The following is a 57671-nucleotide window of genomic DNA, read 5'->3' as shown; positions in this document are numbered from 1 at the left end:
GGCTCATGTAGGCCATCATCGCGACCAGGAACAGGATGATGGCGCCGACGATCCAGGCCCAGCGCGCTTCCGCCCTGGCCGCGACGGCGGCACCGGCGTGGGTGTGTTCGCTGCCCGCCATTCAGTCACCTCCGCGTGCGACGAAGACCATGAAGTAGAAGGCGACCCAGATCGCCATCACGATCGCCACCGCCGTGCCGGCCAGGGCAAAAGCGCCGCCGGGGCCGCGCGCGACGATCTCGTCGACCCGGCGCTGTTCGGCCGCGCTGTCGATCGCGCCGCCCTGGGTGTTGTCACTCGGTTCCAGAAACACGCTGCCTCCTTTGGTTTTCGTGTGCGGCCTTCATTCGACAGTCGCCGAACGCAACTGGTTGACTTCGCGCGCGCTCACCGGCGCTCCGCGGTTGCCCCAGGCGGTGCGGATGAAAGTGACCACCGCCGCGATCTCGTTGTCGTTCAGGTCCTGGGCGAAGGGCGGCATCCCGTAAGGCATGGGATTGCGCCGGGTGCCCGGCGGGTAGCCGCCGTTCAGCACCATCCGGATCGGATTCACGGCCGAACTCATGCCGATCGACTGGTTGCGCGCCAGCGGCGGATAGTGCGGCAGCTTGCCGCGTCCCTCGGCGCCGTGGCAGCTGGCGCAGCGCGCCGCGTAGATGCGCCGTCCCTCGGAATAGGCCTGGTTGACGTCGGCGCGGGCCGGGGCTTCGGCCGGGTCGGACGCGGGGCCTTGGTCGGCGGGCAGGCTCTTCAGGTAGACCGCCATCGCGCGCACGTCCTCGTCGCTCATGAACTGCAGGCTGTTGAAGGTGACCTCGGCCATCGGCCCGTAGACGGTGCCGCGGTTCGACACGCCCTTTTGCAGCAGGTCGACGATGTCCTGGATCGCCCAGTCGCCCAGGCCCGCCTCGCGGTTCGAGGTCAGCGATGGCGCGTACCAGTTCTGCATCGGGATCAGGCCACCCTGGAAGGCCCGTTCCTGCGAGGAGCCGCCCAAGGCGTTGATCGGCGTGTGGCACATCGCGCAGTGGCCCAGGCCCTGCACCAGGTAGGCGCCGCGGTTCCATTCCGCCGACTTGCTTCGGTCGGGCTGGTACTCGCCCTCCTTGAAGTACAGGGTGCGCCAGCCGATCAGCAGCGCACGGTTGTTGTAGGGGAAGCGCAGATCGTGATCGCGCGATGCCTGGCGCACCGGCGGTACCGAGCGCAGGTAGGCGAAGATGGCGTCGCTGTCGGCGCGCGTGACCTTGGTGTAGGAGGCGAACGGCATCGCCGGGTACAACAGGTAGCCCTTGGGCGAGCGGCCCGTGTGCATCATGTTGTAGAAGTCGTCGGCGCTCCACTTGCCGATGCCGGTCTCGCGATCGGGCGTGATGTTGGGCGCGTACAGGGTGCCGAAGGGCGTCGGCATCGGCCGGTTGCCGGAGAAGATCTTCGATCCCGGCACCGTGTGGCAGGCGATGCAGTCGCCGGCCTGGGCCAGGTACTTGCCGCGTTCGACGATCGATTGCTGCGTGGCCTGCTGGCGGGCCGGGGCCTTGTTTTGCGCCAGCGAGGGCGCTACCCATGCAGCGCCTGCGGCCAGCGCGGCGAGCAGGGCCGCCGGCAGCATCCTGGTGAGGATGGGACGGGTGTTCATCGGCTGGCCTCCTGCTTTTGCGTGGATGCCTGGGGCTGGCTGCCGCAGGCGATCGGCAGCCGCATGCCGGGCTGGCGCAGCGGACGCGAGGCGGTCACCGGCAGCGAGGCCAGATAGGCCGACACCGCCGCCACTTCGGGCTCGCTCAGGCTGGACGCGATCAATTGCATGCAGTCCGGCGCCAGCGCCGTGCGCACGCCGAAGCGCCAGGCGCCGAGCTGGGCGCTCACGTAGTCGGCGCGCAGGCCCAGCAGGCCAGGAATACCGGGTTCGCGGCCGCCCAGTTCGGCGCCATGGCAGGTGATGCAGGCGGGGATCTTCTTGCCGGGGATGCCCTGGGTGACGATGCGCTGACCCTCGGCCAGTTGCGCGGCCGGGCGCGACACGGCCGGCTGCACCAGCGGCGGCGGATTCAGGGCGGCGAAGTGCTCGGCCATCCGCATCAGGTAGGCGTCGGGCAGGTAGGCCAGCAGGTAGTTCATCGGCACGTACTTGCGGCGGCCGTCGCGGAAGGCCACCAGCTGGTTGTACAGGTAGCCGGCCGGCTTGCCCGCCAGGCGCGGGAAGTAGACGTTTTCCACGCCACGACCCTGGGCGCCGTGGCAGCCGGTGCAGGCCTGCACGCGTGCCTCCATGGTGTCCGGAATGCGGTCGGCCGCGGTGGCCTGGGCCAGGGCCGCGCCGGCGTGGGCCGCCAGTCCGATCGCAATCAAGCTAGTGAGAAATTTCATCCGCAAGACTCCGCTTCGTCACCGTATTGATGACAAACGTAGCACAGCATGCGGGGGCGGGGGCGCACGCGTTCAAGATCGGAGAAGATTTGCCGAATGTGAGCAGAAGTCAGCGCGAGAGGCGGGAAAATCTGCCGGATTTACCGCCGCGGTGCAGCCTCAGGCGTGAGGCGCAACCCGGTTACGCCCGCCGCGCTTGGCGTCGTACAAGGCCGCATCCGCAGCCGCCACCAGCGCCTCGATGCTGCCGCCTGTGGCTGGCGAGACGCTGGCCGCGCCCACCGACATCGTGACCACGCCATCGATGCCGTCCGGGTGCGGCAGCGCCAGCTGCGCGAGTTGGCGGCGGCAGTCTTCGGCCAGCTTGAGGGCGCCGGCCAGGTCGGTGTCCGGCAGCAGGATCGCGAATTCTTCGCCGCCGTAGCGCGCGGCCAGGTCGGCCGGGCGTTTCAGCTGGCCGGTCAGGACCGCGGCCGCCTTTTTCAGGCACAGGTCGCCGGCCGGGTGGCCGAGGCTGTCGTTGTAGTTCTTGAAACGGTCGACGTCGCACAGCAGCAGTGCCAATGGGCTTTGCTGGCGGCGCGCGCGCTGCCATTCGACGCCGATCGCCTCGTCGAAGCGGCGGCGGTTGGCGATGCCGGTCAGGCCGTCGAGCGCGGCCAGTTTCTGCAGTTCGAGATTGGTGCGTGCCAGTTCGTCCTGGCTGGCACGCAGCGAGCGCAGGGCGGCGTCGCGCTGGCGCAGGCCGATGTAGCCGCGCGAGTGGTGGCGGATGCGCGCCACCAGTTCCAGCTGGTCGGGCAGCTTGACCAGGTAGTCGTTGGCGCCGACCGCGAAGCCGTGCGCCTTCAGCCTGGCTTCTTCCTTGGTCGACAGCACCGCCACCGGCACGTCCGCCAGCCGTTCGTCGGCGCGGTAGCCGGCGATCAGCTGGAAGCCGTCGGCGCCCGGCATCACCAGGTCCTGCAGGATCACGGTCGGGCGCAAGGCCAGCGCAGCGGCATGCGCGGCGCCGGGATCGGTCACGTAGTGAAAGGCGATGTCCGGGTGGCTGGCGAGCATGCGGCGCACGGCCTCGGCGATGATCAACTGATCGTCGACCAGCAGCACGCGCACCTGGTCGCTGGCGTCGTTGTCGTCGGCGGTCGTGCGGGCGTGAGAGAAACTGGCTGCGGTCATGATGGAACGGAAAGCAGAGGGCATGTCTTTACGGCGGGCTGCCGATTTTACCCGATAATGCGGCCGAAATTTTGCCTAGTGGCAAAATTTGTTCGGCCGCACCCAGCTCGGCGGCCGCGCGCGGCATGCCGTACACGGCACTGCTGGCCTCGTCCTGGGCGATGGTGGCCTGGCCGGCCTGGCGCATGGCCAGCAGGCCGGCCGCGCCATCGCGCCCCATGCCGGTCAGCAGGACGCCGGTGCCCGCGCGCTCCCAGTGGCGCGCCACCGAGCGGAAGAACACGTCGATGGAAGGACGGTGGATCTCGTCGCGCGGGTGGGCGTCGTAACGCAGGCGGTGGCCGGGGGCCAGGCGCAGGTGGTCGGCGGTGGTCGCCACCTGCACCACGCCGCCCTCCAGGTGATCACCGTCCAGGATCGCGCGCACCGGCGCCGCGGTCTGCTCGCCCAGCCATTTCACGAGCTGGGTCGAGAAGCTGTGGTCGATGTGCTGGACCACCACCGCCGCCGTGTCCGGCGCCGGGCGCCAGTCGGCGAACAGGCGCGCCAGCGCCGCCGGACCGCCGGTCGACGCGCCGATCGCCACCAGGCGCGCCACGTGCGGTGCCCCGACCGGCACCGGCGCCGGCCGGCCCGCCACCAGCTTGGCGATGGTGCGGATCTTGGCCAGCAGGCCGGCGCCGCCGTCCTCGACGCCCAGCAGCACCGGCGTGGCCACCACGTCGAGGGCGCCGGCGCCAAGCGCGCGGAACACCTGGCCGACGTTGTCCTGCGGCTGCGCGGTGACGACCAGGATCGGGCAGGGCCCGTTGGCCATGATGCGCCGGGTCGCCTCGACGCCGTCGAGCAGGGGCATGTTCAGATCCATCAGCACCAGGTCGGGCCGCAGGTCGGCGCACAGGCGCACGGCGTCGATCCCGGTGCGCGCGACCCAGGCCACCCGGTATCCGCCGGCGCTCAGCACGCGGCGCAGCGCCTCGGCCGCCATCGGCGCGTCGTTGGCGATGCCTATCCTCATGCGGGACCGCCAGGCAGGGCTTCGCCGATCAGGTCGCGCACGGCGTCGAGCAGGGTGGCGTCGTGGAAGGCGCCCTTGGCCAGGTAATAATCGGCGCCGGCTTCCAGGCCGCGCGCGCGGTCTTCAGGCCGGTCCTTGTACGACACGATCATGACCGGCAGCCGTTGCAGGCGCGGGTCCTGGCGGATGCGTCCGAGCAGGCCAATGCCGTCCAGGCGCGGCATGTCGATGTCGGTGATCACCAGGTCGTAAGCGCCGGCGCGCACGCTGTTCCAGCCGTCGATGCCGTCGAGCGCGACCTCGACCTGGTAGCCGCGCGCGGCCAGCAGCTTGCGCTGCATCTCGCGCACCGTGAGCGAATCGTCGACCACCAGGATGCGGCGCACGTCCTGCCGGGCGCCGCCGCCGGGCGCATGCATGCCGGGCGCCGCCTGCAGCGAGGCACCGGCTTCGAGCAGGCGCACGATCGACAGCAGCATGTCGGGCACGTCGAGAATCAGGACCGGGGCGCCGTCGTCGAGCAGGGCGCAGGAGGCGACGTCGCGCAGCTTGCCGAACATCGCTTCGAGCGGCTGCACGGTCAGCTCCTGCTCGCCGCGCACATCGTCCACCACCAAGCCATAGCGCTCGCGCGCGGTGCCGATGACGACCACCGCCAGCTCGGCGCTTGGGGCCGGTTCGCCCAGTTCGAGCACGCGCCCGGCCGCTACCAGGCCGAGGTGGCTGCCCGCGAGATCCAGGTACTGGCGGCCGGACAGGGTCTGCACGCTGCCGGCCGGCACGCGCAGCACGCGCTCGACGCGCGCGATCGGCAGCGCGTAGGCTTCGCCCAGCACGTCGACCACCAGTGCGCGCACGATCGATTGCGTGACCGGCAGCACGATGCTGGTGCAAAAGCCCTTGCCGGGCGTGGATTCCACGCGCACCGTGCCGTTCTGCGACTGCACCATGTCGTGCACCACGTCGAGCCCGACGCCGCGGCCGGAGATCTCGTTGGCGTCCTCCTTCAGCGAGAAGCCCGGCAGGAACAGGAATTCCATCAGCTCCGGAGCGGACAGCGCCTGCACGACGCCGGCGGGCGCCAGGCGGCGCGCGGCGACGGCGCGGCGCACCCGTTCGGGGTCGACCCCGCGGCCGTCGTCGCTCACCTCGATCGACAGCATGCCGCCGCGGTGGCGCGCCGCCAGCCGGATGGCGCCGGTGGCCGGCTTGCCGGCGGCGGCGCGTTCGGCCGGCGTTTCCATGCCGTGGTCGACGGCGTTGCGCAGCAGCTGGCTGAGCGGCGCTTCCAGGCGCACCAGCACCGCGCGGTCGACCAGCGTATCGTCGCCGGTCACGTCCAGGCGCACGTCCTTGCCCAGGCTGCGGGCGAGGTCGCGCACCATGCGCGGCAGCCCGTGCAGGCCGTCGCCGAAGCGGCACATGTGCAGTTCCAGCACCTCGTCGACCAGGCGCGCGGCAAGACCCGTGGCCTTGCGCTCGTACTGCTCGGCGTCGAGGATGTGGCGCTGCATGGCGCTGCGCAGCGGCCGGGCGCGCTCCTGGACCTGCCTGGCCAGTTCGAGCAGGCGCGGGTCGCCGCTTTCCTCGATCGCCTCCTGCAGCCGTCCGAGGGCGCTGAACACGGCGCGCTGCTGGCGCTTGTAGCGGTGCAGGGAGTCGATCCAGGGCCGCAACTGGGCGGCATTCAGGCGGGCCTGGCCGGCCAGGGTCTGCAGTTCGTTGTGCGGCGGTGGCGGTGCCGGCGCCGCCGGTTCGGCTGCCGGCGCGGGCGCGGCAGGCATGACGGGCACGGCAGGCGCAGGCTCCAGGGGCGGTACGGGCAGCGCGAACGCGGGCGTGACGGCCGCACCGGCCTGCAGCGCGGCCAGCGCCGCCAGCGCTTCCTGTACCGGCGCCGCATGCGGACCGCCGTCGGCCAGGTCGGCTTCCGGCAGCTCGGCCAGGCGCCGCATCAGGTCGACCGCGCCGAGCAGCACGTCCACCCGCGCGGCATCGAGCACCAGGATGCCCTGCTGGGCGGCGACGAACACGTCTTCCATCGCATGCGTCAGCTGCACCATCTGCGTCATGCCGACGATCGCGGCGGCGCCTTTGGTCGAGTGGGCGGCGCGCATCATCGCGTCCAGCGTCGCCGGGTCGGATCCGCGTTCGCTGCGCAGCAGGCCGTCGGTCAGCACGCGCGCCTGCGCCTGCGCCTCCATCCGGAACAGGTCCAGCATCGAGAAGCTGCTCAGGTCCTGGTTGAACGCGCCGTCGAAATCGTGGTCCATGCTCATCGCAGCAAGCCCTTCACTTCGCGTTCGAGCAGCGCGCCATCCAGCAGGCCCGCCTCGATGGCGCCGTCGGCGATCACGCCGGCCAGCAAAGGCGAGGGGAGGTGCTCCAGGGTGGCGGCGGGCGGGCGTAGGGCGCTGCCGGCGTAGCGCAGGATGCCGTGCATTTCCGCGACCGGCACCGCGACGCGCTGGCCGTTCAGTTCCAGCACCAGCAGGCGTTCGAAAGTGTGGCGGCCCAGGGGTGCCGGCACGCCCGCGGTGGCGATGCCGAGCAGCGCCGCCAGCGACAGCGCCGGCAGCACGCGTCCGCCGACATTGACCACGCCGAGCAGGGCGCCGGTTGCGCGGTGCGGCAGGCGGTGCACGGGGGCCAGCGGCGCCACCGTGGCGGCCAGCGCGACCGGCACCGCCAGCCATTCGGCGCCGATGCGGAACACCATGGCGGCGGCATCCGTGGGCGCGGGCGCCGGCTCCGGGCGGGCCAGTTCGCGCGCCCAGGCTTCGCGGTATTCGGGTTCGACCGGCCGTTGCAGGTTTCGTTGCGCCGCGTCGGCGTACACGGCGCAGTTGCGGCAGTGGATGTGGCGTTCCAGCTCGGCGCAGCTGCGGTCGCCCGTTACGCCGATGCGGCGCCAGCAGTCGTCGACGATCATGGCGCCACCTCGGCCGCATGCACGCGCGCGGCGCGCTGGCGCAGCAGGGCCGCATCCTGCGTGTCGCCGCGCAGTTCGTGCAGCAGGGCCAGGCTGCACAGGGCTTCGTAATGGTCGGGCTGCAGGTAGAGGCAGCGGCGCAGGTGGCGCTCGGCCGCGTGCGGCTGGCCGCCGCATTCGCTGACCATGCCGAGCAGGAACCAGGCTTCGGCCTGTTCCGGCTGCAGGGCCAGCGCTTCCTGGCAGGTCTGGTGGGCTTCGGCCAGGCGGCCGGCATCGGCCTGGCGCCGGGCTTCGGCGATCAGCGCCGCCACTGGACCGGCAGCCAGGGGGGCGGGCTGCGGCGCCGTCCGCGCTGCCGCCGCAACAGGACGCGGCGCGATTGCCGGTTCGGCCGGCGCCAGCCGCGCGCGCCGCCGCACCGTCGCCACCGACTGCTTCTGCAGCGCGTAGCTGTCGCGCAGCGACTGCGGCGCGAAGCCGGCGCGGCAGAAGGCCGGTGCTTCGGCAAAGCCGGACAGCAGCAGGCCGTCGTCCGCCAGCAGGTCCTGCAAGGCGGCAGCGGCGACCATGCGTGCAGGCTCGTCGAAATAGATCAGCAGGTTACGGCAGAACACCAGGTCGTAGCGGGGGCCCTTCCTTGGCGGCGCCGCTGCCTCGAGCAGGTTGCCCTGGCTGAAGCCGACGTAGCGGCGCAGGGCGTCGTCGATCAGGTAGGCATCGCCGTCCTGGCGGAACCAGTGCTCGCGAAATGCCAGATCGGTGCCGCGGAAGGCGTTGCGCGTGTAACGTCCCAGGCGCGCGCGCTCGATCGCGGCGTGCGACAGGTCGACCGCCTCGATGCGGCACAGGCCGGGAGGGATGCCGGCGTGGGCCAGCGCCATCGCCATCGAATACGGCTCTTCGCCGCCGGCGCAGGGCAGGGACAGCACGCTCACCGGCCGCCCGGGATGGCTGAGCAGGCGGCGCTGCACGAAGCGCACGGCGGTCTCGAACACGGCGGGGTCGCGGAACATCCAGGATTCGGGCACCACCACGAGGTCGACCAGGGCCGCGAACTCCGGCGTGCCGGGCTGCGGCGCATAATCCGCGCGCGCGTCCGGCGTCAGGTCCAGGCGCAGCATGCGCTCGCGCACCGCGCGCTCGACCGTGTCGGCGGACAGCACCAGGCCGGTGGCATCTTTCAGCAGCTGGCGCAGGCTCATGCCGGCACCTCGCCGAACAGCTGTGCCGCCACCTCGGGCGCCAGCAGGCGCGCCGGCTCGATCAGCTGCAGCATGCCGGCGGTCCCGGCCGCGCTGGCCGTGCTATTCGCACCGCCGGCGGCAATGCGGCCGAGCCAGGGCGCGGCGGCGACCCCGCCATCGCGCAGTTCGGCAGCGATATCGGCGATGCCGGCCACGCGTTCCGCCTTCAAACCCAGGCGCCGCAGCTGGCCGGCGGCCGCCACGTCCAGCAGCAGGATGCGCGTGTCGTAGCGCACCGCGCTGGGCGGCGTGCCGGCCAGGCGCGACAGGTCGATCACCGGCACGGGGTCGCCGTGCAGGTCCAGCAGTCCCGGCACGTAATGCGGCGCACCCGGCAAGGGCTTGAGACGCGCCACCGGCAGCACCCGCAGCACCGCGGCGAGCGGCAGGGCGTAGCGTTCGCGTCCGATGTGAAACACCAGCACCTTCATGCGCGTGTCAGTCGTCGACGGCGAAGGTGGCCACCGACTGCTGCAGGTCGCCGGCGGCGTACTGCAACTGGTGCACGGCCTCGCTGGTGGCCTTCAGCGATTCGACGCTCTGCTGGCTGGCGTCGGACAGCTGCATCATGGTGCCCGAGATCTGCGAGGCGCCGACCGCCTGCGACTGCATCCCCTGCAGCACCAGGTCGAAGCGCGGCGCCAGTTTGCGCACCTGGTCCATCATGCCCGACAGCTGCTCGGCCACGTGGCGCGCTTCACCGACGTTGCGGCGGATCTCTTCCGCAAACTTGTCCATGCCCATCACGCTGGCCGACACCGCCGACTGCATCTCCTTCAGCATCTGCTCGATGTCCCAGGTCGAGACCGAGGTCTGGTCGGCCAGGCGGCGGATCTCGGTGGCGACCACCGAGAAGCCGCGGCCCGCTTCGCCGGCCTTCTCGGCTTCGATCGCGGCGTTCAGCGACAGGATGTTGGTCTGGTCCGCCACCTTGGTAATCGTGGTCAGCACGCCGTTGATGTTGCTGGCTTTCTCGGACAGCGCGGCCAGCTTGGCGCCGATCGAATCGGTGGCGTTGACCATCTGCTGCATGGTGTGGTCCATGTGCTTGAGCTTGTCCTGGGCGTCGGCGGTGGCGCTGGTGGTGTAGTCGGCCACCTCCGTCGCTTCTTCCATCGTGCGCAGCAGCTCGGCGGTGTTGGCCGAGATTTCCTTGGTGGTGGCGAGCACCTCGACGCTGGTCTGGGCCTGTTCGATGCCGGTGGCTTCCTGCTGGCGCGCCGAAGCGGCGATCTGGGTCGCCGAGCTGGCCACCTGGATGCCGGCGCGCTGCACGTTGTTCAGCAGGCTGCGCAGGTTGCCGAGCATGGTCGCAAGGCCTTCGCCGAGGCGGCCGATGGCGTCGTCGCCGCGGATCGCCACGGTCCCGGTCAGGTCGCCGCGCGCCGCCTTCGAGACCACGTCGAGCAGGGAGTCGACCTTGGCGCGCAGCGCGAGGTTGTCGGCGTGCTCCCTGGCCTGGCTGTCTTCGATGGCCTGGGCCATGCGGTTGAATTCGACGGCCATCGCGCCCAGTTCGTCGTCCGACAGCACCGCGGCGCGTGCGCCCTGGGTGCCGCGGCCGAAACTGCGCGCGGCTTCGCTCAGGCTGGCCAGCGGGCGCGAGATGCCCTGCACCAGGATGGTCCCGATCAGGATCGCCAGCAGCACGCTCACCAGCGCGCCGGCGCTGAGCAGCATATTCATCGAGTTGCGCAGCGCCGTCGTGTCCTGCCGGCGCTGTTCCAGCAGGCGGGTTTCCTCGGCGGCGATTTCGCCGAGCAGCTGGCGGATGGTGGCGACGCTGCCGGTGCCGGCCAGGACCGCCGCTTCGGTTTCGGGCGAGACCGATTGGCCGCCCTTGCCGGTCGCGCGGCGCATGTCGATCTGCGGCGTGATCGCCTTGTCCATCCAGATGGCCAGCATCGGCTCGAGCTGGTGCAGGCGCTCCTGCTGGGAAGGATTGTCGGCGGTGAGTTCGAGCGCGCGGCGCAGGTGCTTGCCGGCGTTTTCGTATTCGTTGTGGATGGGGCCGACCAGGCTCTCGTGGCCGGTCAGCAGGTAGCCGCGGGTCGCGCTCTGGACCTGCAGCACCGAGGTGGCGACGTGGTTCGTTTCCAGCAGCACTTCGAGGGTATGGCGGTCCCACGCGTTCGCCTGCGACAGGCGCGCGAAGTTGTTGTAGGCCAGGGTCAGCAGCAACAGCAGGATGGCGACGATGGCGCCGAAGCCGACGGTGAGTTTTTTCTTGATACTGAGGTTACGCAGCATGGTCCGAGGGGTCATGGCCGTAGGGGTCGGAGCCCGGTTTTCCGGGTGGGCTCTGCCCCCGGAGTCACGGGCTGTAGAACAGCCGGTTGAATAAAGTTCGCGTGCGAACTCAAATGTAACATCTGACGAGGCGAACGTCGAAACAATGATGCGCTAGCGCAACAGAATAGGAACAAATATTCTATCTACGGCGCCATTTGCTGCAAAGGCGGCAAGCCATGCCGTGCCCGCGCCTGCAGGCACTTGTCGTCGCCGATCTGTACTTCGCGGCAGGGATCGGGCCGCTGCGCATACACGCGGCAGACGAAGCCGCCGTCCCCGGTGCCTTGCAGGGCTGCGCAATGCGGCCGCTTGGCATTCGTCCCGGCCATGCATGAAAGGAAGGGATTGACCTGTTCGGTCAGGAAGGCGGGCAGGCCGCGCTGCTCGGCTTCGGCCCAGTAGAAGGAGACCCGGTAGCTCATGCAGCAGGCGCCGCAGGCCAGGCAGGGGTTGTGGTCGCTCATAAGCACATGGTAGCGCGCGGATACAGGCTTGCAAAGACGGCATTCTGCGCTCGCTCAAGTGAACGATAACGATAATGAGAATGATTCGCGTTTACTTATCTGTGAACTTTTGTTAAAGTCCTTGGCGTTCCGCTAACCCATCCAACAACACGATAACCACGCCCAGACCATGAAGAAGCCGATTACCAGCCGCAAACACTCCACCGCCCTGGCCATGCTGATGCTGCCGCTCGCCGCCCAGGCGGCCCTCGACAGCGGGGCCGGCGCGGACGCCAGCGCGGGCACAACCGCCCAGCGCGTCCATGTCCACGGCGAACGCGACAACGAATTCAAGGCGGACCAGGCGGCGTCCGGCAAGTACACCCAGCCGCTGCTGGATACGGCGCAGACCGTCATCGTGATCAAGAAGGAACTGATCGAGCAGCAGGGCGCCGTGACCCTGACCGAGGCGCTGCGCAACACGCCCGGCGTCGGTACCTTCTTCCTGGGCGAGAACGGCAACACGAATACCGGCGACGCCATCTACATGCGCGGCTTCGACAGCTCGGGCAGCCTGTTCGTGGACGGCATCCGCGACATCGGTTCGGTCTCGCGCGACGTCTTCAACATCGAGCAGATCGACGTGCTGAAGGGCCCGGCCGGCACCGATACCGGGCGCGGCGCGCCGACCGGTTCGATCAATCTCGCCACCAAGCAGCCGCTGCTCAGGAACATCGGCGACGCCAGCCTGGTGGCCGGCAGCGCCGAGCGCCGCCGGGCCAGCGCCGATGTCAACCGCGTGCTGGACCGCCGGCGCGGCATCGCCATGCGCCTGAATGTGCTCGACCAGGACAGCGGCAACCCGGCACGCGACGAAGTGAAGGACAAGCGCTGGGCGGTGGCGCCGTCGATTGCCTTCGGCCTGCGCGGTCCGACCCAGCTCTACCTCGACTACCTGCACGTGAAGCAGGACAACCGCCCGGACGGCGGCGTGCCGACCGTCGGTCTGCCCGGTTACAGCAGTCCCGATCCCAAGCGCCCCTGGATCGCCGATGCGCCCGCCGTCGATCCGCAGAACTTCTACGGCGCACTGTCGGACTTCGACCGCGTGCGGGCCGACATGTTTACCGCCATCGTCGACCACGAATTCAGCCCGCGCATGCGCCTGAAGAACACCAGCCGCTATGGCAAGACCAGGCAGTTCTACCTGCTCAGCGCCTTCATGGGCAATACCGCCAACATCCTGACGCCGGACCAGGGCGATCCCGCGACCTGGCAGCTTGCGCGCACCACGCGCACCATCAAGGACCAGGAAAACACGATCCTGGCCAACCAGACCATGCTGACCACCGAGTTCGATACCGGCGCGTTGCGGCACACGCTGGTGACCGGCCTGGACCTGGCCAATGAAAAGCAGAGCAACTGGAGCTACCTCGGCGGCGGCACGCTGCAGCCGGCGAACCTGTACCGGCCCGATTCGGCATCGCCGGTAACGGGTTTGAACCTGGTGCGCAGCGGCGCCCGTACGCAGGGCGAGACCACGACCGCGGCGGCCTGGCTGCTGGACACGATCAAGATCGGCGAGCGCTGGCTGCTGGGCGCCTCGGTGCGGGTCGATCACTTCGACACCAGCTACGATGCGATCGCGCTGTCGACGGCCAGCGCGAACCCGGGCCTACCGGTCGGCACCCCGGTCCCGACCCATGTCGAGCTGACGGACAGCCTGGTGAGCGGCAAGCTGTCGCTGCTCTACAAGCCGACGCCGAACACCAGCGTCTACGCGCTGTGGGCCAATTCGAAGCAGCCGCCGGGCTCGAATCTGGCGCTCAGCACCAGCGCCAGCAGCGCCTCGAACCCGGTGTTCGACCCGCAAGTCACCAGCACCACGGAACTGGGCGCGAAATGGGAACTGATGCAGAAGCGCCTCGGCCTGAACGCCGCGCTGTTCCGCACGAATGTGAAAAACGAGGTCGAGCAGGACCCGGTCGACCTGAAGTACTACCAGACCGGCCGCAAGCGCGTACAGGGCGTGGAGCTGAGCGCGATCGGCGAGCTCGCGCGCAACTGGTCGGTGAGCGCCGGCTATACCTGGATGGACACCAGCGTGGAAGCGGGGCGCCTGGTTGCCGCCAACGGCGCCAACAGCCTGACCTATACGCCGAAGTCGGGCTTCACCAGCTGGACCAGCTACAGCTTCCCGTCCGGATTGACGATCGCCGGCGGCGCGCGCTACTCGGGCCGCCTGCTGCGCGGCACCGACGGCGCGGTCGGCACGCCGGCCTACACGGGGGATTACTGGGTGGCCGATGCGATGGCTTCGTATGCGCTGAACCGCTGGGTGGACTTGCGGCTGAACGTGTACAACCTGTTCGACAAGCGTTACGTGGCGGCGATCAACAAGAGCGGCTACCGCTACACGCCGGGCGCACCGCGGTGGGCGAGTGTGACGGCGAACTTCCACTTCTGACGCTTCCTCGTCATTCCCGCGAAAGCGGGAATCCATACTGAGCCTAAATTTAGGTGGCATATTTTGTTGAGGCACCTCAGGAAGACAAGCGTCACTTTCCTCGACCATGCCAGCTCAATAAATTTGGGGTATGGCATGGACAAGTCCAGTTACGTTTACATCCTGGCGAGCGGCATGAACGGAACCTTGTACGTCGGCGTCACCAGTAACCTGATACGACGCGTATGGGAGCATCGTGAAGGCTTGGTCGATGGCTTCTCCAAACAATATGGCGTCAAGAGCCTTGTCTGGTACGAAGTGCACACGGAGATTACCGAGGCTATTCGGCGGGAGAAGCAGATCAAGAAGTGGAATCGGGCTTGGAAGGTCGAGCTGATTCAAAAGAGCAATCCTCGGTGGCTAGATCGCTATGTCGATATTGCGATCTAGCTTGCTCAGTATGGATTCCCGCTTTCGCGGGAAGTCATTTCCGGCAATGCCGGGAATGACGGTGAAAAAAAAGCCGCCGGGCCTTGCGGGCCGGCGGCTTTTTCGCTCAAACGTTCAGCGATTATTGACCGCGCTTCGCACGCGCCTTCGCCGCGATGCGCATACGCAGCGCATTCAGCTTGATGAAGCCGCCCGCATCCGCCTGGTTGTAGGCGCCGCCGTCTTCGTCGAAGGTGGCGATGTTCATGTCGAACAGCGAATCGGTCTTCGAGTCGCGCGACACCACGATCACGTTGCCCTTGTAGAGCTTGACGCGGACCCAGCCGTTCACGGACTGCTGGGTGTGGTCGATCAGGGTCTGCAGCGCGACGCGCTCCGGCGCCCACCAGTAGCCGTTATAGATTAGCGATGCATAGCGCGGCATCAGGTCGTCCTTCAGGTGCGCCACTTCGCGGTCCAGGGTGATCGATTCGATCGCGCGGTGGGCGCGCAGCATGATGGTGCCGCCCGGGGTTTCGTAGCAGCCGCGCGACTTCATGCCGACGTAGCGGTTTTCCACGAGGTCGAGCCGGCCGATGCCGTGCTTGCCGCCCAGGCGATTCAGCTCGGTCAGCACCTGGGCCGGGGTCATCTTGACGCCGTTGAGGCCGACGATGTCGCCGCGCTCGTATTCGATGTCCAGGTATTCCGCCTGGTCCGGCGCCGCTTCCGGGCTGACGGTCCAGCGCCACATCGATTCCTCGGCTTCCGCGCTCGGGTTCTCGAGGTGGCGGCCTTCGAAGGAGATGTGCAGCAGGTTGGCATCCATCGAGTAGGGCGCGCCGCCGTTCTTGTGCTTCATGTCGATCTCGATGCCGGCGTCTTCCGCGTACTTCAGCAGCTTCTCGCGCGACAGCAGGTCCCATTCGCGCCACGGGGCGATGATCTTGACGTCCGGCTTGAGCGCATAGGCGCCCAGTTCGAAGCGCACCTGGTCGTTGCCCTTGCCGGTCGCGCCGTGCGACACGGCGTCGGCGCCGGTTTCATTGGCGATTTCGATCAGGCGCTTCGCGATCAGCGGACGCGCGATCGAGGTGCCCAGCAGGTATTCGCCTTCGTAGACGGTGTTCGCGCGGAACATCGGGTACACGAAGTCGCGCACGAAGTCTTCGCGCACGTCGTCGATGTAGATGTTCTCCGGCTTGATGCCGAACTTGATGGCCTTGGCGCGCGCCGGCTCCAGCTCTTCACCTTGTCCCAGGTCGGCGGTGAAGGTGACGATTTCGCAGTGATAGTGATCCTGCAGCCACTTGAGGATGACCGAGGTATCGAGGCCGCCGGAGTAGGCGAGGACTACTTTTTTAATGTCGCTCATGGGAGTTCCAGTGATGAGAGATGGGAGGGGATTTATGGTCAGCCGGCCGGACGTAGCGCCCGGGCCGACGATCAAACTAAAGTTGTGGTGATGATGCGTTACTTGTCTTCGATGCGGCCCAGCAGCAGGTACTCGATCAGCGCCTTCTGCACGTGCAGCCGGTTCTCGGCTTCGTCCCACACCACCGATTGCGGGCCGTCGATGACTTCGGCCGCCACTTCCTCCCCGCGGTGCGCGGGCAGGCAGTGCATGAACAGCGCGTCGGGTGCGGCGCGCGCCATCTTGGCGCCGTCCACCATGAAGCCATCGAAGGCTTTCAGGCGTTCGGCATTTTCTTTTTCGTAGCCCATGCTGGTCCACACGTCGGTGTTGACCAGGTGCGCGCCGGCGCAGGCATCCGACGGATTCTCGAAGACCGTGTAGTTGCTGGTCTTGACCATCGCCGGGTCGATGTCGTAGCCCTTCGGCGTCGACACGTTCAGGTGGAAGCCGAACACTTCGGCCGCCTGCAGCCACGAATACAGCATGTTGTTGGCGTCGCCGATCCACGCCACCGTCTTGCCCGCGATCGAACCGCGGTGCTCGTGGAAGGTGAAGACGTCGGCCAGCACCTGGCAGGGATGGTGTTCGTTGGTCAGGCCGTTGATCACCGGGACCCGCGAGTGCGCCGCGAAGCGCTCGATGATGTCCTGGCCGAAGGTGCGCACCATGATGATGTCGCACATGCGGCTCATGACCTGGCCCGCGTCTTCCACCGGCTCGCCGCGGCCCAGCTGGCTGTCGCGCGTGTTCAGGTAGATCGCCGCGCCGCCCAGCTGGTGCATGCCGGCTTCAAACGACAGGCGGGTGCGGGTCGAGCTCTTTTCGAACACCATCACCAGCGTGCGGTCGACCAGCGGGTGGTAGACCTCGTAGGCCTTGAACTTGCGCTTGATGACGGCCGCGCGCTCGATCACGTACTCGAACTCGTCGCGGGTGAAGTCGGAGAATTGCAGGAAGTGCTTGATGGGGGTCTGGACAGCCATGTTAGGTCGCGAAGCAAATTATCCCTTTGATTATAGAGGGTTTTGCTTTTCGATAGGGAAACAGTGGATTTTACTCCTCGTTTCAGTCTTGCGACAACGCTTCTTGATCGAGTGCGCTGCACACGCGGTTACGGCCACCGTGCTTTGCCAGGTAGAGTTGCGCGTCGGCCAGGGCTACCAGTCTGGAAAACGCGAAGCTGCCGTCGACGGGCACGGCCGCCACGCCGATGCTGACCGTTGCACCGGACGGCAGGCCAGGGTGGGCGGCGCTGGTCCGCTGAAACGTCTGCCTGGCGCGCTCGGCAAGTTCGATCAGCGATTTGTCCGAGTGGCTGTCGACCACGAAGCAGAACTCTTCGCCGCCCCAGCGGCACGGCACGACATGGGCACTGCCGAGGCCCCGCATGACCTCGCCCATCATGACCAGGACCCGGTCGCCGGTGGCGTGGCCGTGCCGGTCGTTCAAGGCCTTGAAATGGTCGATATCGAGCAACAGGACGGCGAGCGATCGCAGGGAGCGCCCTGGTGCCAGGAGGGAATTGATGTGGGAGCGCAGCCCCCGCCGGTTCAATAGCCCGGTCAGCGGGTCGTGCATGGCATCGGTTTGCAGGTCGCGGACCAGACGAAGCATGACGAGCAGGAAAAGTATCCAGTTGCCGAGCAGGGTATTCGCCAGCACGCCGGCCCAGTTGACGATATTCGCCAGCGGAAGCTCGGGCGCGGCGTAGGTCACAGGCAGCGTGCTGATCATGACAAACACGCCCTGCGCCAGCGCGGCAGCGGCCTCGCCGAGGAAGATCGCGGCAGCGACGCCGTAGGCGCGACTGGATTGCCGTTCCCGGTGGTGCCACAGGTACCATGCGCTCAAGGCGTTCAGGCAGGCCTGGTACAGCGTTTGCGTAAAGATGCGCAAGGCGCTGTCGGGCAGGACCAGCGTGAACGCCAGGGTCAGCAGGACGGCGAGGGCAATCAGCAGCGTCAGCGTGTGCTTCCCCCAGCGGCGCCCCACGAACTGCGCCGTGCCTGCCAGGAGCAAAGCCTGGCCCACGCTGAAAGGGATGTTGAACAACAGCGAAGCCCACTGCCAGTTGCCGACCAGCCGCGGGGCATCGAGAAGGACGGCAAACCCGACCGCCAGGCAGGCGTATGCCCACGAACGAACGCCGCCGATATGGCGCGCCGAGGCATGCAGCGTGAAAAACATGGCACTGGCCGTGATCGACGCCACGCCGAGCACCAGCATCAAGGTCGGTTCATCGATATCCATTGCGTAATCAACGGGAAACGGGCATGCGGCGGCAAGCAGGCACAAGCCGCCATGCGCCACACAAACGGCGGCGGCTGTTCCGTATCACGCAGCTTACTGCAGCAAGGAATTTTCTGGCGCTATAGTGCGGACTATGCTCAATACAGCGTCTGCGCCGATTCATGCAGCAGCTGCGCATACAGCTCGTGCCGGATCTTCGCGATCTTGCCTTCCTCGACGGCGCCGAGGATCGCGCACTGCGGCTCGGCCAGGTGGCGGCAGTTGTAGTATTTACAGCCGCCCAGGAAGGGCTTGAACTCGATGAAGGCGCGCTCCAGCATGCCTTCGGTGAGGTGGTACAGGCCGAATTCCTGGAAACCCGGCGAATCGATGATCTGGCCGCCGCCCGGCAGTTTGTAGAGGCGCGTGAAGGTGGTCGTGTGCTTGCCGGTGTCCAGCGCTTCCGAGATCTCGCGCACGGCGATGTCGGCGTCCGGCACCAGCAGGTTGATCATCGACGACTTGCCCATGCCGGACTGGCCGATGAAGATCGAGGACTGCCCTAGCAGCAGTGGGGTCAGGGTGGCGACCGTGCCTTCCGGGTCGGCCTTGGCCGAGACCTCGTGCAGCGGATAGCCGAGGCCCGCATACAGGCCGGCGCGCTCGCGGGCGCGCGGCAGCAACGCTTCGACGTCGACCTTGTTGAGGATGAGGTGGGCCTCGACGCCCGCCGCTTCGCAGGCGACCAGGGCGCGCGACACGAGGTCGTCGGCGAAGCTCGGTTCGGTGGCGACGACGATGAACAGGCGCGTGATGTTCGCCGCCAGCAGCTTCGATTTGTACTGGTCCGAGCGGTAGAGCAGGGTGCTGCGCTCGGCGATCTTCTCGATCACGGCCTGGTCGTTCGAGGTGCGCTTCAGGTGCACGATGTCGCCGACCGCGACGTTGGTCTTCTTGCCGCGCGTGACGCATTGCAGGAATTCGGGAGACTGCGCGTCGCCGACGTCGGCCAGGTAGTGGCGGCCGTGGGCCGCGACGATGGTGCCGGTCAATTCGGCGGTTTTGCTCGTTACTTTGCTCATTGCCTTGCTCATGCGCCGGCCCGTTCCGCGTAAAGTGCGTCGGCTTTCGCAGCGCAGATGAAATCGTTCTCGCTCAGCTTGTTGCCGGCCGAGTGCGTGGTCCAGGATGCCGTGCAGCGGCGGTAGCCGACCTGCAGATCCGGATGGTGGTCTTCGCGGTGGACCATGAAGGCCAGCGCGTTCACGAATTCGATGGTCTCGTGGTAGTCGCGGAACAGGAATTCGCGCAGCAGCCGGCCAGCATCGACCTGCCAGTCAGGCAGCTGCGCCAGCAAGGCGGCGATCGCGGCATCGTCCAGCGCCGGCGCTGCGGGCGTGCAGTGGCGGGCGGTCAGGGGCAGGGCCGCGCTCATGCCGGCTCCATGCCGGCCGTGCCCTTGCCGGACAATGCGCCGGCCTGGTGCAGGTGGCGGATGCGGATCGAGGCCGGCGGATGCGAATCGTAGAAGGCCGAGTGCAGCGGGTCCGGGGTCAGGGTCGAGGCATTGTCCTCGTACATCTTGACCAGGGCCGAGACCAGGTCGCGCGCATCGCTGTGGCTGGCCGCGAAAGCGTCCGCTTCGAATTCGTGCTTGCGCGAGGTGATCGAGGTGAGCGGCGCAAACGGGAAGGTGAACACCGGCAGCACCAGCATGAACAGCAGCAGCGCCATCGCGTCGTTGTTCTGGCCCAGCAGCGGCAGTACGCCCAGGCCGGTATAGAACCAGACCTGGTTCTTCAGCCAGCCCAGCACGGCCAGGAACACCAGCGACAGCGCGAACGCGACCACGATGCGCTTGACGATGTGCTTGAGCTTGAAGTGGCCCAGTTCGTGCGCCAGCACGGCCTCGATCTCGGGCGGCGCCAGGCGCTCGAGCAGGGTGTCGAAAAAGACGATGCGCTTGTTGGCGCCGAAGCCGGAGAAGTAGGCGTTGCCGTGGCTTGACCTCTTGCTGCCGTCCATCACGAACAGGCCCTTCGAGGCGAAGCCGACGCGCGCCATCAGGCCTTCGATGCGGCTTTTCAGGCTGTCGTCGCTGAGCGGCGTGAACTTGTTGAACATCGGCGCGATGACGGTCGGGTAGAGCACCATCATCAGGAGCTGGAAGCCGCTGAACACCAGCCAGGCATACACCCACCACAGAGCGCCGGTGCGCTCCATCAGGGCCAGCACCACCCACAGCAGCGGCAGGCCGATGACGGCGCTCAGCAGCGTGCCCTTGACGGTGTCCGCCAGCCACAGCTTGAGCGTCATCTTGTTGAAGCCGAAGCGCTGTTCCAGCACGAACTGGAACCAGTAGGTGAAGGGCAGGTCGAGCAGGCCGGCGATGACGCCATAGGCCACGATCAGCCCGATCTGATGCGCCATCCCCGGACCGGTGACATGCAGCAGCGCGGTCGACAACGCCTGCAGGCCGCCCAGCAGCGTGAAGCCGATCAGCACCAGGCCGCTCCAGATCGCGTGGATCAGGCCGAAGCGGGTCTTGGCGACCGTGTAGTCGGCGGCCTTCCGGTGCGCGGCGAGCGGAATCTTGTCGGCGAATTCGGCGGGCACCTCGTCACGGTGACGCATGACGTGGCGCACGTGGCGGCTGGCCAGCCAGTAGCGCAACCCCAGGGTCAGCATGAAAAAAATGACGAACAAAACCGAAAACGCGAATGAAAGCATCGTATGCCTGTGAGAAAATGCCGGTTTAGCTAACAAATGCAGCCAAAGAGCGAATTATGTCACAAGAAACCCAAGCAGCAGCCGCCACCCCACGTCCCAACGACATGAACCTGGTCTGGCTCGACATGGAAATGACCGGCCTCGATCCGGACAACGACCGCATCATCGAAGTGGCCGTGGTCGTCACCGACGCCGACCTGAACATCCTGGCCGAAGGCCCGGTGTTCGCGATCCATCAGAGCGACGAGACGCTGGACAAGATGGACAACTGGAACAAGGGCACGCACGGCAAGTCGGGCCTGATCGACCGCGTGAAAGCCTCGACCGTCGACGAAGCCCAGGCCGAAGAGCAGCTGATCGCTTTCCTGAAGCAGTGGGTGCCGGCCAACAAGTCGCCGATGTGCGGCAACTCGATCTGCCAGGACCGCCGCTTCATGGCGCGCGGCATGCCGAAGCTGGAAGCCTTCTTCCACTACCGCAACCTGGACGTGTCGACGCTGAAGGAACTGTGCCGCCGCTGGAAGCCGGAGCTGGCCTCGGGTTTCAAGAAGGCGCAAAAGCACACCGCGCTGGCCGATATCGTCGAGTCGATCGAAGAGCTGCGTTACTACCGCGAACACTTCATCAAACTGTAAGATCCCTTTAGCGCAGTGCAGCATGGAAATTTGTGAATTATTCGTTGGGAAATGTGGAATAATTCATCATGGCTGACATTCTGCGCATTACCGCCGGGCTAGGCGACAGCGAGACGCGGCGCCTGCTCGGCGCCCGCGACTGGCATGCCTCGCCGCTCGGTGCTCCCGAGTCCTGGCCGCCCGAACTGGCGACGGCCGTGTCGATGGCGCTCAGCTCGACCTTCCCGATGTTCCTGGCTTGGGGACCCGAGCAGGTCTTCCTCTACAACGACGCCTACATCCCCGTCCTCGGCGACAAGCATCCGGCCGCCTTCGGCGCGGCCTTCCAGGAAGTCTGGTGGGAGATCTGGCACGACCTCGGCCCGATCGCCGCGCGCGCCCTGGCCAACGAATCCTCCTTCCTCGAGGACATGCCGCTCACCATGGAGCGCAAGGGCTATACGGAACAGACTTATTTCACCTTTTCGTACTCGCCGCTGCACGACGGCGAGGGCAGGGTGATGGGCCTCTACTGCACCTGCATCGAAACCACCGCGCGGGTCGTGGCCGAGCGCCGCGCCGCCTTCGAACTGGCGCTCAGCGATGCGCTGCGGCCGATGCGTTCCAGCGAGGACGCGATCGGCATCGCCAGCAGCCTGCTGGGCCGCGAGCTGGGCGTCGAACGCGTGATGTACGGCGAAGTCGACGACGAGCGCAATACCTTCTTCGTGCCGCGCGACTGGAAACGCAGCGGCACCTCGAACCTGTCCGGGAACACCTTCCCGATCGAGGCCTTCGGCGCCGAGGTGGCGGCCACCGGGCGTGCCGGCGAGGTCATCGCCATCACCGACGTGCGCGCCGATCCGCGTACCGTCCAGCACCAGCAGGCCTACCTGACGGCGATGGGGGTGACCGCCAGCCTGCTGGTGCCGCTGGTGAAGTCGGGGCGCCTGCTGGCCTTCCTGGCGCTGGGCCACACGCGTCCGCACCGCTGGAGCGAGGCCGAGATCGCGCTGGCGCGCAGCATGGCCGAGCGCCTGTGGACCGCGGTCGACCTGGCGCGCGCCCAGGCCGCCTTGCGCGAAGAGCGCGACCGCGGCCAGCTGATCCTCGATTCGATCGCCGAAGGTTTCGTGCTGATCGGCGCCGACTGGACCGTGCAGCAGGTGAACGACGAAGGCCTGCGCCTGACCAACCGCCGCGTCGACGAGGTGGTCGGGCGCCACCACTGGGAGGTCTGGCCGGAAGCGCTCGATACACCGGCCGGCCGCATGTACAACGAGGTGATGGCCACGCGGGTGCCCGGCCGCGCCGAATTCCAGCACATCGGTCCCGGCGCCAGCGGCGGCTGGTTCGAGGTGCGCGCCTATCCGGTGCGCGACGGTGGCATCGTCGGCTTCTTCCTCGACATCACCGAGCGCAAGCTGGCCGAGGGCAAGCTGCGCGAGGCCGACCAGCGCAAGGACGAATTCCTGGCGATGCTGGCGCACGAGCTGCGCAACCCGCTGGCGCCGATCAGCGCCGCCGCCGACCTCCTCAGGATCGGCCGCCTGGACGAGCAGCGGGTGCGCCAGAGCAGCGCCATCATCGGGCGCCAGGTCAGGCACATGACCAGCCTGGTCGACGACCTGCTGGACGTCTCGCGCGTCACGCGCGGCCTGGTGACGCTGGCGCGCGCGCCGGTGGCGGCGCGCACCATCGTCGACGAGGCCATCGAGCAGGTGCGGCCGATGTTCGAGGCGCGCCGCCAGCATCTGCAGGTGACGCTGTCCGGCCCCGACGCCACCGTCCTCGGCGACAAGGCGCGCCTGGTGCAGGTACTGGCCAACCTGCTCAACAATGCCTCCAAATACACGCCGGAAGAGCGCCGCATCACGATCGAGACCCATGCCGACGAGGACAAGGACGCGCTGGTGCTGACGGTGCGCGACGAAGGCATCGGCATGGACCGCGAACTGGCGCCGAGCGTATTCGACCTGTTCACCCAGGCCAAGCGCTCGTCGGACCGTTCGCAGGGCGGCCTGGGATTGGGCCTGGCGCTGGTCAAGAACCTGGTCGAGCTGCATGGCGGCAGCGTGGTCTGCGACAGCCCGGGGCCGGGCCTGGGCAGTACTTTCACGGTGTTGCTGCCGCTGATGCAGCAGCCGGGCGCGCACGATGGCGGCGGCAGCGCCGCCGGTGCCGTCTCTGCGGGCGGCCGTCCGCTGCGCCTGCTGGTGGTGGACGACAACGTCGACGCCGCCGCGACCCTGGCCATGCTGCTGGAAGCCTGCGGCTATGAGGTGATGGTGGAGAACGATTCGCTGCGCGCGCTGGAGCGGGCGAAGAAGGAATGTCCGGATGTGGCCCTGCTGGACATCGGCCTGCCGGAAATGGATGGGAACGAACTGGCGCGCCGGCTGCGCCTGGAGCCTTGCACCCGGCCGGCGCTGCTGGTGGCGATCACCGGCTACGGCCAGGAGCAGGACCGCCGCACCGCGCTGGAAGCCGGCTTCGACCACCACATGGTGAAGCCGGTCGACCTGGACCGCCTGGCGGCGATCCTGGCCTCGGTGCAGGCTTGATTCAAGCGCTCAACTTCAACGCATCTGGGTGTAGTTGACCGGCACCCAGCGGTAGCCCTTGCCCTGGGTCTGCAGGTGGCCCAGGCCAGGGAACTGCAGGTGGGCGCCGCCGATCAGGTAGCCGTTCCTGGCGGCGTCGTCGAACACCTTCTTGCGCGAGCCGTAGGCGGCCTTCTCGTCGCTGTCGAAGCCGATCGTCACCTGCGGATTGTCCATCTGGACCGCCGCCACGTGGATCAGGTCGCCGATCAGCAGCAGCTTCTGGCTCTTGCTTTCGACCATGTAGGTCGTGTGGCCCGGGGTATGGCCCGGTTCGGCGATGGCCGTGATGCCCGGCACCAGCTCGGTCTTGCCCTCGATCGCCTTGAACTTGCCGGCCTGGATGTAGGGATTGAGCGAGGCCATCGCGCCCTGGAAGAAGCCCTTCTTGTCGGCCGGGGCCTTGTCCATGTTCTCCTTGCTGAGCCAGAAGTCGGCATCCGCCTTGCCGGCGCGGACCACGGCGTTCGGGAAGGTGCGCTGGCCATTGTTGACCAGGCCGCCGACGTGGTCGCCGTGCATGTGGGTGATGTAGATCTCGTCGATCTGCTCCGGCTGGTAGCCGGCCGCCTTCAGGTTCTGCACGAACTTGCCGAGGGTCGGGCCGAACAAGGTGCCGGCACCGGTGTCGACCAGCACCAGCTTGCTGCCGGTGTTGATCAGGAAGGTGTTGTCCGAGGTTTCCAGCGGCGCTTTCAGGTGGTTCTTTTCCAGCGTGGCGCGGGTCAGTTCCGGCTTCTGGCGCAGCAGCTGGTCGACCGGCAGGTCGACGGTGCCGTCGTTGATCGGGGTGACTTCGATGTCGCCGACCATGATGCGGAAGAAGCCGGGGGCCGGGCTCTTGACCATGGGGGCGGCGGCGTGGGCGGCCGACATCATTGCCGCGGCGGCGGCGACGGCGAACAGGGTGCGCTTGAGCGGGTGCATTATTTTCTTGTCCTCAAGTATGAAATAAGTGAATACGCAGTGTGCGGATTGCTTATCGTACATGATTGTTCAGGGTAACGCTGTTGCCCCGTTTCGACAGCGGCAGGTTGCGCTCAGGGCAGGTCGGGAATCGTGAACACGCCTTGCAGGGCGCGCAGCTGGTCGCGGTGGACCTGGGCCAGGCGCGTGAGAATGGCTTCGCCGGCCGGCAGCAGGTGGACCTCGACGCGGCGGCGGTCCTCGGCATGGGTGCGGCGCTCGACCAGACCGGCTTCCTCGCAGCGCGTGACCAGCGCGACCACGCCGTGCTGCCTGGCCTGCAGGCGCTCGGCCAGCTCGCCGATGGTGGCCCACTCGCGGTCCTTGAAGCCCTTGATGTGCAGCAGCAGCAGGTACTGCAGGGGCGTGATGCCTTCCGCCTGGACGGCGTTTTCGGAGAAGTGCTCGTAGCGCCGCATCTGGTAGCGGAATTCGGACAAGGCGGTAAAGTCGGCCTTTTGAAGCGCGGCCTTTTGCAGCGCGGCTTTGGCTGAGGGTTTCTTCACTGGATGGCTGGTGGGCAGAGATGGGCCGGATAATATATCATGTTGTGATATTCTTTCCTTCGAAGCCACATCTTGCATCAGACCCTCAACTGGTTGCGCGCCTTCGTCCCGCAACGTAATACCGTCCCGCGCCACGAACGGATGCGGGCCGTGGCCGGCGCCCTGGTCGGCCTCCTGCTTACCGCCGGCCTCAGCATGCACCTGGTCGGCACGGCGACCCTGCCGCTGGCGCTGGTGGCGCCGATGGGCGCCTCGGCCGTGCTGCTGTTTTGCGTGCCGGCCAGCCCGCTGGCGCAACCCTGGTCGGTGATCGGCGGGAACACCATCTCGGCGCTGGTCGGCATTGCCTGCGCCAAGGCGATCGGCAATCCGCTGCTGGCCGGACCCCTGGCCGGCGCGCTGGCGATCCTGGTGATGTTCCTGCTGCGCTGCCTGCACCCGCCGAGCGGCGCGGTGGCCCTGACCACGGTGCTGGGCGGCCCGGCCGTGCACGCCGCCGGCTTCGGCTTCGCCTTCGTGCCGGTGGGCCTGAACTCGGCCCTGATCGTGCTGGTCGCGCTGGTCTTCAACAACCTGACCGGGCGCCGCTATCCGCACGCCCAGCAGTCGATGCTGAAGAACGTGCACGCCACGCGCGACCCGGTGCCGACCGCGCGCATCGGCTTTACCAGGGAAGACCTGGACGCCGCGCTGGCGCGCTACGGCCAGGTGCTGGACATCAGCCGCGACGACCTGGAAGAAATCCTGCTCGAGACCGAAGCCCAGGCTTACGGCCGCCGGTTCGGCGTGATCACCTGCGGCGCCATCATGTCGAAGGATGCGGTGACGGTCCGTCCCGGCATGCCGCTGGGCGAGGCCTGGCGCCTGCTGCGCCAGCACGGCCTGCATGCGCTGCCGGTGCTGGACAAGGCCGGCCGGGTGGTCGGCGTGGTCGGCCAGAACGATTTCCTGCACCACCTGGGTCTGGACGACTACCAGACCCTCAGCGAGCGCCTGCGCGGCCTGGCCGGCCACCTGTTCGGCCTGCGCGGCGAACGCCCGGCCAAAGTGGTCGACATCATGCAGCGCCACGTGCAGACGGTGGGCGCGACCGATCCGATCGCGGAACTGGTGCCGCTGATGAGCAACCGCGGCCTGCACCATATCCCGGTGGTGGATGCCGGCGGCATCTTCGCCGGCGTCGTCAGCCACTCGGACCTGCTGGCGGCACTGTTCGAAGGCCGCCTGACGGAGCCTGCGTAGTCAGTTGGCTTTGATCAGGCCTGTTCGGCGCCGCAGCACTTCTTGAACTTCTTGCCGCTGCCGCAGGGGCAGTCGTCGTTGCGGCCGACCTTGGGCTCTTCGCGGCGCACGGTCTCGACCGCGGCCTTGCGGCGCGGCAGCCAGTAGCGGTGGATGGCCGGCAGGTTGGCTTCGATCTCCAGCGCCAGTTTGTGGGCCAGGCGCGGGTCTTCGACTTCGGCCAGTTCGCTTTCGTCGATCTCGTCGGCGCCCAGCAGGTAGATCGGGCGCATCATCGGGCCGGCTTCCGATTCCCAGATTTCGTCCCAGGAGCCGGGGCGCAGGTCCATGCCTTCCCAGAAGCCCCAGCACCAGGCTTCGGCATCGATCAGGGTTTCGCCGTCGACTTCGTGCTCGACATACAGCGGCTCGAATTCCTTGGGCGCGACCTCGAAGGTGATCAGCACTTCGTTCATGAAGCGCATGATCAGGTTGACGATGCGCTGCTCTTCCTTCGGGTTCTTCCATTTCGGCACAGCGCCTTCCTCGCCCCAGACGCGCGGCAGCCACTCGGCCGGCATGATGGATTCCGGGCCGATCGCGATCGCGGTCAGGTAGCCGTGCAGGGTGTCCATCGTCATCGCGCCTTCCGGGCTGCGTTCGGACAGCAGGAAGTTGTCGAGATCGTCGAATTCTTTGTCGGTGAGGGGCTGTTCGAGTTGCATGTGTATATCTTGTACTGAGGTGATGACGGTCGTCGAAGGCGCCAGTTTAACGCTTGCGGCAGGAGGCCGGCAAAAAAAGCGCCGGAGGGCCTCGCGCGGCCGTCCGGCGCAAACGGAAAATCGGTGTCGGTACAGGACTCAATGACAAGCTCTTCCGTTCAAATGTTCGGTACGTCCACACACATTGTGCGCATCATTGATGGTGAAATCGGCAAATTCACGCTCAGTTGGATTCTTGCCGGAAAAATATGCTGCCTTTGTTGCGAGCTGAAGCATAAATTCGACAAATCGGAGCGCGGGTGCGCAGGCCTGCTGCCGGCCTTACAATGGCGGCATGGAAGATCAAACCGAAACACATCCTTTCTCGCGTCTCGACCCCTTGATGGTGCTGGATGCGGTCGACAGCGTCGGCCTGCGCGGCGACGGCCGGCTGCTGGCGCTGAACAGCTACGAAAACCGGGTCTACCGCGTCGGCCGCGAAGAGGGCCAGCCGGTGGTGGTCAAGTTCTACCGGCCGGAACGCTGGAGCGACGCCGCCATCCTCGAAGAACACGCCTTCACCCAGGAGCTGGCGGAGGCCGAGGTGCCGGTGGTGCCGGCGCGCGTGCTGGACGGCCGCACCCTGCACGAATTCGGCGGCTTTCGCTTTGCCGTCTTCCCGAGCCGCGGCGGACGCGCGCCCGAGCTGTCCGACCCCAAGGTGCTGGAATGGATAGGGCGCTTCATCGGCCGCATCCACGCGGTCGGCGCCGTGAAATCTTTCGAACAGCGTCCGGCGCTGAATCTCGACACCTTCGGCCGCGAGCCGCGCGCCTGGCTGCTCGGCCATGGCTTCATCCCGCATGAACTGCTGACCGCTTATGCCAGCGTGCTCGACCAGGCGCTGGACGGCGTCGCACGCTGCTTCGAGCGCGCCGGCGAATTGCCGCTGCTGCGCCTGCACGGCGATTGCCATGCCGGCAATGTGCTGTGGACCGGCGACGGCCCGCACTTCGTCGACTTCGACGACAGCCGCATGGGCCCGGCGGTGCAGGACCTGTGGATGCTGCTTTCGGGCGAGCGCCAGGAGATGGTGCGCCAGATGGGCGACGTGCTGGCCGGTTACGAAGACTTTTGCGAATTCGATCCGCGCCAGCTCTACCTCGTGGAAGCGCTGCGCACGCTGCGCCTGATTCATTACTCGGCCTGGCTGGCGATGCGCTGGGACGATCCGGCCTTCCCGGCGGCTTTCCCCTGGTTCAATACCCAGCGCTACTGGCAGGACCGCATCCTGGAGCTGCGCGAGCAGGTCGCATTAATGGATGAGCCGCCGCTGTGGCCCGTGTGATTCCAGGAATTGGCTGGGATTTGCCGCTGTGTTCGGCGTGACAGGTTTTCCAGCCGTGCCGCATAATCACGCTAAGCCCCAGTCCGCCCGCGAGAAGCCATGACCGATCATCCCGACCACCACGACGACGCCGATTTCACGATCGACCTGATGCCCGCATCCCACGAGCATGTGGCACCAGGCGTCGAGCCGCAGCGCGAGCAGCTGGAGCAGCGCGCGATCAAGGAAGGCATCGCGCGGGTCGAGGCCGAGGCCAAGGCCGCGGTGGCGGCCGAGAACCGTGCCCACGCCGAGGCGCGCGCACGCAGTCTGGCCGAGGAGCGCGCGGCGATCGATGCCGAGGCCGCGGCCGCCGCGCTGGCGAATGCCCAGGCCTCGGAAGAGGCGATCGAAGTCAACCGCGACCGCATTGACACGCTGCGCGCCGCCGCCAAGGCCGCAGCCGAGCGCCTGGAAGCGATGCGCCAGGAAACCGCCGAGCTGCGCGCGCGCGTCGAAGCCGACACCCAGATCCGGCTGGCCGCCGAGTCGCGCGCCCGCGCCCAGGAAGAAGCGCGCCGCCGTGCCGAGGAGCAGGCGAAAGCCGACGCCGAGCTGGCCGAACGCGCCGCCCGCCAGGCCGATGAGCTGGCGCAGCAGGCCGAGCAGGCGCGCCTGCAGGCCGCCGAGCGGGTCGCCGCCGTGCATGCGGCGCGCGAGGAAGTCAGCCATAGCGCCAGCGCCGATGCGCGCGTGGCGATCCTGGCGCGCGAACGCGAGCGCGCCGAAAAGGCCGCCCGTCAGACCGCCGAGAAGCTGGCCGCAGCCGAAGCCGAGGCGCTGGAATTGGCGCTGCAGCGCGAGCGTGCTGACCAGGTCGCGCTGGCGAATAGTTTCGCGCGTGCCGCCGCCGAGGCGAGGGCGCTGGAAGAAGCGCGCGCCCTGGCCCATATCGAGCAGGAACGCGAAGCGATCGCCCTGGCCCAGGCCGAGTACGAGCGCACCGCCGCGCAATCGCTGCGCATGCGCCTGCAGACCGAGAAGGAAGTGCGCGATACCGTGGTCCACCGCGAACGCCTGGAAGCGATGGCCGTCGCCGCCCTCGAGGCGCGGCGCGAGGCCGAAAGCCGCATCCTGGCCGCCACCGAGGCGCGCATCGAAGCCGACCGCAAGCTGCGCGAAGTCGCGCTGGAGCGTGCCCAGGCCGAGGAAGAGGAAGCGGCCCAGGCCCAGGCGCGCCTGGATGCCGAGCGCTTTGCCGCCGAACAGGCCCAGCTGCGCGCCGAAGCCGACCGCCAGGCGGCGCAGGCGGCGGCATTGGACGCCGAGCAGCAGCAGCGCGAACGGCAGCTCGCCGAGGAACGCGCCGCCCAGGCGGCGGCCGCGGCCCAGGCTCGCGCCGCGGAAAATGCGGCCGAACAGGCGCGCCTGGCGCTGGAAGCCGAACAGGCCGAACTGCAGCGCGAAGCGGCGCGCCTGGCCGAACGGCGTGTCCAGGAAGCCGAAGCGCTGGCGGCCGCCGAGCGCGAACGCGTGCGTGCCGAGCAGGAAGCGCTGGCGGCACTCGCCCAGCGCCAGCAGGCGGAGGAGGCGCTGGCCGCCGCCGCCCAGGCCAGGGTCGCCGCCGAGCAGGAACAGGCAGCACTGCTGCGGGCCCAGGCCGAACACGAACAGCGCGTGCTGGCCGCGCGCCAGGAAGCCGTCGCCGCCCAGCACCAGGCGACGTTGGACGCCGCGCGCCAGGCCGAGCAGGAGCAAAGCATCGCCGCGGCGCAGCAGCAGGATGCCGCGACGGCGGCCCACCGCGCTGACGCCGCGGCTGCGCAAGCTGCCGAACTGGCGCGGGTGCAGGCGGAGCGGATGGCAGCAGAGGGCCGCCAGCATGCCTTGGCCGCGGAAGTGATGGCGGCCGAGCAGGAGGCCGCCGACGCTGCCCGCGAAGCGCTGCTGCTGCTGGAACAGAAGCTGGCCGCCCAGCGCCAGCAGGCCGCGCTGGATGCCCGTGCCAACGAAGCGGCGGGCGCGCGCCTCGCTTCCGAGCAGGCAGCCATCGCCGCCGCCGAAGCGCGTGCCAAGGCCGAGGAAGAACGGGCCCAGTTGGCCAGAATGCGCGAGCAGGCCGAGCAGGCCGCGGCCCAGGCCGCGATGGACAAGCGCGATGCCCAGCGCGCGCTGCTGGAGCATGCCCAGCAGGCCGCCGAGATGCAGCGCAAGTCGCTGCAGGCGACCCTGGAAATGGCGGATGCCAAGCGCCGCCTGGTGGAACTGGAAGCCGGGCGCCAGGAAGAACAGGTGGCGGAGCTGGGCGCGCTGCGCGAACAGATCGACGCGCTGCAGGCCGAAGCCAAGCAGCGCGCCGAATCGGCCGACCTGGCGCGTGAAGTGCTGGGGCGTTTTTCGCAGCTGCCGTCGGCGCAGCAGGCGGCGGCGCGCCTGGCCGAAGCGGTGGCGAAGCAGCGCGGCGAAAGCTGAGCGGACCCCAAAAGCCCGTGCTTTAGCGCGCCTCTTAGGGCGCGCGCGCCTGGTCAGCGTGCGCCCGTCGCCCGCTTGTCCTTGAAGAAATTCCAGGCCTCCTCGGCCGTATCGACGTCGTGGTTCATGTTGCCGACCAGCTTGCGCAGCACCCACGGCAATTCCTCATTGCGCGAAGCGTGCGTGTGGCCGCCGCCGTCGATGCGCATGAATTCGACTTGCACGCGCGCCGGGTCGTTGCCCCAGACGTAGCGCGTGGCCGAGGTCGGGTCCGAGGACTGCAGGTGCGGCAGGCGGAAGCTGACCGGCACTTCCGGCAGGCCGGCGGCGCGGCGCCACACCGCCACCGATTCGTCGGCGCTGACGCCGCTGCCGCGGTCGCGCAGCAGCCAGTGCCCGACCTTGCCGCCGTTGTAGGGCGCGATGCGGTCGGCGGTGCCGTGCGAAATGAACACCGAGATCGGATGGCTGGGCGGCTTGCAGCGGCTCTGCATCGGCATCAGCGCGCTTTGCACGCCGAGCGCGGCCAGCTTGGGCGCCAGTTCGATGCCGAGGCGGTAGACCATCCCGCCGCCGTTCGAGCTGCCGTACACGTAGATGCGCTCCGGATCGGCGCCGAGCTCGTTGACGGCGGCGTCGATCAGGGCGGCGATGAAGCCGACGTCGTCGCTGGTGGCATTGCCGGCAGCGTCCGCGCGGCAGTCGTTCCAGGCCTGTTTGCCGTCGCTGCCCTTGATGCCGTCCGGCGCAATCAACATCACGCGCTCGCGTTCGGCGAGGCGGATCCAGTCTTGCGCTTTATAGAGGCCGAAGGATTCCAGTCCGACCATGAAGGCGGCCGAGGCGCCGTGCCCGTGCAGCAGGATGACGGTGGGGCGGCTGCTGCGCGCCAGGCGATCGGGCTCGACCACCAGGTAGTGGCGCCGGCCCTCGGGGCGCAGCAGCGTGTAGTCGACGATGGTGGAGGCGGCGGCCGTTCCCGCCGCCGCTGCCAAGCCTGCCGCCGTCAGCCAGCCCGCAGCGCGTGCCCTCATTGCGTGCCCGGATTCGGCGCAACCGGGTTGCTGCCGCCGATCACGGCTTTTTCGACGAAGTAGCTGGTCTCGCCAAAGCAGGAGGTCGGCAGGCCGACGTGCTGCGCGTAGCTGAGCTGGACGCGCTGGCCCATGGCCGACTGCAACTGCTTCACGACGTTCTCATCGCGCACGGTGAAGGCGAAGCGCTCGGGAATCGCACCCGGCATGCTCGACAGCAGGATCTCGCCTTCCCAGGTCTTGCACAGCCAGCCCTTGCGCGACAGCTTCTGCAGGTAGCCGGCGCGTTCGCCTTCCGAGTATGACCAGTGCAGGACGATGGCCGTGTACAGCGCGAACAGCACGAGCGCGGCGACGATGACGGAGGCGATGAGAACGCTGGCGCGGCGCGGGAAGGTCGAGGGCATGGCTTATGAGGATGAGTGAAGTCGCGCCCATTCTGCCGATGAGCGCGAGGATTGTCAAAAGCTCATGCGCCGGAGGGGTTGGCGCTTAGACGTTGACCCCGAAGGAACGCGCCAGCGGGCCCAGGCCGCCGTTGTAGCCCTGGCCGACGGCGCGGAATTTCCACTCGCTGCCATAACGGTAGAGTTCGCCGAAGATCATCGCCGTCTCGGTCGAGCTGTCCTCGGACAGGTCGTAGCGTGCGATTTCGCGTTCGCCGTCCGCATTCAGGCAGCGGATGAAGGCGCGCGCCACCTGGCCGAAGCTCTGGCGGCGCTGGTCCGCTTCGTGAATGGTGACGGCAAAGGCGATCTTCTCGATGTCGGCCGGTACCCGGCTCAGGTCGACGATCAGGCGCTCGTCGTCGCCTTCGCCCTGGCCGGTGCGGTTGTCGCCGGTGTGCTTGACCGCGCCGTCCGAGGATTGCAGGTTGTTGTAGAAGATGAAGTCGGCATCGCCGCGCACCTTGCCGTCGCCGCGCAGCAGGAAGGCGCTGCCGTCGAGGTCGAAGGTGGCGCCGTCGGTCGCGCGCGGATCCCAGCCCAGGCCGATGATGACGCGCTTGAGGGTCGGATCTTCCTTGGACAGGTTGACGTTGCCGCCTTTTTGCAGACTGATCGCCATGTTATTTTCCTTTCTCTAAAAGTTATGCGAGCTGTTCGCGCCGCTTGTAACGGATCGAAGACCACAACGATACCAGGATGAAGGCGATGCCGGAAAGGCCGGTGAACCATTCGGGGATCTCGTATTCGACGCTGGCGAACATGATCAGGGCCAGTATACCGATCGCGTAGTGGGCGCCGTGCTCGAGGTAGACGAATTCCTCCAGCGTGCCGCGGTGCACCAGGAACACGGTCAGCGAACGCACGAACATCGCACCGATGGCCAGGCCCAGCATGATGATGACGACGTCGTTGGTAATGGCGAAGGCGCCGATCACGCCGTCGAAGCTGAACGAAGCATCCAGCACCTCGAGGTAGAGGAAGCCGCCGATGCTGCCCTGCGAGATCATCTTGCCGACCGATGGGTCCGATTCCTCCTCTTCGAGCAGGCCGCTGAACCAGTTCACGCCGACGTAGACGATCACGCCGACCACGCCGGCCATCAGCACCCGCAGCTTTTGCGCCTCGGGCACCAGGCTCATGCAGCCGAACACGGCCAGCAGGGTCAGCAGGATGGCCAGGCCTTCGCTGCCGAAATGGCCGACCTTTTCTTCGATCCAGCCCAGCCAGTGGAGTTCCTTCTCCTCGTCGAACAGGAAGTTGAGGAAGACCAGCAGCAGGAAGGCGCCGCCGAAGGCCGCGACCTCGGCATGCTGGGCGGTGAGGATGCGCGCATACTCGTCCGGCGTGCTGGTCGCCATGTGCCAGACGTCAATCAGGCCGAGGCCGGTCGCTACCGACACGATCAGCAGCGGGAACAGCAGGCGCATGCCGAACACGGCCACCAGGATGCCGACCGTCAGGAACAGGCGTTGCCAGAACGCGTTCCAGTTGCGCAGCACCGAGGCGTTCACCACCGCGTTGTCGAAGGACAGCGACACTTCAAGCACGCCCAGCACGGCCGCGATCCACAGCGCCTGCAGTAGCCCGCCGCTGCCGCCATGGCTGTAGCCCCACCAGGCGGCCAGCGCCAGCAGGACGGCTGTCACCGCGAAAGACAGCTTGAAATGTTGCATCGGGTTCTCCTTATGTACTACGTTGTCTTATAAACCACACTGAACTGCATATTACTGGTTTCTCCCTGTGGCAGGCGCATCGCTTCTGCGATAATGCTGCCCGGCATTTCTTTTGTACTAACACATCGGAACTCACATGGACTTCACATACCTGCTGACCCCGCTGCTGACCTGGCTGGTGGTCGGCCCGATCAAATTCCTGATCAACAGTGCCCGTCAGGGACGCTGGGCGTTCAACCTGGTCGGCAATGGCGGCTTCCCGAGCAACCACAGCGCCACCGTGACCAGCATGGCGACCCTGATCGCGCTGCGCGAGGGCATCGGCCACCCGGCCTTTGGCGTGGCGGTCACGCTGTGCTTCATCGTGATGATCGACGCCAACAGCCTGCGCCAGCACGTCGGCCGCCAGGCCGCTGCCATCAACCGCCTGGCCGAGGGCAAGGAAGGTTTCCGCCAGTTGCGCGAGCGCATGGGCCACACCCTGGTCGAGATCGGCGGCGGGATTGTTACCGGTATCCTGATGGGTAACCTGGTGTACCACCTGTTCGTCAAGTAATTCTCCATGACAGGCGGCGTCCGCCGCCTGTCCGCCCGGTGTCCGCTTGGTGTCCATTTGCGGACGCATTTCATCCCCGCCAACTGCAGTTCATCCGCAAAAAACGCAGTTCATCCCCCGAAAACCACGCTCTGCCGAACCTCGATTGACGCAGGTGTCGGGCTCACGGATACTTCGCGCTGGCTTTTTCTATTCTTATATTTACAGGCATCGCGTCCACTCGGGAGAACCAAGAAATGCTGCGCAAAACCCTACTCGTCCTTGCCATTGCCTCGGCGCTCGCCGCCTGCGGCAAAGCTGACAAGGACCCCGCCAAGCCGGCCGCCGCCAAGGCGCAGGCCGACGCCGGCAAGGACGGCAAACCTGTCCAGCTGCTGGTGGCACCGGAAGACGTGCTGACGGTACAAAGCAATGCGCTCGCTTCGGGTCCCGTGATCACCGGTTCGATCCAGCCGGAACGCAAGGCCGACCTGCGCGCCGAAGTGTCCGCGGTGGTCCTGCAGGTGCTGAAGGAGAACGGCGAACCGGTCAAGCGCGGCGACGTGCTGGTCAAGCTCGACGAAACCTCGATCCGCGACAGCCTGATGTCGGCCGAGGAAGCCCTGCGCGCCGCCACCCAGGCCTTCGACCAGTCGCAGCGCGCGCTCGACCGCCTGAAGACCCTGCGCGCCTCCGGCATGACCTCGGCCCAGGCCCTGGACGATGCCGAAGTCCGCCGCAACAATGCCCAGAGCGAAGTCTCGGCCGCGCGTGCGCGCCTGGCGACGGCGCGCCAGCAGGTCGGCCGTACCGTGGTGCGCGCGCCGTTCGACGGCATCGTCTCCGATCGCAAGGTGTCCGCCGGCGATACCGCCGCCATCGGCAAGGAACTGCTGAAGGTCATCGATCCGACCAGCATGCGCTTCGAGGGCCGCGTCTCGGCCGACAAGATCGCCGCCGTGAAGGTCGGCCAGCCGGTCATGTTCCGGGTCAACGGCTATGGCGAGCAGCAGTTCACCGGCACCGTCAAGCGCATCGATCCGTCGGCCAACGACGTCACCCGCCAGGTCGAGGTGCTGGTCGGCCTGTCGAACGCGAACCAGCCGCGCGTGGCCGGCCTGTATGCCGAAGGCCGCGTCGATGCCGAGCTGAACGATGCCCTGACCCTGCCGGAAGCGGCGATGGTGAAGGCCGGCGACAAGACCTATGTCTGGAAGGTCAAAGGCAAGACCCTGGCCAGGACCGATCTGACGGTGGGCGCGCGCGACCCGCGTACCGGCAATTACGAGATCAAGGGCGGCCTGGCCGCCGGCGACACCGTGCTGCGCCATCCGAGCTCGAACCTGAAGGACGGCCAGGCGGTCGAGATGGCCGCGGCCAGGGTCGCCAGCGCCAGCAACGGCCAGGCCCAGGGCCGGTAACCGGGAAATACGACCATGTTCCTTTCCAATTTCAGCGTCAAGAAGCCCGTCGCCACGATTGTGCTGATCATCGCGATGATGTGCATGGGTCTGTACGCCTTGACCAAGCTGCGCGTCAACAACGAGCCCGACGTCCAGATCCCGATCCTGGTGGTGACCGTCCCGTATCCGGGCGCCTCGCCCGAGACCAGCGAGCGCGAGATCGTCAACCGTCTCGAAAAGCAGATGCAGGCCGTCAGCGGCGTGACCGAGGCGCGTGCCTATGCCAACGAGGGCAGCGCCACCATCGTGCTGCAGTTCGACTTCAAGCGTAACCTGATCGAGGCCTCGGACGACGTGCGCAACGCGATCGCCGCAGTGCGCTACAAGCTGCCGATCGAGATGCGCGAACCGGTGCTGCGCCGGGTCGACCCGTCGGCCCAGCCGATCATGAACCTGTCGCTCAACTCGAGCACCCAGAGCCACGCCGAACTGTCGCGCCTGGCCGAGGACGTGCTGGCCGACCGCTTCCGCGGCGTCGACGGCGTGGCCGACGTGCAGGTCGGCGGTTCGCTCAAGCGCGAGCTGTCGGTGCTGCTGCACGCGGAAAAGCTGCGCGAGTACAACGTGTCGGTGAACGACGTGACCAATGCGCTGTCGCGCCAGAACACCAACGCCCCGGTCGGCAAGGTGCGCGGGCCGCTGGAAGAGAAGGGCATCCGCCTGGTCGGCCGCATCGAGCGCCCCGACGACTTCTCGCAGGTGGTGGTCAAGCGTAACGGCGACACCGTGGTGCGCCTGAACCAGGTGGCCGATATCAAGGACGGCTTCGGCGACATCGACAGCCTGTCGATCCGCAGCGGCAAACCCGACGTCGGCATCTCGATCATCCGTTCGCGCGAGGCCTCGACCGTGACCATCGCCAAGAAGGTCAATGCGATGATCGAAGAGGTGCGCAAGGAGCTGCCGGCCGGCACCAAGCTGGAAGTGACCTGGGACGGCGGCGAGTCGGCCCAGAGCAGCCTGAACAACGTGATCGAATCGCTGGTGTTCGGCGCCGTGCTGACCATCTTCGTGGTGTACGCGTTCCTGAACTCGTGGCGCTCGACCCTGATCACCGCGCTGTCGCTGCCGACCTCGGTGCTGGCGGCCTTCATCGCGGTCTGGCTGTGCGGCTTCACGCTGAACTTCATGACCCTGCTCGGGCTGTCGCTGGCGATCGGCGTGCTGATCGACGATGCCATCGTGGTGCGGGAAAACATCGTGCGCCACATGGAGAACGGTGAGGACCGCCGCACCGCGGCCCTGAACGGCACCGCCGAGATCGGCATGGCCGTGGCCTCGACCACCTTCTCGATCATGGCCGTGTTCGTGCCGGTCGCGTTCATGGGCGGCATCGCCGGCGAATGGTTCCGTCCGTTCGCGCTGACCGTGACCTGCTCGGTCGCGGTGTCGCTGCTGATCTCGTTCACGCTCGACCCGATGATGTCGGCTTACTGGGGTGACCCGCCGGGCCACCACCATGCGCCGAAGAAGGGCCTGGAAAAATACCTGGCCCGGTTCAATACCTGGTTCGATCACCAGGCCGACCGCTACGGCAACGTGATCGCCTGGGCGCTGCACCATCGCCGCTCGATGGCTGCGATCGCGGTGCTGGCCCTGGTGTCGGCCGTCGGCCTGCAGATGTGGAAGGGCGGCGTGGCCTTCCAGCCCAAGATGGACCAGGGACAGATCAAGATCGAGGTGCGGACCCCGGCCTCGTCCTCGGTCGAGTACGCCCGCCTGAAGATGGAAGAGGCGGCCGCCATCGCGCGCACCCTGCCGGAGACCAAGGACACCAACAGCTCGATCAACGTGAACGGCGGCTCGATCTACGTCGACATCGGCAAGCGCCGCGAGCGCAAGCGCAGCGCCGCCGAGGTGGCGGTTGCCCTGCGCGAGAAGGTCAGCCGGCTGGTGGGCGCCGAGTACGTCGTGATGGACGACCTGAGCGGCAACGGCAAGCCGGTGTCCCTCGACTTCAGCGGCCCGGATTCGCGCAAGCTGATGGAAATCACCTCGCTGTACATGGAAAAACTGCGCCAGGTGCCGGGTGCGGTCGACGTGACCCTGTCGCAGCAGGACCCGAAGGACGAGCTGCAGATCGAACTCGACCGCGGCCTGGCGAACATGATGGGCATTTCGGTCGGCGACGCCGCCAGCGCGCTGCGCGTGGCCTTCGCCGGCATCGAGGTCGGCGACTGGGTCGACCCGACCGGCCAGAGCCGCGACGTGGCGGTGCGCCTGCATCCGAACGACCGCGTCAGCACCGACAACATCGAGCGCCTGCCGATCGCGGTCAGCGGCACCAACATGATGGTGCCGCTCGACCAGATCGCGAAGGTCACGATGGGCAAGGGGCCGTCGGCGATCGCGCACCGGGATGGCAAGCGCGTGGTCACCGTCACCGCCAATGCCCAGGGCCGTTCGAACGGCGAAGTGATGGCCGACGCGATGAAGCTGGCCAATACGATGGACTTCCCGCCGGGCTACGGCCTGGCGGTGGGCGGCCAGAGCAAGATCATGAACGAGGTGTTCACCAACCTGGGCATCGGCCTGGTGTCCGGCATCGGCCTGATGTACCTGATCCTGGTGATGCAGTTCGGCTCGTTCACTGCGCCGCTGGGCGTGATGATGTCGCTGCCGCTGTCGCTGATCGGCGTCGTGCTGGCCCTGATCCTGACCGGCGGCACCCTGAACATGATGAGCTTCATCGGCATCATCATGCTGATGGGTCTGGTGGCCAAGAACGCGATCCTGCTGCTGGATGCGGCGCGTTCCCGCGAAGCCGAGGGCATGGACCGCGAAGAGGCGCTGATGGCGGCCGGCCGCGCGCGCCTGCGTCCGATCCTGATGACGACCTTCGCGCTGATCGCCGGCATGCTGCCGGTGGCGCTGGCCCTGGGCGACTCGGGCGAGTTCTACCAGCCGCTGGCGATCTCCATCATCGGCGGCACCATCACCTCGACCATGCTGACCCTGCTGGTCGTGCCGACCTTTTACGACAGCATCGAGATCGCGAAGGACCGCATGGCCGCCAAGTTCCGCCGCCGGGTGGCGCGCTTCACGGTGCTGCCGGCCTTCGTGATGACCTTTGTGGAAGCGATCCTCACCATCGTCCTGGTGCGCTTCGTGTTCCGCCTGATCGTCAAGGCGGGCCGCTTCGCCACCGGCCGCCGCGAGGGTACCGCGGCTGCCTGATTCCGGTCTCGGCTGGACAGCAAAAAGGCCTGCGCGAGCAGGCCTTTTCTTTTGGGATTTCGATCCCGGTTCCGTCAGGCGGCATGCACTGCAGCCGCTTTCGCCGCATCAGTGCATGCCGAAACGAAATCCGACGCATAGCTGACCATGCCAGCCAGGAAGGGCTGGCAGAGCCGGTGCAAAGGACCTCGTGCAGGCCCTTTGCCGATGCGTCATGACAGCGCCGCTTATTGGCCGCTGCCCGAACCGCCCGAACCGCTGGTGCCGGTAGTGCCCGATGAACCCGAGGTGCCGGTGCCGGTGGTGGCCGGCGGGGTGGTGGTGGTGCCAGTACCGGTAGTGCCGGTGCCGGTGGTGCCAGTGCCCATCGAGCCAGTGCCGGTGGTGCCGGTGCCGGTTGCGCCGGTACCGGTATCGCCAGTCGTGCCGGTTGCGCCGGTGGTGCCAGCTGCGCCAGTGCCGGTGTCACCCGCTGCGCCGGTGCTGCCGGTGCCGCTGGTGCCCGAGGTGCTGCTCGGCGCGGTGGCCGACGTGTCGCCGGTGCCGGTCGTGCTGGTGGTGTCGTTTTTCTTGCAAGCCGCCAGGCTTGCCATCAGGGCTGCGGCAAACAGAATCTTCGATGCGTTGTTAAGAGCTTTCATTTGTTTTACTCCTCGTTCACGTCTACTTTTTTTGCCGCCGTCTCCAGGTGAGGCGCTGGAGGGTCGACGACGCCAGGTTAGTTCCAACAAACCTTTCAGCCTGTTAAGAACCATCAGGGAACCGACGCAAGACGCGGCCCCGTTGTGGTGTACGAATTCGACTCTGGTAGACCTGACATGGTTCTTCCCAGTTCGCCAAATTGCACACCTCTTGATTTAAGAGCTGAACCATCAGCGTTCAACCCTCAGTCCACCGGCGAAACTGCCGGATGGTTTGGTCGCCGCGTCGGCGTTGTCGCCGGCGGCCTGTTCGAGCAGCGCGGGAACTTCGTCCGCCAGTTCCCGTGCCAGATAACCGAGTCTGCCCATGCGCGCCGCGAGCCGCTCGCCGGCTTGCGCATGCAGTACCACGCCCCAGCCAGCGGCCTGGGCCAGCGTTGCGCCGCGCGCCGCCAGTCCGGCGATGATGCCGGCCAGCACGTCGCCCGAGCCGGAAGTGGCCAGCCCGACATTGCCGCCTTCGTGCTGCCAGCGCTCGCCTTCGGGGCTGACGATCACGGTGCGCGCGCCCTTCAGCGCCACCACCGCGTTCCAGCGCTGCGCCGCCTCGATGGCGATGCGGTCGGCGCCGTCCGGGATGTTTTCTTTCGCGATGCCGGTCAGGTGCGCCATCTCGCCCGCGTGCGGCGTCACCAGTACTGGAACGCCGAAGCGGAAGGGTGGGTTGACGCCGGCTGGCGGATGCAAGATCGCGCCCATCGCATTGGCGTCGAGAATGACGCTGGTTTCGGTGCCATGCAGGCGCGGCAGCAGCGCATGCACCAGGCAGGCGGTCGCTTCCTCGTCTTGCATGCCGGGACCGATCAGCACGGCATTGATGCGGTCGGCCAGCGGATCGAGGGCAGCCACCGCTTCGGTCGTGAAGCCGCCGGTCTCGTTCTCGTCCAGGCCCAGCACGCGCGATTCGGGAATCGCCAGCGCGACCAGTTGGGCCACGCTCCTGCCGGTGGCGACCGTCAGCTTGCCGGCGCCGGCGCGCAGGGCGGCAACGGCGGCCAGAATGACGGCGCCTGGCATCTCGCGCGAGCCGCCGAGGATCAGCACGTGGCCGCGTTCTTCCTTGTCGGCGTCGTTGGACGGGATGGTCAGCGGCCAGCTGCGCAGCAGGGTGGCGTCGAGGTCGCGCGGACGGGCATGTGTTTGCAGCGTCATGGTCGGGCGCACCTCAGGCCTTGGCCGCCGCCGGCACATCCTTGCCGGTGGTAACGGGGGTGCCGCTTGCTTCGAGCGGCGCGATGAAATTGATCAGGCGCGGGGCAAGCTTGCCGCGCTTGCCCAGCGTGGGGTCGAAGGCATACGAGGTGACCGAGCAGTTCGGCACGTCGCCCTGGCGGTCCTGCTCGAGGATCGTGGCTTCGTCCATGCGTTCGATCAGGTAGCGGAAGCAGTTGACGATCACCTGGTGGCCGACGATCAGCACGCGCTCGCGGCAGTATTCGCGGGTCAGCGTGTCCAGCACGCTGCGCAGGCGCAGGATGACGTCGCACCAGCTCTCGCCGCCGGGCGGGCGGAAGTAGAACTTGCCGACGTGGCGGCGCTGTTCGTACAGGTCGGGAAACTGCTCGGCGATGCCGCGCACGGTCAGGCGGTCGAGGATGCCGAATTCCTTTTCGCGCAGGCGTTCGTCGGCATGCACGGCGAGGAGTTCGTCGCGGTCCAGGCGTTGCATCAGCAGCTCGGCGGTCTGGGCCGCGCGCACATAGGGCGAATGCAGCACGACGTTCGGCTGGTTTTGCGCAGGCAGGGCCGCGAACCAGGCACCCAGCGCTTCCGACTGGCGCATGCCCAGCTCGGACAGCGGCACGTCGACATCGCGTTCGGCGATATCCACGCGCAGTCCGGCGGCGGCTTCGGCAGCGTCGCGCGCGACATTGCCCGCACTTTGCCCGTGCCTGACCAGCCAGATTTCCTGAGGCCACTTTTGATCCATCACCAGCCTGTTTGTGATTTTGACATGACATGATCATAGACGGATTCGTCGGGACCTCCGCGCACGATTCCGGCCGAAAACGTGGCAGAGATTCAGGAAGGATTTTTGGCTCATCCGCGCGATCGCTGAGGACGCTCATGCCGGACGGGTCGGGCGCGTTCTATGCTCGCGGCATCTTTACACCCCGGAGGCCATCATGCGTCGTACCCGATATCTGCAATCCCTGCTTGCCGCCGCGGCCCTGGCCGCACCCCTGCTGGCCGCGGCCGATCCGCGCTACGCCGTCACCGCGCTCGCCGGCGCCGGCAGCATGGCGCGCGACATCAACAACCTGGGCCAGGTGGTCGGCATGACCTACAGCGGCGACGTGTACCGCGCCTTCGTCCATGGCGACGGCGGCCTGACCGACATCGGCACCCTCGGCGGCGCCGGCAGCTGGGCCAACGCCATCAACGATCTCGGGCAGATCGTCGGCAATGCCCAAACCGCCGACGGGGGAAGCTACGGCTTCCTCTACAGCGGCGGCACGATGAGCGCGCTCACCGGCGGCAGATACATGCAGGCCAACGGCATCAACAACGGCGGCACCATCGTCGGCGCGATGTACGTGACGACCCCTGAAGACAGCTATTACCATGCCTTCACCTGGACCAACGGCAGCGTGACCGATCTCGGCACCTTGTCCTATGGCGACGGCAGCCGGGCCTACGCGATCAACAACCAGGGCGACGTGGTCGGCGCCGCGGCCAACGTGTTCCACGGCGAGCCCAACCGTCCCGAAGATCCCTTCATCTACCGCGACGGCGTGATGACCGGCCTCGGCAACCTGGGCGGACCGTGGAGTGCCGCGCTGTCGGTCAACGACCTGGGGCAGGTGGTCGGTTACCTCGGCGTCGATTCGATACCCGGTAACCCGGGCGAACTGTATCCGACCTCGGCTTTCCTGTATGTCGACGGCAAGATGGAAGTGATCGGCGACCTGGCGCCGAATCGGGTCAGCCTGGCCAAGGATATCAACAACCTCGGCCAGGTGGTCGGCAGCGTCGGCCTGAACGGCGACTATCACGCTTTCCTGTTCGAGGACGGCGCGATGACCGACCTGAACACCCTGATCGATCCGGCCTCGGGCTGGACCATCACGGACGCGGCCGCGATCAACGACCTGCAGCAGATCGCCGCCCAGGCTTGCCGGGGAGGGGTGTGCCAGGCGGTGCGCCTGGATCTGGTGTCGGCCGTCCCCGAGCCGCCGGTGTTCGCCCTGTTGGCGGCCGGCCTGGCCCTGGGACTGGCGCGCGGCGAATGGAGGATCCGCGGCTTCAGGCGACCTGTTCGTCGCCGTCGAGGTTGAGCGGCGCGTCGCTGTTGAAGATGCGCATGTCGCTCTGGCCGAGCATGCGGCTGGTAAAGGTGCCCGCCGTGATGGAACCGCTCACGTTGAGGGCGGTGCGGCCCATGTCGATCAGTGGCTCGATCGAGATCAGCAGGCCGGCCAGCGCCACCGGCAGGTTCATCGCCGACAGCACGATCAGGGCGGCGAAGGTGGCGCCGCCGCCAACCCCGGCCACGCCCACCGAACCGAGGGTGACGATGCCGATCAGCGGCAAGAGGAAAGCGCTGGTGAACGGATCGATGCCGACGGTCGGGGCGATCATCACCGCCAGCATGGCCGGGTAGATGCCGGCGCAGCCGTTCTGGCCCATCATCGAGCCGAAGGAGGCCGCGAAGTTGGCGATGCCTTCCGGCGTGCCCAGGCGCGCGGTCTGGGTCTGCACGCTCATCGGGATGCTGCCGGCCGAGGTGCGTGAGGTGAAGGCGAAGGCCAGCACCGGGAAGATCTTCTTCACGTAGCGCACCGGGTTCAGGCCGATGCCGGAAATGATCAGGAGGTGCACGCAGAACATCAGGATCAGCGCGCTGTACGAGGCCGTCACGAAGCCGATCAGCTTGAGGATGTCCTGCAGGCTGGAGCTGGCCAGCACCTGGGTGATCAGGGCGAACACACCCAGCGGTGTCAGGCGCAGCACCAGGGTCACCATGCGCATCACGATCACGTGGGCCACGTGCACGAACTTGCTGAAGGATTCGAACACGTCCGGATGCTTGCCGGCGATGCCGGTGGCCGAGATCCCGATGAAGATCGAGAACAGCACCACCGAGATGGTCGAGGTCTTGCGTGCGCCCGTCATGTCGAGGAAGGGGTTTTCCGGGATGAAGGACAGGATGGTGTTCGGCAGCGAGAGCTGCTGGGCGGCGGCCAGCTTGCCTTCGAGGTAGGTGCCACGCGCCACTTCGGCCGCGCTCGAGGTCAGGCCGACGGCCGTCAAGCCGTACAGCTTGGCCATCAGGATGCCGATGGCGGCGGCGATCGCGGTGGTGACCATCAGGGCGCCGATCGTCAGCGCGCTGATCTTGCCCAGCGAGGACGCGTCGCGCAGCTTCAGGATGGCCTGGATGATCGAGACCATGATCAGCGGGATGACGATCATCTGCAGCAGCTTGACGTAGCCGCTGCCGATCACGTCGAGCCAGGCATTGGTCTGGGCGATGACGGGGGAGCCCAGTCCATAAACCGCCTGCAGGCCGGCACCCAGCAGCACGCCGAGTCCAAGGCCGGTGAAGACGCGCTTGGTAAAGGAAACATGGCGCTGCTGGAACACGAACAGCAGGGCGCAGACGGCGAGGGCGATGGCCAGGTTCAGGATCAGGGGGAGGCTCATATACACATAAGAAATATAACGGATGCATTTTATAACCATTCATGCATACCGTGCATGGGCGCCCAAAATGTTGTTGACACTAATAGTCATTCTTGCAACACTCAGCCGGCTTCGGACAGGAGGAATGCGATGCGTGGCGCGAGGGTACTATTGAAGGTGCTGAGGGTGATGGTGCTGGTCCCGGTCCTGGGCTGGTGTGGCGGCGCAGCCGCGCAAACTGCGCAGATGCCGCAGACGGCGCCCGCCGCTATCGAATCGTTCACGCCGGAGGGCGTGGTCGGGCAGGTGCGCCAGGCAACGGCGCGCTTCTCCAACGCCATGGTGCCCTTCGGCGACCTGCGTGCGCCGGCACCGATCGAAGTCGACTGCCCGGTGCCCGGCACCGGACGCTGGGTCGACGAACGCACCTGGGTCTACGATTTCGAGCGCGACCTGCCGGGCGCCGCACGCTGCCGTTTCATGCTGCGCGCCGACGCGCATGACCTGAACGGGCGCCCGCTGGCCGGCCGGCACGAATTCTTCATGAACACCGGCGGGCCTGCCGTGCTGCAGACCGCGCCCTTCGACGGCAGCACTGGGATCGACGAGCGCCAGCCCTTCCTGCTGGCGCTGTCGGCGCCGGCCACGCCGCAATCCGTCGCTGCGCATGCGTGGTGCCAGGCCGAGGGCATCGCCGAGAAGATCGGCGTGCGCATCCTGAGCGGCGAGGTGCGCGAGCAGGCGCTGCTCGCCAACCGCTGGATGGTGCAGCGGGCGCTGCACAACGAAGACAGCGAGGCGGCCGCGCAGCCCTATACGCCCGCACGCCTGAAAGCCGACGACAAGGCCGGCAAGCTTGACCGCTTCCTGGTGCTGCAATGCCAGCGCACGCTGCCGGCCGATACGAAGGTGGCGCTGGCCTGGGGCGCCGGCATCGCCGCCGCCAATGGCGTCGCGACCACCACCGACCAGTTGCTGGCTTTCCGGACCCGGCCCGATTTCAGCGCCCGGCTGCGCTGCGAGCGGGTCAGTGCGCGCAGCCAGTGCATTCCCTTCCTGCCGATGCAGGTCAGCTTCAGCGCCCCGATCGCAGTGGCGGACGCACGCGCGATCTACCTGCAAGAAGCGGGCGGCAAGCGCCATCCGGCGCTGTTGGGCAAGGACGAGGCGGGCGCCGGCACGGTCGATTCGGTGAGCCTGCCGGGGCCTTTCCCGGCGCAGGCCAGCCTGACGCTGCACCTGCCGGAGGGCCTGAAGGACGACGCCGGCCGCCCGCTGCTGAACCGTGCGCGCTTCCCGCTGCCGGTGCGCACCGGCGAGGCGCCGCCGCTGGTGAAATTTGCCGCGGGCTTCGGCATCCTCGAAGCGAAGGGCGACCGCATGCTGCCGGTCACGGTGCGCAATGTCGAGCCGAAGCTGGCGCTGACGCTGCGCAGCAGTGGCGCGGCGCTGCGCCTGAAGGCCGGACGCGAGCAGGACATCCTTGCCTGGATGCGCAGGCTGGCCGGCCCCTACGGCGGGCGGACGCCGGAACAACCGTCCGGCAAGCAGCTCGAGTCCTCGGTGTTCGCCGGCGCCGCCGCCAAAGGCGAGACGCTGCAGCGCTTCACCCTGCCCAAGCCGGGCGGGCGCCGCGCCTTCGAGGTGATCGGCATCCCGCTGCGCGAGCCCGGCTTCTATGTGGTGGAGATCGAAAGCCCGCGCCTGGGCGCCGCGCTGAATCCGAAGGGCCGCACCGCCTGGGTAAGGAGCAGCGCGCTGGTCACCAACATGGCGGCGCACGTCAAACTGGGCGCGCAATCCTCGCTGGTGTGGGTGACCTCGCTCGACAAGGGCATGCCGGTGGCGAACGCCCAGGTGGAGGTGCGCGATTGCGCCGCGCGCCTGCTGTGGAGCGGGACCAGCGACGCGCAGGGCATCGCGCGCATCCGCAAGGAGCTGCCGGCAGCGCGCTGCAAGGAACAGGACGGCTATTTCATCAGCGCGCGCAGCGGCGACGATTTCACCTTCACGCTCTCGGAGTGGCACGACGGCATCGAGAACTGGCGCTTCAACCTGCCGACCGGCGGGCGTTTCGACGACAGCCGCATCGCCGCCACCGTGTTCGACCGCAGCCTGCTGCGCGCCGGCGAGACGGTGCACATGAAGCACTTCCTGCGCCGTCATACGGCGAGCGGCTTCGCTTTCGTGCGGGCCAAGGACAAGCCGCCGGCCGCCAGCCAGGACTGGCGCGCCCAGGAGCTCGGCGACGACAAGCGCCCCCTGCCGGCCAAGGCCTGGATCGTCCATGAAGGAACGGGCGAGAAGACCGAGCTCGCGCTGGCCTGGGATGAGAACGGTGCCGCCCAGGGCGAGTGGAAGATCCCGCAGGACGCCAAGCTGGGCGTTTACGACGTGCTGGTCGGCGGGATGGTGTCGGGGTCGTTCCGCGTCGAGCAATTCCGCGTGCCGACCATGAAGGCGGTGCTGAAGGCGCCGGCCGAGGCGCAGGTCGCCCCATCCGCGGTGCGCTTCGATGCCCAGGTCGGCTATCTGTCCGGCGGCCCGGCCGCGCAGGCGCCGGTCAAGCTGCGCAGCGTGGTGCAGGACACAGGCATCCAGTTCCCGGACTACGAGGAATTCAGCCTGGGCCTGGGCGACGTCAAGGAAGGCGTGGTGGCGCAGGGCAGTTCCGGCGAGGATGAGGAAGAGGCCGCACCCGAGGGCGAAACGGGCGAAACGGGCGAGGAGGGCGGCAGCCAGCTGGAAGCGGCGCGCACCCAGTCGCTGAGCCTCGATCGCGCCGGCGGCGCCCGCATCGCGGTCGACCACCTGCCGGCGATCGACAAGCCGAAAAGCCTGCTGGCCGAGCTGTCGTACCAGGATGCGAACGGCGAGACCTCGACGGTGGCCGCGCGCGTGGCGCTGTGGCCGTCCGCCTACGTGGTGGGCCTGAAACCGGACGGCTGGCTGCTGACCAGGGACGCGGTCAAGTTCCAGGCGGTGGTGCTCGACACCGCAGGTAAGCCGGTGGCCGGGGTGCCGGTCAGCGTCGACTTCTTCACGCGCCAGACCACCTCGCACCGGCGTCGCCTGGTCGGTGGCTTCTATTCGTATGAGCACAGCAGCGAGATCCGGCGCCTGGGCGAAGCCTGCAGCGGCGTCACCGATGCGCGCGGCCTGCTGCTGTGCGCGACGCGCGCGCCGGCCGGGGGCGATCTGATCCTGCGCGCCCGTGCCAGCGACCCGCAGGGACGCGTGACGGCCACCCAGCGCGAAGTCTGGATCGCCGGCAGCGAAGAGCAGTGGTTTGCGGCCGGCGACCATGACCGCATCGACCTGCTGCCGGCCAGGAAGCGCTACGAAGCCGGCGAGACCGCGACGCTGCAGGTGCGCAGTCCCTTTCGCAACGCCACGGTATTGGTGACGGTCGAGCGCGAGGGCATCCTCGACAGCTATGTGCGGCGTTTGTCGGGCCGCGAGCAGGTGGTGCGCATTCCGGTCAAGGCGAGCTATGCGCCGAATGTGTTCGTGTCCACGCTGGTCGTGCGTGGACGCGTGGCCGGCGTGCAGCCGACTGCGCTGGTCGACCTGGGCAAGCCGGCCTATAAACTCGGGATCGCGGCGCTGAAGGTCGGCTGGGCCCCGCACGAACTGAAGGTACAGGTGACGCCGGAACGCGCCGTGTACAAGATCCGCGAGCAGGCCGGCGTGAAGGTGAAGGTCACGGCGCCGGACGGCCGCGAACTGCCGGCGGGGACCGAGGTGGCGCTGGCCGCGGTCGACGCCGGTCTGCTGGAATTGATGCCGAACACCAGCTGGAACCTGCTGGAGACCATGATGCGCGAGCGGAACCTGCAGGTCGAGACCGCGACCGCGCAGATGCAGGTGATCGGCAAGCGCCACTTCGGCCGCAAGGCCTTCCCGCATGGCGGCGGCGGCGGGCGCAGCGCGACCCGCGAACTGTTCGAGACCCTGCTGCTGTGGAAAGGGAAGGTGGTGCTCGACGCCGACGGCGAAGCGCGCGTGCAGGTGCCGCTCAACGACACGCTGGGCAGCTTCAGGATCGTCGCCGTGGCCAGCGGCGGCGCCGGCCTGTTCGGCACCGGCAGCGCCGACATCCGCACCACCCAGGACCTGATGCTGCTGTCCGGCCTGCCGAACAGCGTGCGCGAAGGCGATACCTTCCGCGCCGGCTTCACGGTACGCAACGCCTCGCAGCGCGAACTGGCGGTGCGCCTCGCCGCGAGCATGGCCGCGGACGGCGGCAAGGGGCAGTCGTTGGCGCCGCTGAGCGCCACGCTGGCGCCGGGGGAGGCGCGCGAGATCGGCTGGACCGTGCAGGTGCCCGCCGGGGCCCAGACCCTGCAGTGGGAAGTCGAGGGCAATGCCGGCGAAGGCGCGCAGGACCGCATGCGCATCAAGCAGCAGGTCGGCGTCGCGGTGCCGGTGCGTACCTTCCAGGCGACCCTGATCCAGCTCGACGGCGAGAAGACCCTGCCGGTGCAGCGCCCGGCGGATGCATTGCCGGGACGCGGCGGCATCCAGACCCTGCTGACCGCGCGCCTGGGCGGCGAACTGCCCGGCGTGCGCGACTACATGCGCGCTTATCCCTATACGTGCTTCGAGCAGCGCACCTCGCGTTCGGTGGCGCTGCGCGACCAGGCGATGTGGGACGCCACCGTGGCGACCCTGCCGGCCCACCTCGATCCGAATGGCCTGGTCAAGTACTTCGCGCCCATGGAGCGGGGCAGCGACATCCTGACGGCTTATGTGTTGTCGGTAACGGCGGAGGCGGGCTATGCGATCCCGGACGAGCTGAAGGAACGCATGGAGGCCGGCTTGAGCGCCTTCGTCGAAGGCAGGCTGGCGCAGCCGTACCTGATCGCCAGCGGCGAGCTTACGGTGCGCAAGCTGTCGGCGCTCGAGGCGCTGTCGAGGAGCGGCAAGGTGACGCCGGCCATGCTGGAAGCGATCACGGTCCAGCCCAATCTGTGGCCGACCTCCGCTGTCCTCGACTGGTACCAGATTCTCACCCGCAGCACCGGCTTGCCGCAGCGCGACCAGCAACTTGCGCAGGCCCGCCAGGTGCTGCGCGCGCGTATGCACCTGCAGGGCACGATCCTGGGCTTTTCGACCGAGCGCAGCGACGACTGGTGGTGGCTGATGGCATCAAGCGATGCCAACGCCAACCGCCTGCTGCTGGCCGCGATCGGCGATCCGTTCTGGCAGGCCGACATCGGCCGCCTGGCGCGCGGCGCATTGGGCCGCCAGCAGCGCGGCCACTGGGGCACGACCACCGCCAACGCCTGGGGCGTGGTGGCAATGGACGCCTTCTCGCGCAAGTACGAGGCCGAGCCGGTAAGCGGCAAGGCGCAGCTGACACTGGGTGCGGCGTCGTGGACAGGTACCGTTCCCTCGACCGTGCTGCAGGCCTGGCCGGAGGGGCAGGCCAGCTTGACCCTGCGCCAGCTCGGCACCGGCAAGCCCTGGGCCACGGTGCGCAGCCTGGCCGCCATTCCGCTCAAGGCGCCGCTGTCCTCGGGCTACCGCATGGTGCGCACGGTCACGCCGGTCGAGCAGAAAACCCGGGGCCAGTGGTCGCGTGGCGACGTCTACCGCGTGCGCCTGGACATCGACGCCCAGGCCGACATGACCTGGGTCGTGGTCGACGATCCGGTCCCGGCCGGCGCCAGCATCCTCGGTACGGGACTGGGTCGCGACAGCCAGATCGCCTCCTCGGGCGAGCGCGCGCGCGGTTGGGTCTATCCGGCTTTCCAGGAACGCACGCAAAGCGCCTTCCGCTCCTACTACGAATTCGTCCCCAAGGGCCGCTTCAGCGTCGAGTACACGGTGCGCCTGAATAACGAAGGACGCTTCAGCATGCCGTTGACGCGCATCGAGGCGATGTACAACCCCGAGATGTTCGGCGAGCTGCCGAATGCCGCCTTGACGGTGGGACCGTGAAGCGCCTGCTGCTCGTCCTCGCTTTGGGACTCGGCGTGCAGGCGCAGGCCGCGGTGCCGACGCCGGCCCAGGTAAAGGCGGCCTGGCAGCCGTCCGAGGCGCAGCTGCTCGACCGTCATGGGGTGCCGGTGGAGAGCGTGCGCATCGACATGACAGCGCGACGCCAGCCCTGGGTCGCGCTTGCCGACATCTCGCCGGCGCTGGGCCGCGCAGTGATGCAGGCCGAAGACCAGCGCTTCATGGAGCACGGCGGCATCGACCTGAAGGCGGTCGGCCAGGCGGCCTGGGACAACCTGTTTCGCGTGCACGGCAGCCAGGCGCGCCTGCGCGGCGCCTCGACCATCACCATGCAGCTGGCCGGCCTGCTCGACCCGGCGCTGGCTGCGCGCGCCGCCGGCCGCAACTGGCGCCAGAAGTGGGACCAGGCGCTGGCCGCGCGCGAGCTGGAAGCCGGCTGGAGCAAGCAGCAGATCCTCGAAGCCTACCTCAATCTGGCGAGCTTTCGCGGCGAGCTGCAGGGCATCGGCGCGGCGGCGCGCGGCCTGTTCGGCAAGGCGCCGTCCGGCCTGGACACCGGCGAATCGGCGATCCTCGCCAGCCTGCTGCGCGCGCCGGGCGCGTCCACGCGCGAGCTCGCACGGCGCGCCTGTGCGCTGGCCGCCGAGCTGAAAGCCGCGTCCTCCTGTGCGACGATCGAATGGCAGGCCGAGGTGGCGCTGGGCCGCCAGGGCGCCGCCTTCAAGCGGCCGCCGGCCCAGGTGGCGCGCCTGCTGATGGACGGCGCCGCGCCTCAGCGCGTACTGCGCAGCACCCTCGACGCCGACCTGCAGCGCTTCGCCGCCACGACCCTGCGCCGCCACCTGGCCGAACTCGCCGAGCGCAACGTCGGCGACGGTGCCGTGCTGGTGCTGGACAACGACAGCGGCGAGATCCTCGCTTACGTTGCGAATACCGGTACCGGCGAGGTCGACGGCGTGGCCGCGCTGCGCCAGGCCGGCTCGACGCTGAAACCCTTCCTGTACGAGCTGGCGATCGAGCGCGGCATCCTGCACGCCGCCTCGCTGCTGGACGACACCCCGGTCGACATCCCGACCGTCGGCGGCCTGTACGTGCCGCAGAATTACGACCGTCGCTACCACGAGGTCGCGAGCGTGCGCACCAGCCTGGCCGGTTCGCTGAACATCCCGGCGGTGCGGACCCTGATGCTGACGGGCGTCGAGCGCTTCCACGAACGGCTGCGCGAGGTCGGGCTATCGAGCCTGACCGAAGCGGCGGACTTCTACGGCTATTCGCTGGCGCTCGGCTCGGCCGACGTCAGCCTGCTGGAACTGACCAACGCCTACCGCACGCTGGCCAACGGCGGCATGCAGGGCAGCGTGACCCTGCGCGCGCGCGGGCCTGACAAGCGCCACCGCGTGCTCGACCAGAAGGCCGTCTTCATCGTCGGCGACATCCTGTCCGACCGCGGCGCGCGCAGCGTGACCTTCGGCCTGCGCAACGAACTGGCGACCAGCTTCTGGAGCGCGGTGAAGACCGGCACCAGCAAGGACATGCGCGACAACTGGTGTGTCGGCTACTCGGACCGCTACACGGTCGGGGTCTGGGTCGGCAACTTCGATGGGCGTCCGATGTGGGACGTGTCCGGCGTCTCGGGGGCGGCGCCGGTGTGGCGCGACGTGATGGACTACCTGCACCGCGCCAGCCCGGGCCGCGCGCCGGCCGTCCCCGCGGGCCTGGTGCGGCAGAACGTCGCCTTCACGCCGGCCGTCGAGCCGCCACGCAGCGAATGGTTCGTGCGCGGCACCGAGACCGCGGCCGTAACCCTGCTGGCCCCAGGCCAGCGGCAGCCGAAGATCGTGTACCCGGCCGATTCCAGCCTGATCGCGCTCGATCCGGACATCCCGGAAAAACTGCAGCGGGTGCGTTTTACAGCGCAGGGCGAGCGCGGCCTGGCCTGGGTACTGGACGGCGAGAAGCTGGACCAGGCCAGGCTGGCGGAAGGCTGGGCGCCGGTGCCGGGCAAGCATGAAGTCAAGCTGGTGGGGGAGGACGGGCGCGCGGTGGCGAGCGCCCGTTTCGAGGTGCGCGGTGGCGCTCAGGTGGTTTCGACTTTCTCGATTAGCAGCGGCGGCTCGTCGGCCAGGTCGACGCCTGCCAGCGGCGAGTACAGCGGCGAATCCGAGCGGTAGGGTACGCGGCCGGAGGGCACGTGCTTGGCGGCTGGATCGAGGTGCAGGTCCTGGTCGTCGAAGAAGATGTGGGCACGGAAGGCTTTCACCACCTTCGACTTCGGCACGCCGCCCAGGAAGAAGATCTCGTTCACGTAGACGCCCCAGTGGCGCAGGGTATTGATGACCCGCATCTCGGCCGGCGCACTGCGCGCGGTGACGATGGCGATGCGCACCGGTGAGGCATCCGCGCCGAAGGGCAGGCTTTGCTGCAGCTTGGCCAGCTTGCGCAGGAGGATGGCGTAGGGGCCATCGTTCATCGGCTCGTTCTGCTTTTCGTCTTCGACCGTGTGGAAGCGGCCGAGGCCCTCGGTCTTGTAGACCAGCTCACTCGAATCGTCGAACAGCACGGCATCGCCGTCGAAGGCGATGCGCACCTGATCCTCGAGCGGCGCCTCGCCCGCATGCGGCGGCGGCTTGAGCACGGCGGCGGCGCAGGCCTGGGCATCGATGATGCGCTGGGCATCCTCGACGTTGGTGGTCAGGAACAGGTCGACCGCGAAGGCATCCAGGTAGTCGACCACCGACTGCCCGCCGGTGAAGGCGTGGCGCGAGATCGGTAGCCCGCGCGAACGGATGTTGTTGAACACGCGCACCCCGGTTTCGGGACTGTTGCGCGACATGACCACGACTTCGACCAGCGGCTTCGATTCCGATGGCGCAAAGCGGTTCAGACCGAGCAGGGCGCGTACCAGCGGCATGCCGGTGCCGTCGCGCAGCGGCTCGTTCTCGCGTTCCAGCATGTAGGCGCGGTATTCGTCGAGCGCGCTTTGCGGGTTTTTCGCGTATTTGGCTTTATAGACGGCATCCGCTTCGGCCAGGTCGAACAGGGCAGTGGCGGAGATACCGACGACGAGGGTGTCTGAAAGATCGAGGGGCATGGCGGCTGAGTGGTTGAGTGCTGCAGTGGTGAAATCGTACCCGACAATAAGAATATTCCTTTAAGAAACGAACGGAGGGGAATTGCCGGGTCCGTTGAGGTCGAGCAACTTTTTCTGTGCACATGATTTCTACCCATCCTGCATGGATTTTGAGCGTACTCAAGCATGACGGATGGGGCTGGCGGGACCATGGATCTGCGCGCTTGGCAAGGAGGCAGACATGGACAGGCAGCTTGAACGGGGTTCGTCGCCGGGGCAGGGCAAGGCCATATCACCGGAAGCGCAGCTGGCGCGCCTGCGTGCGATCAGGAAGCTGGTCGAGGAAAACAACCAGTCCTGTCTCAGCACCGAGATGATCGTCTGCCAGATCTACATTGAATCGCGCTTCGACAAAACGGCGCAGGCCGAGGGCAGCAGCGCGCGCGGCCTGATGCAGCTGCTGAAGGTCGCAAACCGCGAACTCTTCCGGCTCGACAATTTGCGCCAGCCGTTGCACGCACGTCGGCCCGAGGCGGCGCTTTACCAGGAGGCGGATGCCTTTCACGACAGCCCCGCATTCATCGATGAGGCGACCAATATCCGCACCGGCACGCGCTACCTGCAGGCCTTGATCGACAAGGCCAGGCGCGAGGGCAGCGCCGATCCGATCGCCGAGGCTTACAAGGATTATCGCGGGGTGCGGAATGGGGTCTATTACCGGAAGATCTGTGCGGCGGCGGAGAGGCTGAAGGGGGATCCGGATGGGGTTGAGGTCTTGCGTACGATGATTGGATAGGCGCACCAAAAACAAAAAAGGCGTTACGAAAAATTCGCAACGCCTTCAATGCTTACAACTAAATTCTGGTAGGCCGTGCTGGGCTCGAACCTGCGACCAACGGATTAAAAGTCGCCGGGTCGGCACGGACAACCTTTATTAATCAATGACTTGCAACGCTTGCCAGATGCGATAACCAGCCACACCAAAGGGGAGGGATGGTAACTTATCAGGAGTCACGTCACAAGTACGTCACATGGTGAGCTCGCGGCACAGTGATCGAGCCCGGTCAGCCCACGCTGGCCCGGTGCGAGCCGATCAGCTTGCATCCACATTCCGTGACACAGCCTTCCACGGCTACCGCTATACCTCCCACGGTCACGCTGGAGTGGCCGGTAATGATCTTGTTGACTCCGTGCGGTTTACCACCCGGGTAATGCTGAGGGCAATCCACCTGGTCGCCAAGCCGCGCGATGGGCTTTCCGTCTACGTCGTGCTGTGGCGAGCCGCTGATCACTTTGCCGCCATGATCGGTAGAATCGCCCACAACGATGATTCTCATTGACATGTTTCGCACCCTCTCCGCAGCAGTTTCATTATTTCGACCACGCTGCTGGCTTAATTCCAGTAGTTGCTAAAACCGATAGTATGCCTTTGCCTATCAATCCCGAAAACGGAGGCTAGAAAGAAGTTTATCCCAGAGAGCAACGGCTTCGTCATCCGTCAGCGAACCTTTTACTGCGTATTTTGTGTTCGCAGCCACACCGGTATCGAGATTGATGTCGACAGCCGCGGGATGACGCAAATCACCAGTTTTTCCGATAGCCTCCCACATGAACTCGTGGATCATCACGCCATCTTTTCCGTTATGCCGCAACAAGACCTCTTCGCCATTCCAGCCATTAACGATATGCTTGCCCATGCGCAAACGTGTTAGTCCGGTATCAAACGGAAAAACAACGCCTTGGTCCCGCATGGCAGCCTCGTGACGCGCGATGATGCCCACGCCATTGGGGCCATCGGTGCTGGCATCTTTATTTGACATCACGGAAAAACTTACATCAGGCAGGCTTGGGAAATGAACGCCAGCCGAGAATATCTCCTGGAATTTCCCGGTCGTTTCTGCAATGAAGCCCAAGTCGATGCAAGCGCCCGGGCCTTTCGGTACTTCCGTGTTATCACGGGCGCGCAGGTTGCGCGCAATGTCAGCCGATTGTCTTATGATTTGATCGGCGCTCTCTTCATCTCCGGATCCCCAGCCGAACTCGAAAACATGGGTGCCTGCGGGGACGAAACTCATGATCCCCTCAGCGCCGACCGATTTCAGATAAGGACTACCGAAGTAACGCAGTAACAAGCTGTTTGGAACCGGGCCGGCTGAGAGGGATGTAAATTCTGCGTTCTCTCGCTTTATAAGAGTTGCTTTGCGAAATGCCTCTACCAGATCTTTCTCCTTTCCCGCCGCATTCTCATGCGTAACTATTTCTGCTGGCATTTCTTGATTGCCCAGGATGAGCTGCGCTTCTTCAGGAACGTCGAGCACATACCGGCCAAAACAGACAGCTTTTGTTTTTGCAAACAATTTTTTCAGTCGGGGAGACATTTCGGTTTGAGTTGGCACGCCAGTGTCCTCGTAAGAATAGGCCTGATGATGAAGAAAGAGGAAAAGGCCTGCAGTGGCAATGACACCAGCTAAGGCCGTGAATATGAGTCGTTTTTTTGATTCTGGTTTTGAAATGGGGTTATTCATTGTTAATAGATGTGAAAACTATTTAGGCAGCAATGTCCTGATTCTGTTTGAATTGGCAAATCAGGTGTTGACAACAGAGTACGTCATATTCGTATCAGGTCTTCCACCCCTCGGCGGTATTGGCAATCTTTATCATCGCATATAGCATGGAGACACTGACCGCATCCGCCTTGTAGCTCCCTTGATGGTCATACCCGGTCTGGACAAAGTGCACAGCCGCTTTTACTTTCGCTGCCGAATAATCGGAAGGAACAGTACCATCTCCCGCGTCCTGCGGCGGCAGGAGTTTCAATTTAAATCTGCGCTGGTCTTTCAAGGAAACAATCAGATCGCCTGTCCCGTCCTCGCTTACCAGTCTCCACAACAGTGGCGACTCTTTTGCAGCTGCAATTGCCGTATTGACGTGAATGTCTGCATGGGATAAAGGCTCGATTTTGTAAATCACGCTGCCATGTGTCGGGTTTTTTGCATCGGCTGCGTAGCTGGCGTACGTATGGGCGTGGAACGTATTTTTGATTTTGGCGTGAAATGCCTGGGCGTCGGCGATCCTTTCATTAACTAACTTCGTTGCCGATGAACCCTTGAATTTCTTCTTCGCCGGGTTTGTCCACTTCGGATTAATCAAGCGCCACCAGTTTTCAGGTTCCTGGGTGTAAATATCGCCCAGCGGTGCTCCGCTCATATCCACCGCGTTGGTTGCGTCGGAGGGTGCTGCCGATACGTCTGCGGTTGCTGGCCATTGCGCCAAGGTTTTGCCATTGCGGTCTTGGACTTTTAACCAGTTATGGCCATACTCTGGCGTTGGTAGAAGTTCAAGAGGACCGGGGGCATTGGCAAATACCGCTGTGACGTCCTGCCCCGTATTTCCGATGATGGCCGGAGCAGGCAAATGGCCGTCTACTCCGCTACGGACGCGTTTGTATGCTGCTGCAGAACCGTAAACCGGTTGTACGCTGTGATAGATGCCTAGAACGCAATCATTCAAGCCGCCCATCTCAGGATGAATTAGAGCGCGCGCCAGAATGCCGCCCATTGAATGGGTAACCAGAATCACTTTGTCACACTTGTGACCATGTGCTTGATATGATTTGATGAGATCTCTGATACGGGCGGCCGTCTTCTTGGCGGACACAGCGTTGCTTTGGAGCCAGTTATATCCCATTGCATGGACTGGATATAGACAGTTGGCCACGCGCATAACTTCTTTCTCTTCAAGCATGGCCGCGTTAGGCGCTCCCCATCGTTTTGGCGACACGTCTGTTACTCCTATAGGCGGACCGCCGGTAACGTTCAGATTTGACATCCAGAA

General features: G+C 66.7%; 47 protein-coding genes (1 of these 47 running past the window's edge). 14 read left to right on the top strand and 33 right to left on the bottom strand.

Annotated features, from left to right (window positions below; all coding sequences use genetic code 11):
- The 12 genes from NX782_RS20490 to NX782_RS20435 all read right to left on the bottom strand — a co-directional run.
- Nucleotides 1–121: the start of a cupredoxin domain-containing protein gene (locus tag NX782_RS20490; protein ID WP_258847337.1), read on the bottom strand. Its footprint begins 455 nt before the window's first position; the window shows 121 of its 576 coding nt (coding positions 1–121); the start codon lies at nt 119–121; its stop codon lies off the left edge, out of view.
- A complete protein-coding gene (locus NX782_RS20485; protein ID WP_258847371.1) occupies nt 122–313 on the bottom strand; it encodes a hypothetical protein in 192 nt (63 codons plus the stop codon). It abuts the gene before it with no gap.
- A gap of 30 nt (nt 314–343) precedes the next feature.
- A complete protein-coding gene (locus tag NX782_RS20480) occupies nt 344–1639 on the bottom strand; it encodes a c-type cytochrome (protein ID WP_370661819.1) in 1296 nt (431 codons plus the stop codon).
- Nucleotides 1636–2370 (bottom strand): c-type cytochrome, encoded by a 735-nt coding sequence (locus NX782_RS20475; RefSeq protein WP_258847336.1) that lies wholly within the window; start codon nt 2368–2370, stop codon nt 1636–1638. Before NX782_RS20475 ends, NX782_RS20480 begins: the two co-directional genes overlap by 4 nt.
- Nucleotides 2371–2529: 159 nt before the next feature.
- Nucleotides 2530–3549, bottom strand: coding sequence for a diguanylate cyclase domain-containing protein (locus tag NX782_RS20470; protein WP_258847335.1), 1020 nt, complete (start codon nt 3547–3549; stop codon nt 2530–2532).
- A 28-nt stretch (nt 3550–3577) separates the two neighbouring features.
- Nucleotides 3578–4567: a chemotaxis-specific protein-glutamate methyltransferase CheB gene (gene cheB / locus NX782_RS20465; RefSeq protein WP_258847334.1), complete on the bottom strand. Its 990-nt coding sequence runs from the start codon at nt 4565–4567 to the stop codon at nt 3578–3580.
- Nucleotides 4564–6840, bottom strand: a complete 2277-nt coding sequence (locus NX782_RS20460) for a hybrid sensor histidine kinase/response regulator (protein WP_258847333.1) — start codon at nt 6838–6840, stop codon at nt 4564–4566. The genes cheB and NX782_RS20460 overlap by 4 nt, the downstream gene beginning before the upstream one ends.
- A 2-nt stretch (nt 6841–6842) precedes the next feature.
- Nucleotides 6843–7499, bottom strand: a complete 657-nt coding sequence (locus NX782_RS20455; protein WP_258847332.1) for a chemotaxis protein CheW — start codon at nt 7497–7499, stop codon at nt 6843–6845.
- The gene (locus tag NX782_RS20450; RefSeq protein ID WP_258847331.1) at nt 7496–8704 is read right to left on the bottom strand and encodes a CheR family methyltransferase; all 1209 of its coding nucleotides are present in this window, start codon (nt 8702–8704) and stop codon (nt 7496–7498) included. The genes NX782_RS20455 and NX782_RS20450 overlap by 4 nt, the downstream gene beginning before the upstream one ends.
- The gene (locus NX782_RS20445; RefSeq protein ID WP_258847330.1) at nt 8701–9177 is read right to left on the bottom strand and encodes a chemotaxis protein CheW; all 477 of its coding nucleotides are present in this window, start codon (nt 9175–9177) and stop codon (nt 8701–8703) included. Before NX782_RS20445 ends, NX782_RS20450 begins: the two co-directional genes overlap by 4 nt.
- A 7-nt stretch (nt 9178–9184) precedes the next feature.
- A complete protein-coding gene (locus NX782_RS20440; RefSeq protein WP_258847329.1) occupies nt 9185–10996 on the bottom strand; it encodes a methyl-accepting chemotaxis protein in 1812 nt (603 codons plus the stop codon).
- 185 nt (nt 10997–11181) lie between these two features.
- Entirely contained in the window at nt 11182–11502 is a 321-nt protein-coding gene (locus NX782_RS20435; RefSeq protein WP_258847328.1) for a YkgJ family cysteine cluster protein, read from the bottom strand.
- 169 nt (nt 11503–11671) lie between these two features.
- Between NX782_RS20435 and NX782_RS20430 the strand changes: the two genes are divergently transcribed.
- Together NX782_RS20430 and NX782_RS20425 are read left to right on the top strand one after the other, a co-directional pair.
- Nucleotides 11672–13948, top strand: coding sequence for a catecholate siderophore receptor Fiu (locus tag NX782_RS20430; protein ID WP_258847327.1), 2277 nt, complete (start codon nt 11672–11674; stop codon nt 13946–13948).
- Between the two features lie 135 nt (nt 13949–14083).
- Nucleotides 14084–14377 carry a GIY-YIG nuclease family protein gene (locus NX782_RS20425; RefSeq protein WP_258847326.1) on the top strand — a complete coding sequence of 98 codons (294 nt, stop codon included), beginning with the start codon at nt 14084–14086 and terminating at the stop codon, nt 14375–14377.
- A 121-nt stretch (nt 14378–14498) separates the two neighbouring features.
- On the opposite strand, the gene NX782_RS20420 is transcribed toward NX782_RS20425, so the two are convergent.
- From NX782_RS20420 to NX782_RS20395, 6 genes are all read right to left on the bottom strand, one after another.
- Nucleotides 14499–15731: an argininosuccinate synthase gene (locus tag NX782_RS20420; RefSeq protein ID WP_258847325.1), complete on the bottom strand. Its 1233-nt coding sequence runs from the start codon at nt 15729–15731 to the stop codon at nt 14499–14501.
- Between the two features lie 98 nt (nt 15732–15829).
- Nucleotides 15830–16756, bottom strand: a complete 927-nt coding sequence (gene argF / locus NX782_RS20415; protein ID WP_258847324.1) for an ornithine carbamoyltransferase — start codon at nt 16754–16756, stop codon at nt 15830–15832.
- Between the two features lie 82 nt (nt 16757–16838).
- Complete coding sequence (locus tag NX782_RS20410) at nt 16839–18023, bottom strand: GGDEF domain-containing protein (RefSeq protein WP_258847323.1); 1185 nt, start codon at nt 18021–18023, stop codon at nt 16839–16841.
- Nucleotides 18024–18160: 137 nt separating this feature from the next.
- A complete protein-coding gene (gene rsgA, locus NX782_RS20405; protein WP_258847322.1) occupies nt 18161–19084 on the bottom strand; it encodes a ribosome small subunit-dependent GTPase A in 924 nt (307 codons plus the stop codon).
- An 8-nt stretch (nt 19085–19092) separates the two neighbouring features.
- Nucleotides 19093–19437 (bottom strand): 4a-hydroxytetrahydrobiopterin dehydratase, encoded by a 345-nt coding sequence (locus NX782_RS20400; RefSeq protein WP_258847321.1) that lies wholly within the window; start codon nt 19435–19437, stop codon nt 19093–19095.
- Nucleotides 19434–20732, bottom strand: a complete 1299-nt coding sequence (locus NX782_RS20395; protein WP_258847320.1) for a M48 family metallopeptidase — start codon at nt 20730–20732, stop codon at nt 19434–19436. Before NX782_RS20395 ends, NX782_RS20400 begins: the two co-directional genes overlap by 4 nt.
- A 56-nt stretch (nt 20733–20788) precedes the next feature.
- Here NX782_RS20395 and orn point away from each other — a divergent pair, with 56 nt between their 5' ends.
- Together orn and NX782_RS20385 are read left to right on the top strand one after the other, a co-directional pair.
- A complete protein-coding gene (orn, locus tag NX782_RS20390) occupies nt 20789–21367 on the top strand; it encodes an oligoribonuclease (protein WP_258847319.1) in 579 nt (192 codons plus the stop codon).
- Nucleotides 21368–21435: 68 nt separating this feature from the next.
- Entirely contained in the window at nt 21436–23910 is a 2475-nt protein-coding gene (locus NX782_RS20385) for an ATP-binding protein (RefSeq protein ID WP_258847318.1), read from the top strand.
- Between the two features lie 15 nt (nt 23911–23925).
- Here NX782_RS20385 and NX782_RS20380 read toward each other — a convergent pair whose 3' ends face one another.
- Nucleotides 23926–24876, bottom strand: a complete 951-nt coding sequence (locus NX782_RS20380; RefSeq protein ID WP_258847317.1) for an MBL fold metallo-hydrolase — start codon at nt 24874–24876, stop codon at nt 23926–23928.
- Between the two features lie 113 nt (nt 24877–24989).
- Nucleotides 24990–25334 (bottom strand): MarR family winged helix-turn-helix transcriptional regulator, encoded by a 345-nt coding sequence (locus tag NX782_RS20375; RefSeq protein WP_258847368.1) that lies wholly within the window; start codon nt 25332–25334, stop codon nt 24990–24992.
- Between the two features lie 159 nt (nt 25335–25493).
- Here NX782_RS20375 and NX782_RS20370 point away from each other — a divergent pair, with 159 nt between their 5' ends.
- Nucleotides 25494–26663 carry an HPP family protein gene (locus NX782_RS20370; protein ID WP_258847316.1) on the top strand — a complete coding sequence of 390 codons (1170 nt, stop codon included), beginning with the start codon at nt 25494–25496 and terminating at the stop codon, nt 26661–26663.
- A 14-nt stretch (nt 26664–26677) separates the two neighbouring features.
- Here NX782_RS20370 and NX782_RS20365 read toward each other — a convergent pair whose 3' ends face one another.
- Nucleotides 26678–27367, bottom strand: a complete 690-nt coding sequence (locus NX782_RS20365) for a UPF0149 family protein (protein WP_258847315.1) — start codon at nt 27365–27367, stop codon at nt 26678–26680.
- Nucleotides 27368–27701: 334 nt separating this feature from the next.
- On the opposite strand from NX782_RS20365, the gene NX782_RS20360 reads away from it, so the two are divergent.
- Nucleotides 27702–28694, top strand: a complete 993-nt coding sequence (locus tag NX782_RS20360; RefSeq protein ID WP_258847314.1) for a serine/threonine protein kinase — start codon at nt 27702–27704, stop codon at nt 28692–28694.
- A 99-nt stretch (nt 28695–28793) separates the two neighbouring features.
- The gene (locus NX782_RS20355; RefSeq protein ID WP_258847313.1) at nt 28794–31145 is read left to right on the top strand and encodes a hypothetical protein; all 2352 of its coding nucleotides are present in this window, start codon (nt 28794–28796) and stop codon (nt 31143–31145) included.
- Between the two features lie 53 nt (nt 31146–31198).
- Here the strand turns inward: NX782_RS20355 and NX782_RS20350 are convergent, their stop codons facing one another.
- From NX782_RS20350 to NX782_RS20335, 4 genes are all read right to left on the bottom strand, one after another.
- Nucleotides 31199–32179, bottom strand: coding sequence for a CE1 family esterase (locus NX782_RS20350; protein ID WP_258847312.1), 981 nt, complete (start codon nt 32177–32179; stop codon nt 31199–31201).
- Nucleotides 32176–32586, bottom strand: coding sequence for a DUF8785 domain-containing protein (locus NX782_RS20345; RefSeq protein ID WP_258847311.1), 411 nt, complete (start codon nt 32584–32586; stop codon nt 32176–32178). Before NX782_RS20345 ends, NX782_RS20350 begins: the two co-directional genes overlap by 4 nt.
- A gap of 85 nt (nt 32587–32671) precedes the next feature.
- Nucleotides 32672–33247, bottom strand: coding sequence for a TerD family protein (locus NX782_RS20340; RefSeq protein ID WP_258847310.1), 576 nt, complete (start codon nt 33245–33247; stop codon nt 32672–32674).
- 22 nt (nt 33248–33269) lie between these two features.
- Nucleotides 33270–34301, bottom strand: coding sequence for a DUF475 domain-containing protein (locus tag NX782_RS20335; RefSeq protein ID WP_258847309.1), 1032 nt, complete (start codon nt 34299–34301; stop codon nt 33270–33272).
- A gap of 136 nt (nt 34302–34437) precedes the next feature.
- Between NX782_RS20335 and NX782_RS20330 the strand changes: the two genes are divergently transcribed.
- The 3 genes from NX782_RS20330 (at nt 34438) to NX782_RS20320 (ending at nt 39476) form a co-directional block, all read left to right on the top strand.
- Nucleotides 34438–34857, top strand: coding sequence for a divergent PAP2 family protein (locus tag NX782_RS20330; RefSeq protein WP_258847308.1), 420 nt, complete (start codon nt 34438–34440; stop codon nt 34855–34857).
- 236 nt (nt 34858–35093) lie between these two features.
- Nucleotides 35094–36257: an efflux RND transporter periplasmic adaptor subunit gene (locus NX782_RS20325; protein ID WP_258847307.1), complete on the top strand. Its 1164-nt coding sequence runs from the start codon at nt 35094–35096 to the stop codon at nt 36255–36257.
- A gap of 15 nt (nt 36258–36272) precedes the next feature.
- The gene (locus NX782_RS20320; protein ID WP_258847306.1) at nt 36273–39476 is read left to right on the top strand and encodes an efflux RND transporter permease subunit; all 3204 of its coding nucleotides are present in this window, start codon (nt 36273–36275) and stop codon (nt 39474–39476) included.
- A gap of 227 nt (nt 39477–39703) precedes the next feature.
- Here NX782_RS20320 and NX782_RS20315 read toward each other — a convergent pair whose 3' ends face one another.
- The 3 genes from NX782_RS20315 to NX782_RS20305 form a co-directional block, all read right to left on the bottom strand.
- Nucleotides 39704–40117 carry a hypothetical protein gene (locus NX782_RS20315; protein WP_258847305.1) on the bottom strand — a complete coding sequence of 138 codons (414 nt, stop codon included), beginning with the start codon at nt 40115–40117 and terminating at the stop codon, nt 39704–39706.
- Nucleotides 40118–40348: 231 nt separating this feature from the next.
- The gene (locus NX782_RS20310; protein WP_258847304.1) at nt 40349–41329 is read right to left on the bottom strand and encodes an NAD(P)H-hydrate dehydratase; all 981 of its coding nucleotides are present in this window, start codon (nt 41327–41329) and stop codon (nt 40349–40351) included.
- 13 nt (nt 41330–41342) lie between these two features.
- The gene (locus NX782_RS20305) at nt 41343–42107 is read right to left on the bottom strand and encodes a histidine phosphatase family protein (protein WP_258847303.1); all 765 of its coding nucleotides are present in this window, start codon (nt 42105–42107) and stop codon (nt 41343–41345) included.
- Nucleotides 42108–42303: 196 nt separating this feature from the next.
- Here NX782_RS20305 and NX782_RS20300 point away from each other — a divergent pair, with 196 nt between their 5' ends.
- Nucleotides 42304–43455 (top strand): HAF repeat-containing protein, encoded by a 1152-nt coding sequence (locus NX782_RS20300; protein WP_258847302.1) that lies wholly within the window; start codon nt 42304–42306, stop codon nt 43453–43455.
- Here NX782_RS20300 and NX782_RS20295 read toward each other — a convergent pair.
- The gene (locus tag NX782_RS20295; RefSeq protein WP_258847301.1) at nt 43424–44824 is read right to left on the bottom strand and encodes an L-cystine transporter; all 1401 of its coding nucleotides are present in this window, start codon (nt 44822–44824) and stop codon (nt 43424–43426) included. The genes NX782_RS20300 and NX782_RS20295 overlap by 32 nt on opposite strands.
- 168 nt (nt 44825–44992) lie before the next feature.
- Between NX782_RS20295 and NX782_RS20290 the strand changes: the two genes are divergently transcribed.
- Both NX782_RS20290 and pbpC read left to right on the top strand, forming a co-directional pair.
- Nucleotides 44993–50749: an alpha-2-macroglobulin family protein gene (locus tag NX782_RS20290; protein ID WP_502572702.1), complete on the top strand. Its 5757-nt coding sequence runs from the start codon at nt 44993–44995 to the stop codon at nt 50747–50749.
- Complete coding sequence (pbpC, locus tag NX782_RS20285; protein ID WP_258847299.1) at nt 50746–52938, top strand: penicillin-binding protein 1C; 2193 nt, start codon at nt 50746–50748, stop codon at nt 52936–52938. The genes NX782_RS20290 and pbpC overlap by 4 nt, the downstream gene beginning before the upstream one ends.
- Here pbpC and NX782_RS20280 read toward each other — a convergent pair.
- Nucleotides 52845–53858 (bottom strand): 5'-nucleotidase, encoded by a 1014-nt coding sequence (locus tag NX782_RS20280; protein ID WP_258847298.1) that lies wholly within the window; start codon nt 53856–53858, stop codon nt 52845–52847. The two genes, pbpC and NX782_RS20280, sit on opposite strands and share 94 nt — an antisense overlap.
- A gap of 220 nt (nt 53859–54078) precedes the next feature.
- On the opposite strand from NX782_RS20280, the gene NX782_RS20275 reads away from it, so the two are divergent.
- On the top strand, nt 54079–54633 hold the full coding sequence (locus NX782_RS20275) for a transglycosylase SLT domain-containing protein (protein WP_258847297.1): 555 nt from the start codon (nt 54079–54081) through the stop codon (nt 54631–54633).
- A 268-nt stretch (nt 54634–54901) separates the two neighbouring features.
- Here the strand turns inward: NX782_RS20275 and NX782_RS20270 are convergent, their stop codons facing one another.
- The 3 genes from NX782_RS20270 to NX782_RS20260 all read right to left on the bottom strand — a co-directional run.
- Nucleotides 54902–55180, bottom strand: a complete 279-nt coding sequence (locus tag NX782_RS20270; RefSeq protein WP_258847296.1) for a PAAR domain-containing protein — start codon at nt 55178–55180, stop codon at nt 54902–54904.
- 93 nt (nt 55181–55273) lie between these two features.
- Nucleotides 55274–56362: a T6SS immunity protein Tli4 family protein gene (locus tag NX782_RS20265; RefSeq protein WP_258847295.1), complete on the bottom strand. Its 1089-nt coding sequence runs from the start codon at nt 56360–56362 to the stop codon at nt 55274–55276.
- A gap of 94 nt (nt 56363–56456) precedes the next feature.
- On the bottom strand, nt 56457–57671 hold a 1215-nt coding region (locus NX782_RS20260), incomplete at its 5' end, for an esterase/lipase family protein (RefSeq protein ID WP_370661818.1).

It is taken from the genome of Massilia norwichensis (assembly GCF_024753245.1).
GTDB lineage: Bacteria > Pseudomonadota > Gammaproteobacteria > Burkholderiales > Burkholderiaceae_D > Telluria > Telluria norwichensis.
The sequence above is the reverse complement of the archived record's forward strand: the minus strand, read 5'-3'. Positions and strand labels throughout refer to the sequence as shown.

Coding starts and splice junctions, on each gene's coding strand:
- NX782_RS20480 (WP_370661819.1), bottom strand. CDS start 1,639: ATGAACACCCGTCCCATCCTCACCAGGATGCTGCCGGCGGCCCTGCTC.
- NX782_RS20475 (WP_258847336.1), bottom strand. CDS start 2,370: ATGAAATTTCTCACTAGCTTGATTGCGATCGGACTGGCGGCCCACGCC.
- NX782_RS20470 (WP_258847335.1), bottom strand. CDS start 3,549: ATGACCGCAGCCAGTTTCTCTCACGCCCGCACGACCGCCGACGACAAC.
- cheB (WP_258847334.1), bottom strand. CDS start 4,567: ATGAGGATAGGCATCGCCAACGACGCGCCGATGGCGGCCGAGGCGCTG.
- NX782_RS20460 (WP_258847333.1), bottom strand. CDS start 6,840: ATGGACCACGATTTCGACGGCGCGTTCAACCAGGACCTGAGCAGCTTC.
- NX782_RS20455 (WP_258847332.1), bottom strand. CDS start 7,499: ATGATCGTCGACGACTGCTGGCGCCGCATCGGCGTAACGGGCGACCGC.
- NX782_RS20450 (WP_258847331.1), bottom strand. CDS start 8,704: ATGAGCCTGCGCCAGCTGCTGAAAGATGCCACCGGCCTGGTGCTGTCC.
- NX782_RS20445 (WP_258847330.1), bottom strand. CDS start 9,177: ATGAAGGTGCTGGTGTTTCACATCGGACGCGAACGCTACGCCCTGCCG.
- NX782_RS20440 (WP_258847329.1), bottom strand. CDS start 10,996: ATGCTGCGTAACCTCAGTATCAAGAAAAAACTCACCGTCGGCTTCGGC.
- NX782_RS20435 (WP_258847328.1), bottom strand. CDS start 11,502: ATGAGCGACCACAACCCCTGCCTGGCCTGCGGCGCCTGCTGCATGAGC.
- NX782_RS20430 (WP_258847327.1), top strand. CDS start 11,672: ATGAAGAAGCCGATTACCAGCCGCAAACACTCCACCGCCCTGGCCATG.
- NX782_RS20425 (WP_258847326.1), top strand. CDS start 14,084: ATGGACAAGTCCAGTTACGTTTACATCCTGGCGAGCGGCATGAACGGA.
- NX782_RS20420 (WP_258847325.1), bottom strand. CDS start 15,731: ATGAGCGACATTAAAAAAGTAGTCCTCGCCTACTCCGGCGGCCTCGAT.
- argF (WP_258847324.1), bottom strand. CDS start 16,756: ATGGCTGTCCAGACCCCCATCAAGCACTTCCTGCAATTCTCCGACTTC.
- NX782_RS20410 (WP_258847323.1), bottom strand. CDS start 18,023: ATGGATATCGATGAACCGACCTTGATGCTGGTGCTCGGCGTGGCGTCG.
- rsgA (WP_258847322.1), bottom strand. CDS start 19,084: ATGAGCAAAGTAACGAGCAAAACCGCCGAATTGACCGGCACCATCGTC.
- NX782_RS20400 (WP_258847321.1), bottom strand. CDS start 19,437: ATGAGCGCGGCCCTGCCCCTGACCGCCCGCCACTGCACGCCCGCAGCG.
- NX782_RS20395 (WP_258847320.1), bottom strand. CDS start 20,732: ATGCTTTCATTCGCGTTTTCGGTTTTGTTCGTCATTTTTTTCATGCTG.
- orn (WP_258847319.1), top strand. CDS start 20,789: ATGTCACAAGAAACCCAAGCAGCAGCCGCCACCCCACGTCCCAACGAC.
- NX782_RS20385 (WP_258847318.1), top strand. CDS start 21,436: ATGGCTGACATTCTGCGCATTACCGCCGGGCTAGGCGACAGCGAGACG.
- NX782_RS20380 (WP_258847317.1), bottom strand. CDS start 24,876: ATGCACCCGCTCAAGCGCACCCTGTTCGCCGTCGCCGCCGCCGCGGCA.
- NX782_RS20375 (WP_258847368.1), bottom strand. CDS start 25,334: ATGCGGCGCTACGAGCACTTCTCCGAAAACGCCGTCCAGGCGGAAGGC.
- NX782_RS20365 (WP_258847315.1), bottom strand. CDS start 27,367: ATGCAACTCGAACAGCCCCTCACCGACAAAGAATTCGACGATCTCGAC.
- NX782_RS20360 (WP_258847314.1), top strand. CDS start 27,702: ATGGAAGATCAAACCGAAACACATCCTTTCTCGCGTCTCGACCCCTTG.
- NX782_RS20355 (WP_258847313.1), top strand. CDS start 28,794: ATGACCGATCATCCCGACCACCACGACGACGCCGATTTCACGATCGAC.
- NX782_RS20350 (WP_258847312.1), bottom strand. CDS start 32,179: ATGAGGGCACGCGCTGCGGGCTGGCTGACGGCGGCAGGCTTGGCAGCG.
- NX782_RS20345 (WP_258847311.1), bottom strand. CDS start 32,586: ATGCCCTCGACCTTCCCGCGCCGCGCCAGCGTTCTCATCGCCTCCGTC.
- NX782_RS20340 (WP_258847310.1), bottom strand. CDS start 33,247: ATGGCGATCAGTCTGCAAAAAGGCGGCAACGTCAACCTGTCCAAGGAA.
- NX782_RS20335 (WP_258847309.1), bottom strand. CDS start 34,301: ATGCAACATTTCAAGCTGTCTTTCGCGGTGACAGCCGTCCTGCTGGCG.
- NX782_RS20330 (WP_258847308.1), top strand. CDS start 34,438: ATGGACTTCACATACCTGCTGACCCCGCTGCTGACCTGGCTGGTGGTC.
- NX782_RS20325 (WP_258847307.1), top strand. CDS start 35,094: ATGCTGCGCAAAACCCTACTCGTCCTTGCCATTGCCTCGGCGCTCGCC.
- NX782_RS20320 (WP_258847306.1), top strand. CDS start 36,273: ATGTTCCTTTCCAATTTCAGCGTCAAGAAGCCCGTCGCCACGATTGTG.
- NX782_RS20315 (WP_258847305.1), bottom strand. CDS start 40,117: ATGAAAGCTCTTAACAACGCATCGAAGATTCTGTTTGCCGCAGCCCTG.
- NX782_RS20310 (WP_258847304.1), bottom strand. CDS start 41,329: ATGACGCTGCAAACACATGCCCGTCCGCGCGACCTCGACGCCACCCTG.
- NX782_RS20305 (WP_258847303.1), bottom strand. CDS start 42,107: ATGGATCAAAAGTGGCCTCAGGAAATCTGGCTGGTCAGGCACGGGCAA.
- NX782_RS20300 (WP_258847302.1), top strand. CDS start 42,304: ATGCGTCGTACCCGATATCTGCAATCCCTGCTTGCCGCCGCGGCCCTG.
- NX782_RS20295 (WP_258847301.1), bottom strand. CDS start 44,824: ATGAGCCTCCCCCTGATCCTGAACCTGGCCATCGCCCTCGCCGTCTGC.
- NX782_RS20290 (WP_502572702.1), top strand. CDS start 44,993: ATGGTGCTGGTCCCGGTCCTGGGCTGGTGTGGCGGCGCAGCCGCGCAA.
- NX782_RS20280 (WP_258847298.1), bottom strand. CDS start 53,858: ATGCCCCTCGATCTTTCAGACACCCTCGTCGTCGGTATCTCCGCCACT.
- NX782_RS20275 (WP_258847297.1), top strand. CDS start 54,079: ATGGACAGGCAGCTTGAACGGGGTTCGTCGCCGGGGCAGGGCAAGGCC.
- NX782_RS20270 (WP_258847296.1), bottom strand. CDS start 55,180: ATGTCAATGAGAATCATCGTTGTGGGCGATTCTACCGATCATGGCGGC.
- NX782_RS20265 (WP_258847295.1), bottom strand. CDS start 56,362: ATGAATAACCCCATTTCAAAACCAGAATCAAAAAAACGACTCATATTC.